Source organism: Marinomonas shanghaiensis (assembly GCF_003259175.1).
Lineage (GTDB): Bacteria > Pseudomonadota > Gammaproteobacteria > Pseudomonadales > Marinomonadaceae > Marinomonas > Marinomonas shanghaiensis.
Window position 1 is genome coordinate 57,672 of the sequence record NZ_QGOK01000017.1, and the last position, 56,480, is coordinate 114,151.

The 56,480-nt window shown below is 44.6% G+C and carries 62 protein-coding genes (2 of these 62 cut by a window edge); 48 read left to right on the top strand and 14 right to left on the bottom strand.

The genetic code is table 11. The annotated features are described in order from the left end of the window. From fliM to DKT73_RS14215, 20 genes are all read left to right on the top strand, one after another. Positions 1-490, top strand: the 3' portion of a protein-coding gene (gene fliM, locus DKT73_RS14115) for a flagellar motor switch protein FliM (RefSeq protein ID WP_111639200.1). The gene continues 485 nt to the left of window position 1, outside the view; 490 of the gene's 975 nt are visible here — the last part of the coding sequence; its start codon lies off the left edge, out of view; its stop codon occupies positions 488-490. A gap of 1 nt (position 491) precedes the next feature. Continuing rightward, positions 492-953 carry a flagellar motor switch protein FliN gene (gene fliN, locus DKT73_RS14120; RefSeq protein WP_111639201.1) on the top strand — a complete coding sequence of 154 codons (462 nt, stop codon included), beginning with the start codon at positions 492-494 and terminating at the stop codon, positions 951-953. Between the two features lie 54 nt (positions 954-1,007). Further along, positions 1,008-1,382: a flagellar biosynthetic protein FliO gene (gene fliO, locus DKT73_RS14125; protein WP_111639202.1), complete on the top strand. Its 375-nt coding sequence runs from the start codon at positions 1,008-1,010 to the stop codon at positions 1,380-1,382. Next, the gene (gene fliP, locus DKT73_RS14130) at positions 1,382-2,116 is read left to right on the top strand and encodes a flagellar type III secretion system pore protein FliP (protein WP_198666633.1); all 735 of its coding nucleotides are present in this window, start codon (positions 1,382-1,384) and stop codon (positions 2,114-2,116) included. Before fliO ends, fliP begins: the two co-directional genes overlap by 1 nt. A 2-nt stretch (positions 2,117-2,118) precedes the next feature. Continuing rightward, positions 2,119-2,388, top strand: coding sequence for a flagellar biosynthesis protein FliQ (gene fliQ / locus DKT73_RS14135; RefSeq protein ID WP_111639204.1), 270 nt, complete (start codon positions 2,119-2,121; stop codon positions 2,386-2,388). Next, positions 2,388-3,170: a flagellar biosynthetic protein FliR gene (gene fliR, locus DKT73_RS14140; protein WP_111639205.1), complete on the top strand. Its 783-nt coding sequence runs from the start codon at positions 2,388-2,390 to the stop codon at positions 3,168-3,170. Before fliQ ends, fliR begins: the two co-directional genes overlap by 1 nt. After that, positions 3,163-4,299, top strand: a complete 1,137-nt coding sequence (gene flhB / locus DKT73_RS14145) for a flagellar biosynthesis protein FlhB (protein WP_111639206.1) — start codon at positions 3,163-3,165, stop codon at positions 4,297-4,299. The genes fliR and flhB overlap by 8 nt, the downstream gene beginning before the upstream one ends. A 33-nt stretch (positions 4,300-4,332) precedes the next feature. Further along, the gene (gene flhA / locus DKT73_RS14150; protein ID WP_111639207.1) at positions 4,333-6,450 is read left to right on the top strand and encodes a flagellar biosynthesis protein FlhA; all 2,118 of its coding nucleotides are present in this window, start codon (positions 4,333-4,335) and stop codon (positions 6,448-6,450) included. 101 nt (positions 6,451-6,551) lie between these two features. Further along, on the top strand, positions 6,552-7,835 hold the full coding sequence (flhF, locus tag DKT73_RS14155) for a flagellar biosynthesis GTPase FlhF (protein ID WP_111639208.1): 1,284 nt from the start codon (positions 6,552-6,554) through the stop codon (positions 7,833-7,835). A gap of 97 nt (positions 7,836-7,932) precedes the next feature. Beyond that, on the top strand, positions 7,933-8,670 hold the full coding sequence (locus DKT73_RS14160) for an RNA polymerase sigma factor FliA (protein ID WP_111639209.1): 738 nt from the start codon (positions 7,933-7,935) through the stop codon (positions 8,668-8,670). Positions 8,671-8,724: 54 nt separating this feature from the next. Next, positions 8,725-9,105 carry a chemotaxis response regulator CheY gene (locus tag DKT73_RS14165; RefSeq protein ID WP_204355562.1) on the top strand — a complete coding sequence of 127 codons (381 nt, stop codon included), beginning with the start codon at positions 8,725-8,727 and terminating at the stop codon, positions 9,103-9,105. Between the two features lie 9 nt (positions 9,106-9,114). Then, the gene (locus tag DKT73_RS14170; protein ID WP_111639210.1) at positions 9,115-9,900 is read left to right on the top strand and encodes a protein phosphatase CheZ; all 786 of its coding nucleotides are present in this window, start codon (positions 9,115-9,117) and stop codon (positions 9,898-9,900) included. A 12-nt stretch (positions 9,901-9,912) separates the two neighbouring features. Then, positions 9,913-12,195 carry a chemotaxis protein CheA gene (locus DKT73_RS14175; protein WP_111639211.1) on the top strand — a complete coding sequence of 761 codons (2,283 nt, stop codon included), beginning with the start codon at positions 9,913-9,915 and terminating at the stop codon, positions 12,193-12,195. A gap of 26 nt (positions 12,196-12,221) precedes the next feature. Then, a complete protein-coding gene (locus DKT73_RS14180; protein WP_111639212.1) occupies positions 12,222-13,286 on the top strand; it encodes a protein-glutamate methylesterase/protein-glutamine glutaminase in 1,065 nt (354 codons plus the stop codon). Next, complete coding sequence (locus DKT73_RS14185; RefSeq protein ID WP_111639213.1) at positions 13,286-14,023, top strand: flagellar motor protein; 738 nt, start codon at positions 13,286-13,288, stop codon at positions 14,021-14,023. The genes DKT73_RS14180 and DKT73_RS14185 overlap by 1 nt, the downstream gene beginning before the upstream one ends. Continuing rightward, on the top strand, positions 14,016-14,834 hold the full coding sequence (locus tag DKT73_RS14190) for a flagellar motor protein MotB (RefSeq protein ID WP_111639214.1): 819 nt from the start codon (positions 14,016-14,018) through the stop codon (positions 14,832-14,834). Before DKT73_RS14185 ends, DKT73_RS14190 begins: the two co-directional genes overlap by 8 nt. A gap of 69 nt (positions 14,835-14,903) precedes the next feature. Then, positions 14,904-15,677, top strand: a complete 774-nt coding sequence (locus DKT73_RS14195) for a ParA family protein (RefSeq protein ID WP_111639215.1) — start codon at positions 14,904-14,906, stop codon at positions 15,675-15,677. Positions 15,678-15,686: 9 nt separating this feature from the next. Continuing rightward, positions 15,687-17,081: a chemotaxis protein CheW gene (locus tag DKT73_RS20320; protein WP_232827889.1), complete on the top strand. Its 1,395-nt coding sequence runs from the start codon at positions 15,687-15,689 to the stop codon at positions 17,079-17,081. 36 nt (positions 17,082-17,117) lie between these two features. Further along, entirely contained in the window at positions 17,118-17,609 is a 492-nt protein-coding gene (locus DKT73_RS14210) for a chemotaxis protein CheW (protein WP_111639216.1), read from the top strand. 21 nt (positions 17,610-17,630) lie between these two features. After that, a complete protein-coding gene (locus DKT73_RS14215) occupies positions 17,631-18,035 on the top strand; it encodes a DUF2802 domain-containing protein (RefSeq protein ID WP_111639217.1) in 405 nt (134 codons plus the stop codon). Here DKT73_RS14215 and DKT73_RS14220 read toward each other — a convergent pair. Further along, entirely contained in the window at positions 18,026-18,274 is a 249-nt protein-coding gene (locus DKT73_RS14220) for an EscU/YscU/HrcU family type III secretion system export apparatus switch protein (protein WP_111639218.1), read from the bottom strand. The genes DKT73_RS14215 and DKT73_RS14220 overlap by 10 nt on opposite strands. Continuing rightward, positions 18,274-19,797, bottom strand: a complete 1,524-nt coding sequence (fliK, locus tag DKT73_RS14225) for a flagellar hook-length control protein FliK (RefSeq protein ID WP_111639219.1) — start codon at positions 19,795-19,797, stop codon at positions 18,274-18,276. The genes DKT73_RS14220 and fliK overlap by 1 nt, the downstream gene beginning before the upstream one ends. 161 nt (positions 19,798-19,958) lie before the next feature. Between fliK and ccmA the strand changes: the two genes are divergently transcribed. The 12 genes from ccmA (at position 19,959) to DKT73_RS14285 (ending at position 30,120) form a co-directional block, all read left to right on the top strand. Then, positions 19,959-20,573, top strand: coding sequence for a cytochrome c biogenesis heme-transporting ATPase CcmA (ccmA, locus tag DKT73_RS14230; protein WP_111639220.1), 615 nt, complete (start codon positions 19,959-19,961; stop codon positions 20,571-20,573). Then, entirely contained in the window at positions 20,570-21,232 is a 663-nt protein-coding gene (ccmB, locus tag DKT73_RS14235; protein ID WP_111639221.1) for a heme exporter protein CcmB, read from the top strand. The genes ccmA and ccmB overlap by 4 nt, the downstream gene beginning before the upstream one ends. Continuing rightward, positions 21,232-21,978 (top strand): heme ABC transporter permease, encoded by a 747-nt coding sequence (locus tag DKT73_RS14240; protein WP_111639222.1) that lies wholly within the window; start codon positions 21,232-21,234, stop codon positions 21,976-21,978. The genes ccmB and DKT73_RS14240 overlap by 1 nt, the downstream gene beginning before the upstream one ends. Then, entirely contained in the window at positions 21,968-22,144 is a 177-nt protein-coding gene (gene ccmD, locus DKT73_RS14245) for a heme exporter protein CcmD (protein ID WP_111639223.1), read from the top strand. The genes DKT73_RS14240 and ccmD overlap by 11 nt, the downstream gene beginning before the upstream one ends. Further along, the gene (gene ccmE, locus DKT73_RS14250) at positions 22,144-22,611 is read left to right on the top strand and encodes a cytochrome c maturation protein CcmE (RefSeq protein WP_111639224.1); all 468 of its coding nucleotides are present in this window, start codon (positions 22,144-22,146) and stop codon (positions 22,609-22,611) included. Before ccmD ends, ccmE begins: the two co-directional genes overlap by 1 nt. A 12-nt stretch (positions 22,612-22,623) precedes the next feature. Further along, positions 22,624-24,561: a heme lyase CcmF/NrfE family subunit gene (locus DKT73_RS14255; RefSeq protein WP_111639225.1), complete on the top strand. Its 1,938-nt coding sequence runs from the start codon at positions 22,624-22,626 to the stop codon at positions 24,559-24,561. 2 nt (positions 24,562-24,563) lie between these two features. Next, on the top strand, positions 24,564-25,073 hold the full coding sequence (locus DKT73_RS14260; RefSeq protein WP_111639226.1) for a DsbE family thiol:disulfide interchange protein: 510 nt from the start codon (positions 24,564-24,566) through the stop codon (positions 25,071-25,073). Beyond that, positions 25,070-25,480 (top strand): cytochrome c-type biogenesis protein, encoded by a 411-nt coding sequence (locus tag DKT73_RS14265; RefSeq protein ID WP_111639227.1) that lies wholly within the window; start codon positions 25,070-25,072, stop codon positions 25,478-25,480. The genes DKT73_RS14260 and DKT73_RS14265 overlap by 4 nt, the downstream gene beginning before the upstream one ends. Further along, positions 25,477-26,670 (top strand): tetratricopeptide repeat protein, encoded by a 1,194-nt coding sequence (locus DKT73_RS14270; RefSeq protein WP_232827890.1) that lies wholly within the window; start codon positions 25,477-25,479, stop codon positions 26,668-26,670. Before DKT73_RS14265 ends, DKT73_RS14270 begins: the two co-directional genes overlap by 4 nt. Positions 26,671-26,735: 65 nt before the next feature. Next, on the top strand, positions 26,736-27,764 hold the full coding sequence (zipA, locus tag DKT73_RS14275; RefSeq protein WP_111639228.1) for a cell division protein ZipA: 1,029 nt from the start codon (positions 26,736-26,738) through the stop codon (positions 27,762-27,764). A 100-nt stretch (positions 27,765-27,864) separates the two neighbouring features. Continuing rightward, positions 27,865-29,883: an NAD-dependent DNA ligase LigA gene (gene ligA / locus DKT73_RS14280; protein ID WP_111639229.1), complete on the top strand. Its 2,019-nt coding sequence runs from the start codon at positions 27,865-27,867 to the stop codon at positions 29,881-29,883. Further along, positions 29,884-30,120, top strand: a complete 237-nt coding sequence (locus tag DKT73_RS14285; protein ID WP_111639230.1) for a YheU family protein — start codon at positions 29,884-29,886, stop codon at positions 30,118-30,120. A 23-nt stretch (positions 30,121-30,143) separates the two neighbouring features. Here the strand turns inward: DKT73_RS14285 and cysE are convergent, their stop codons facing one another. Then, the gene (cysE, locus tag DKT73_RS14290; RefSeq protein WP_111605494.1) at positions 30,144-30,959 is read right to left on the bottom strand and encodes a serine O-acetyltransferase; all 816 of its coding nucleotides are present in this window, start codon (positions 30,957-30,959) and stop codon (positions 30,144-30,146) included. Between the two features lie 116 nt (positions 30,960-31,075). Between cysE and DKT73_RS14295 the strand changes: the two genes are divergently transcribed. Continuing rightward, entirely contained in the window at positions 31,076-31,405 is a 330-nt protein-coding gene (locus DKT73_RS14295) for a hypothetical protein (RefSeq protein WP_111639231.1), read from the top strand. Positions 31,406-31,461: 56 nt separating this feature from the next. Here the strand turns inward: DKT73_RS14295 and mnmC are convergent, their stop codons facing one another. Then, entirely contained in the window at positions 31,462-33,474 is a 2,013-nt protein-coding gene (gene mnmC / locus DKT73_RS14300) for a bifunctional tRNA (5-methylaminomethyl-2-thiouridine)(34)-methyltransferase MnmC2/FAD-dependent 5-carboxymethylaminomethyl-2-thiouridine(34) oxidoreductase MnmC1 (RefSeq protein WP_111639232.1), read from the bottom strand. Next, the gene (locus DKT73_RS14305) at positions 33,464-34,015 is read right to left on the bottom strand and encodes a peptidylprolyl isomerase (protein WP_111639233.1); all 552 of its coding nucleotides are present in this window, start codon (positions 34,013-34,015) and stop codon (positions 33,464-33,466) included. The genes mnmC and DKT73_RS14305 overlap by 11 nt, the downstream gene beginning before the upstream one ends. Before the next feature lie 91 nt (positions 34,016-34,106). Here DKT73_RS14305 and DKT73_RS14310 point away from each other — a divergent pair, with 91 nt between their 5' ends. Then, complete coding sequence (locus DKT73_RS14310) at positions 34,107-34,388, top strand: Rdx family protein (RefSeq protein ID WP_111605359.1); 282 nt, start codon at positions 34,107-34,109, stop codon at positions 34,386-34,388. An 88-nt stretch (positions 34,389-34,476) separates the two neighbouring features. Here DKT73_RS14310 and DKT73_RS14315 read toward each other — a convergent pair whose 3' ends face one another. Then, positions 34,477-34,782, bottom strand: coding sequence for a YciI family protein (locus DKT73_RS14315; RefSeq protein WP_111639234.1), 306 nt, complete (start codon positions 34,780-34,782; stop codon positions 34,477-34,479). A 2-nt stretch (positions 34,783-34,784) separates the two neighbouring features. Next, positions 34,785-35,321 carry a septation protein A gene (locus tag DKT73_RS14320; RefSeq protein WP_111639235.1) on the bottom strand — a complete coding sequence of 179 codons (537 nt, stop codon included), beginning with the start codon at positions 35,319-35,321 and terminating at the stop codon, positions 34,785-34,787. Between the two features lie 66 nt (positions 35,322-35,387). On the opposite strand from DKT73_RS14320, the gene DKT73_RS14325 reads away from it, so the two are divergent. The 6 genes from DKT73_RS14325 to DKT73_RS14350 all read left to right on the top strand — a co-directional run bounded on the left by DKT73_RS14325 (position 35,388) and on the right by DKT73_RS14350 (position 40,811). Continuing rightward, positions 35,388-36,239 (top strand): PHP domain-containing protein, encoded by an 852-nt coding sequence (locus DKT73_RS14325; RefSeq protein WP_111639236.1) that lies wholly within the window; start codon positions 35,388-35,390, stop codon positions 36,237-36,239. Between the two features lie 162 nt (positions 36,240-36,401). Next, entirely contained in the window at positions 36,402-37,022 is a 621-nt protein-coding gene (locus DKT73_RS14330) for an L-threonylcarbamoyladenylate synthase (protein WP_111639237.1), read from the top strand. Positions 37,023-37,136: 114 nt separating this feature from the next. Further along, the gene (gene rluB, locus DKT73_RS14335; RefSeq protein ID WP_111639238.1) at positions 37,137-38,036 is read left to right on the top strand and encodes a 23S rRNA pseudouridine(2605) synthase RluB; all 900 of its coding nucleotides are present in this window, start codon (positions 37,137-37,139) and stop codon (positions 38,034-38,036) included. Positions 38,037-38,065: 29 nt separating this feature from the next. Continuing rightward, the gene (locus DKT73_RS14340) at positions 38,066-38,521 is read left to right on the top strand and encodes a DUF1499 domain-containing protein (protein WP_111639239.1); all 456 of its coding nucleotides are present in this window, start codon (positions 38,066-38,068) and stop codon (positions 38,519-38,521) included. A 49-nt stretch (positions 38,522-38,570) separates the two neighbouring features. Next, positions 38,571-39,290: a response regulator gene (locus tag DKT73_RS14345; protein ID WP_111639240.1), complete on the top strand. Its 720-nt coding sequence runs from the start codon at positions 38,571-38,573 to the stop codon at positions 39,288-39,290. Between the two features lie 6 nt (positions 39,291-39,296). Continuing rightward, complete coding sequence (locus tag DKT73_RS14350) at positions 39,297-40,811, top strand: ATP-binding protein (protein ID WP_111639241.1); 1,515 nt, start codon at positions 39,297-39,299, stop codon at positions 40,809-40,811. Between the two features lie 157 nt (positions 40,812-40,968). Here DKT73_RS14350 and DKT73_RS14355 read toward each other — a convergent pair whose 3' ends face one another. After that, positions 40,969-41,895, bottom strand: coding sequence for a LysR family transcriptional regulator (locus tag DKT73_RS14355; protein ID WP_269814504.1), 927 nt, complete (start codon positions 41,893-41,895; stop codon positions 40,969-40,971). 84 nt (positions 41,896-41,979) lie between these two features. Continuing rightward, a complete protein-coding gene (argF, locus tag DKT73_RS14360; protein WP_111639242.1) occupies positions 41,980-42,885 on the bottom strand; it encodes an ornithine carbamoyltransferase in 906 nt (301 codons plus the stop codon). Between the two features lie 241 nt (positions 42,886-43,126). On the opposite strand from argF, the gene grxD reads away from it, so the two are divergent. Continuing rightward, entirely contained in the window at positions 43,127-43,456 is a 330-nt protein-coding gene (grxD, locus tag DKT73_RS14365) for a Grx4 family monothiol glutaredoxin (protein ID WP_111605349.1), read from the top strand. Between the two features lie 87 nt (positions 43,457-43,543). Beyond that, complete coding sequence (locus tag DKT73_RS14370; protein ID WP_111605348.1) at positions 43,544-44,167, top strand: peroxiredoxin; 624 nt, start codon at positions 43,544-43,546, stop codon at positions 44,165-44,167. 98 nt (positions 44,168-44,265) lie between these two features. Here DKT73_RS14370 and ykgO read toward each other — a convergent pair whose 3' ends face one another. From ykgO to DKT73_RS14395, 5 genes are all read right to left on the bottom strand, one after another. Then, on the bottom strand, positions 44,266-44,412 hold the full coding sequence (ykgO, locus tag DKT73_RS14375) for a type B 50S ribosomal protein L36 (RefSeq protein WP_111639243.1): 147 nt from the start codon (positions 44,410-44,412) through the stop codon (positions 44,266-44,268). After that, the gene (locus DKT73_RS14380; RefSeq protein ID WP_111639244.1) at positions 44,412-44,675 is read right to left on the bottom strand and encodes a type B 50S ribosomal protein L31; all 264 of its coding nucleotides are present in this window, start codon (positions 44,673-44,675) and stop codon (positions 44,412-44,414) included. Before DKT73_RS14380 ends, ykgO begins: the two co-directional genes overlap by 1 nt. A gap of 148 nt (positions 44,676-44,823) precedes the next feature. Beyond that, the gene (gloA2, locus tag DKT73_RS14385; protein WP_111639245.1) at positions 44,824-45,216 is read right to left on the bottom strand and encodes an SMU1112c/YaeR family gloxylase I-like metalloprotein; all 393 of its coding nucleotides are present in this window, start codon (positions 45,214-45,216) and stop codon (positions 44,824-44,826) included. A 22-nt stretch (positions 45,217-45,238) separates the two neighbouring features. Beyond that, positions 45,239-46,192: a LysR family transcriptional regulator gene (locus DKT73_RS14390; RefSeq protein WP_111605346.1), complete on the bottom strand. Its 954-nt coding sequence runs from the start codon at positions 46,190-46,192 to the stop codon at positions 45,239-45,241. 103 nt (positions 46,193-46,295) lie between these two features. Then, the gene (locus DKT73_RS14395) at positions 46,296-47,183 is read right to left on the bottom strand and encodes a LysR substrate-binding domain-containing protein (RefSeq protein WP_111639246.1); all 888 of its coding nucleotides are present in this window, start codon (positions 47,181-47,183) and stop codon (positions 46,296-46,298) included. A 250-nt stretch (positions 47,184-47,433) separates the two neighbouring features. Here DKT73_RS14395 and DKT73_RS14400 point away from each other — a divergent pair, with 250 nt between their 5' ends. The 6 genes from DKT73_RS14400 to DKT73_RS14430 form a co-directional block, all read left to right on the top strand. Further along, positions 47,434-48,036 (top strand): DUF6198 family protein, encoded by a 603-nt coding sequence (locus tag DKT73_RS14400; RefSeq protein WP_111639247.1) that lies wholly within the window; start codon positions 47,434-47,436, stop codon positions 48,034-48,036. 328 nt (positions 48,037-48,364) lie between these two features. After that, on the top strand, positions 48,365-50,149 hold the full coding sequence (locus tag DKT73_RS14410; protein WP_111639249.1) for an EAL domain-containing protein: 1,785 nt from the start codon (positions 48,365-48,367) through the stop codon (positions 50,147-50,149). A gap of 46 nt (positions 50,150-50,195) precedes the next feature. Then, positions 50,196-52,934: an ATP-binding protein gene (locus DKT73_RS14415; protein WP_111639250.1), complete on the top strand. Its 2,739-nt coding sequence runs from the start codon at positions 50,196-50,198 to the stop codon at positions 52,932-52,934. Between the two features lie 174 nt (positions 52,935-53,108). Beyond that, positions 53,109-54,884 carry an ATP-binding protein gene (locus DKT73_RS14420; RefSeq protein ID WP_111639251.1) on the top strand — a complete coding sequence of 592 codons (1,776 nt, stop codon included), beginning with the start codon at positions 53,109-53,111 and terminating at the stop codon, positions 54,882-54,884. A 31-nt stretch (positions 54,885-54,915) separates the two neighbouring features. Beyond that, positions 54,916-56,247, top strand: a complete 1,332-nt coding sequence (locus tag DKT73_RS14425; protein WP_111639252.1) for a cobyrinic acid a,c-diamide synthase CobB — start codon at positions 54,916-54,918, stop codon at positions 56,245-56,247. 6 nt (positions 56,248-56,253) lie between these two features. Beyond that, a protein-coding gene (locus tag DKT73_RS14430) for a cobalt-precorrin-5B (C(1))-methyltransferase (RefSeq protein WP_111639253.1) crosses the window boundary here: on the top strand, positions 56,254-56,480 show its start. 928 nt of this gene lie beyond the right edge of the window; the window shows 227 of its 1,155 coding nt (coding positions 1-227); its start codon is at positions 56,254-56,256; its stop codon lies beyond the right edge, outside the window.

Here is a 56,480-nt window from a genome sequence, read left to right on the forward strand (position 1 = left end):
TCTAACCGAGGCTTGGGCACCTGTATTAAAGCTAGAGTTGGAATACATTAGTTCAGAAGTGAATCCGGCAATGGCAAACATTGTCAGCCCAAGTGAAGTCGTCGTCGTGTCTACTTTTCATATAGAATTAGACGGTGGTGGCGGAGAGCTACACATTACGTTGCCGTACTCGATGATTGAACCTGTGCGAGAGTTGCTTGATGCTGGTGTTCAGAGTGATGTCGATGAAAAAGATGATCGCTGGGGAAAGTCGCTTGAGCAAGATGTGAAAGAGATTGATGTTAACTTGTCAGTGAATGTGGCCAATCGTAAAATCTCGCTCGGTGAGGTATTAAAATTTAAAGCAGGTGATATCATTCCGATAGAGATGCCAGAGTTTGTCACCGTTAGGGCCAATGGTGTGCCAACGTTTAAAGGCAAATTAGGCATAAGCAATGAGCGTTATTCAGTGCAAATGAAAGAAAGTTTTAAAACGAAGGTAGCGAAATAACATGGCAGAAGAACAGAACCCAGATGCAGCAGGGATGGATGACGATTTAGCGGATGAGTGGGCGGCAGCGATGTCGGAATCTGGTGACACTAACGATGGTGAAGGACTTGAGGATGAATGGGCCGCTGCTATGTCTGAGCAAAAAGTTGAGCCGGTTAAATTAGAAACATTGTCTAATCCGTCCGTACCCAGTGGTGGCGTCGGGTCCGATCTTGATTTGATCATGGATATTCCCGTTGTTCTTTCGATGGAGTTAGGGAATACCGAAATTGCTATTCGTAACTTAATGCAGTTGACACAGGGTTCGGTGGTTGAGCTGGACCGCTTCGCTGGTGAGCCTTTGGATGTACTTGTAAACGGTACTTTGATTGCGCATGGTGAGGTAGTGGTAGTGAATGATAAGTATGGCATTCGTTTAACGGATGTTGTGAGTCCTAGTGAGCGAATTCGACGACTTAAGTAGTAGCAATTGATTTTTTCTTTTCTTATACGATGTGTTTTTAGTGTCATATCCACTATGGCTTTTTCGTCTCTTTATGCGGCAGGCATGCAAGAGGTGTCTGTTGCGTCTTCCGTCTGGAAAATTGTCATTTCTCTGATTGTGGTGATTGCTTTTATTCCCGCTTGCCTTTGGTTGATGAAGCGCTTCCAGTTTGCCCAAATGAAGTTGGGTCAGTCAGAAATAAAAATTGTGAATGTTCAATCATTGGGTACAAAAGAAAAATTGATGTTGGTGGAGGTTGAAGGCGAGCGTTTGTTGATTGGCGTAACAGCGCAGTCAATCACACACTTGAAAAGTTTTTCGCCTAGCGGCAAGTCGTTTGCCTCTATCATGGAGGAAGTGGACAGAGAACATTCTACTGATGATAAGAGTAATGGGGATCGCTTGTGATGCGTTATGTATTGCTCTTATTGTTGGTTTTTCCGGTATTCTCTTGGGCAGAAGTTGGGTTACCTGCGGTGAAGGTGGTCACTAACCCAGACGGCAGTCAGGATTACTCTGTTTCATTGCAAATCCTTTTTATCATGACAGCGTTGACGCTGTTACCTGCTGCCTTGATGATGATGACGTCTTTTACGCGCATTGTGGTGGTGCTGGCAATCTTACGTCAGGCGATTGGTTTGCAGCAAACGCCTTCTAACCAAATTATGATAGGCATGGCGTTGTTTTTAACGCTTTTTATCATGACGCCCACGTTAGACAAGGTCAATGAAGTGGCGTTACAACCTTATTTAAAAGAGGAGATGACTTCTATTCAAGCGGTTGAAGCGGCGTCTGTGCCTGTTCGCGATTTTATGTTGGCGCAAACCAGAGAAGACGATATTGCGCTCTTTGTGAAGCTTGCTGGTAGGGAAGGGACAATCCAATCTATGGAGGAGCTGCCATTTACCATTCTTATGCCCGCGTTTGTGACCAGTGAATTGAAGACGGCTTTTCAGATTGGCTTTATGATTTTTATCCCATTTTTGATCGTTGATATGGTGGTAGCGAGTGTCTTGATGGCGATGGGTATGATGATGTTGTCGCCTATTATTATTTCTTTGCCTTTTAAAATCATGCTTTTTGTGATGGTCGATGGTTGGTCTATGATTATGGGCACTTTGGCAGCGAGTTTCGGGATTTAATTATGGATCCTCAAGTAGTACTAGATTTGTATGGGCAAGGATTTTACCTGATTGTGCTGATTGTAGGTGTTGTCATGATGCCTAGTTTGCTGGTGGGGTTAATTGTCAGTGTGTTTCAAGCCGCGACGCAGATTAACGAGCAAACCTTATCTTTTTTGCCTCGATTAATTGTGACTATTTTGGTCATTATGCAGTTAGGACCATGGATCCTGATGAAGCTGATGGATTTTACGACCAGTTTGTTTATTAATATTCCCATGATAATTGGCTGATGTTAGAGATTTATCCTGACCAGCTGCTCAATTTAACGATCAGTTTCCTTCTGCCATTTTTTCGTATCGGTGCCTTTTTTATGGCGCTTCCTTTGTTTGGTAGTCGATTAGTCAGTCCTAGAGTTCGTATTGCATTTTCTTTTGTTGTTGCCATCATTATTACTCCAGTTATTGATGTTCCTAACTACGACCCCGTTTCACCTGCTTATATTGTGTTGATTGCTGAGCAACTGGTGATTGGTTTTGCTTTGGGTTTTGTGGTTACTATTTTGTTTCAATTATTTTCTCTTGCTGGGCAATTGGCTGCGATGAAGGCGGGGTTAGGCTTTGCGATGTCTAATGATCCTGCGAATGGTATTTCTGTCGCGACCTTGGGGCAATATTATTTGTCTATGGTGGCGTTGGCCTTTTTGGGTACGAATGGGCATTTAGTGATGATAGAGTATCTCGCGGAAAGTTTTACTTATTGGCCCATTGGAAGCGGTTTTGATAGTCAGCGTTATTGGCAATTGGTGTTATTAGGGGGGTGGATGTTTGAAAAAGCCTTGCTTATCGTTATGCCTTTGGCTATTGCTGTATTGGTGATTAACTTGTCTTTTGGTGTGGTTGCCAAGGCTTCTCCGCAGTTGAATATTTTTGCCTTGGGTTTTCCTATTATCATGCTTTTTTCGTTGTTCTTCTTCTGGATTATGTTGGACGACTTTTTGAATATCTATTTGTTGTTTTTTGCAGAAATGATTGATTGGATGAAGACTGCTTGGGGGATTCAGATAAATGGCTGAGAATGAAGATGGCAGCGAAAAAACCGAAGGTGCCAGTAGTAAGAAGCTTCAGGATGCCCGTGATAAGGGTAATATTGCTCGCTCAAAAGATCTGAGTTCGGCGCTGCTTTTGATTGTGGCTGCAGCAACATTATATGGAACGGGCACTTTGTTGGCTCGAGACTTGGCGGTTATATTTGATTTTAACTTCTTGGTTGAACGAGAGGACGTGTTTGACTTAAGCCGGATGATTTTTCATCTCTATGAATCTGTTGTTGCCATGATGGACTCGATGGTGCTGCTGATGTCCGTTTTAGCTGTAGCGGGTATTGTGGGGAGCATTGCCTTGGGAGGGCTCAATTTTTCTTGGGAGCCCCTGATGCCTAAACTTAGTAAAATGAGCCCAATAGCCGGTCTAAAAAGAATGTTTTCAGTACAGTCTTTAGTGGAGCTTTTGAAGGCAATTGCCAAGGTGACATTGGTTGGTATCGTGTCATATTTGGTGCTCAATTATTTTTTATTAGAAACGCTGGGGCTTACTTTTCAATCGATCGAATTGTCGATTGCTCACGGTATCGATATTGTTATTTGGTCTTTTATTTTTGTCAGTCTCGCTTTGGCCTTGATTGCGGCGATAGATGTGCCTTTTCAAGTTTGGTCTCATAAAGAAAAACTTAAAATGACCAAGCAGGAAGTAAAGGACGAGTTTAAGCAGCAAGAAGGTGATCCTTTAGTTCGAGGGCGTATCCGTCAAATGCAACGTCAAGCTGCAATGAATAGGATGATGTCTGATGTACCCAATGCGGATGTTATCATTACTAACCCGACACACTTTTCTGTCGCATTAAAATATGATCAAACGGGTGGAAGCGCTCCGATATTGTTGGCCAAGGGTGGTGATTTTATTGCGCTGAAAATTCGAGAAGTGGGCAATCACTATGACATCCCTGTGATACAATCACCTGCTTTAACGCGGGCAATTTATCATCATACCGAAATAGGGGATGAAATACCGCAAGGTCTCTTTAAGGTGGTGGCTCAGTTGTTGGCGTATGTGTATCAATTACGTAACGCTCGAACGGGGGCGCCAAGGCCTGAGGCAATGCCAAATTTAGATGTGCCTGATGAGTTTCAGTGGGATGGTCGTTAATTATGTTTTGTCGTTTTTTGGTAGGAATGTCGCGTGAACTTTGACCGTGGTCGTCTTACTGGGCAAGTCCAAGGGGTTTTTAGTGGGAATCTAGGTATTCCTATTTTGTTATTGTCGCTTTTGGCGATGATGATTTTACCCATTCCTGCTTTTCTACTTGATGTGCTTTTCACCTTTAATATCGCGTTGGCGATTGTTGTTTTGCTGGTGGCGGTGTACTCCTTGCGTCCTTTGGATTTTGCGGTTTTTCCAACGGTTCTGCTTGTTTCAACACTGATGAGGTTAGCGTTAAATGTGGCTTCAACGCGTGTTGTTCTGTTGGATGGTCATGAGGGTGGCGATGCTGCGGGTAAGGTCATTCAAGCGTTTGGTGAAGTGGTCATTGGCGGCAATTACGTTGTGGGTTTTGTTGTTTTTGCCATCTTGATGATTATCAACTTTGCCGTGGTAACAAAAGGTGCGGGTCGTATCTCCGAAGTGAGTGCGCGCTTTACCTTAGATGCGATGCCTGGTAAACAGATGGCAATTGATGCAGATCTTAATGCCGGTATGATCGATGCTGAACAAGCAAAGCAACGACGTATGGAGATTGCCTCTGAGGCTGAATTTTACGGCTCTATGGACGGTGCCTCTAAATTCGTTAAAGGGGATGCTATTGCGGGTTTATTGATACTTGGCATTAACATCGTTGGCGGTTTGGCCATCGGTATGGCACAACATGGTCTTTCGTTTAGAGAGGCGGTTGAAATCTATTCATTGTTAACGATAGGTGATGGCTTGGTAGCGCAATTGCCATCTCTAATGTTGTCTACTGCGGCGGCCATCATGGTGACTCGTGTTAACGAGTCCGGTGATATGGGATCGCAAATTGTTCGTCAAATGTTTGGTTCGTCTAAGGCGCTTTACGTTGCTGCCGGAGTCATGACGATTATGGGGATTGTTCCTGGAATGCCTCATTTTTCTTTTCTATCTTTGGCGGCTTGTTTGGGCGGCTTAGCTTACTTTCTTGAATACAACAAAAAGAAAAAATCCAAGCAAGGACAAAAAAGTTCCAGCAAAACTTCTTCTGACAATCCTATGCCTGCCGAAGCAAAAGATTTGAGCTGGGATGACGTGGCCCCTGTAGATATGTTGGGGTTGGAAGTAGGATATCGTCTTATTCCTCTGGTGGACAAAACTCAAGGAGGTGAGTTGCTGGCGCGTATTAAAGGTGTGCGTCGTAAGCTTTCTCAAGATTTAGGCTTTTTGGTGCCAAGTGTGCACATCCGTGATAATTTGGATCTTATGCCAAACGCTTACCGTGTGACCCTGATGGGAGTGAGTCTGGCGGAAGCCGAAGTGCATCCAGATAAAGATTTGGCGATTGATCCTGGTCAGGTGTTTGGCAAGATTGATGGTATTGCTGGTAAGGACCCTTCTTTTGGATTAGATGCTGTCTGGATTGATCCTAAGAAGCGAGATCAGGCGCAAACCTATGGATACACTGTCGTGGATGTGAGCACAGTAGTCGCGACCCACATTAACCAAATTATGCACAAACACGCTTACGAGTTGATTGGTCATGATGAAGTTCAGCAATTGCTCAGTCTACTCAAGCAGTATAACCCTAAGTTGGCAGAAGAACTTGTGCCGAATACTGTACCGCTAAGCGTGCTGTTAAAAGTGTTGCAGAATTTGTTGATCGAAGGGGTTCCGCTTCGTGATATGCGCACCATTGCAGAAGCCATTATGGGGGTCCAGCCTAAAACGCAAGACCCTATGATACTGACAGCAGCTGTGCGGACGTCTTTATCAAGGTTGATTATTCAGACCTTGGCGGATGGGGTAGAAGAGATCCCAGTATTGACCTTAGAGCCTCAGCTGGAAAAGATGTTGATGCAGACGGTGCAGCAAAGCCAGCAATCTGGTATTAAAAATGAAGAAGCGCTTATTTTAGAACCAAAAATGGCCGAGCAGCTGCAGACCTCATTACGTCAGTCTGCTGAGCAGCAAGAAGCGATGGGGAATACGCCTATCTTGATCGTGTCTGCTCCTATACGGCCTATGTTGGCGCGTTTTATGCGTTATGGTATGGTCAATATGTCTGTTCTTTCCTACCAAGAAGTGCCAGATCATAAACGTATCACCGTAGTTGGGGTGATTGGTCAATAAAAACTGGCTATTGACCTTATACATTGTGTCTATATTTATTTGGATCTTTCGGGTAAGCTATGGATTTGTAAGAAAAATACACTGGAAGGATTAAGTTATTCATGCAAATTAGGCGGTTTCGAGCACCTGACATGCGGCAAGCGATACGGAAGGTTCGCGATGCTGTTGGCCCTGATGCGGTCATTTTGTCAAACCAGCGTCTGCCTACTGGCGAAATAGAAATTGTCGCCGCTTTGGATTATGACGGCTCTTTGCCTTCGAGCATGACCTCGAAGCGCCCTGCCGCGCCTCGTTCCGATAAATACACTGCCCCGAGTGCTGACTACTTAGAGCGTATAGAAAAAGCAAAATCACAGACTCCGCCAGCAGAAAATGCACCTCCTCAAGCGATTAAGCGTCCAGTAACACAGTTTGAAATGCCACCTTTGTCGAATGACAAAGAGGATCCTGTTCTAGAAGAAAACTTGTCTATACGTAATAACGATAGCGCCAAACAGCTGCGTGACATGGAGTTGGAGTTAAAAAATGTACGAGCGATGCTCGAGCAGCGCCAGCAAGCTGAGAGTCGAGCGGAACCAAAAGAAAATATCATCGAATCACGAGCACGTGAAAAACTAAAAGGTTTGGGTTTATCGGAATTTGTTGTCTCACGTTTAATCGATGATATCGATTTAAAAGGCCGAGAAGATGATTGGAATCGTTTGCTTGCGCATTTAGCTGACTATATCCCTGTTCGTTCTAGTTCTTCAGAGCTTAAAGGGTGTATTGCTTTTATGGGGCCTACCGGTGTCGGGAAAACGACATCCATTGGTAAAATTGCGGCTCAACACGTTTTGAAGCATGGTTCTGATGGCGTGGTGTTGATTACCACTGATTCCTATCGAATTGCGGCTCACGAGCAGTTAAGAACGTTTGGCCGTATTTTAAATGTTCCAGTAGAAGTGGTGAATGAATATTCAGATTTAAATGAAGTATTGGCAAAATACGCTCATTACTCTTTAGTGTTGGTTGATACTGCGGGTATGAATCCGAGAGATTCAAATCTCGAAAGGCAGTTGCTCATGATGAAGCGCGCGAGAGCCAGTTTGAAAAAACTCTTGGTGTTGCCTTGCACAAGTCAAAGACAAGTATTGAAGACAGTGGTTGATGTTTACTCACAAATTCAGTTAGATGGCTGTGTTTTAAGCAAGTTAGATGAATCTGCTTCACTTGGTGAGGCGATTAGTGTAGTTATTGAGGAAGGTCTGCCGGTTGTGTATATAGCGGACGGCCAAAGAATTCCAGACGATATTGAGCCAGCTAGAGCACATAACTTGATTAGTAGAGCCGTTTATACTGCGGAGCATTACAGTCAGCTTTATGGGTCACTAAAGTATGGTAGTTAGTAAAATTTTGTTATTACTGAAAGCGTTGCGCCAAACTATGTAGTACAGTTAGTTAGCGCAACTAACTTAAATGGTAAAGGTTGCTTAGACTATTTTTATGCAGACCAAAAATGGATATGACACATACTCTAAAAAAGCGACACTTTCGATTGATGCGATTGTCGAGCAGTATGGGTATTTGGTAAAAAAAATTGCTTATCATTTATTGGCGCGTCTACCTGATAGCGTCGATATTGACGATTTAATTCAAGCTGGCATGATGGGGCTAATTGAAGCGTATAAGCGTTTTGAGTCAACCAAAGGTGCGAGCTTTGAGACCTACGCCGGCATACGAATTCGTGGCTCTATTATGGATGAGGTGCGAAAAAGTGATTGGGCGCCTCGGTCTGTTCGGCGAAATGGTCGCGCAGTGGCGCACGCAATTAAAGAGTTAGAGGCAAAGCTTGGCCGTGAAGTATCTGATATGGAAGTATCAGCTCACATGGATATAAGCATTGAGGAATATCACGAAATGATTCAATCCTCTATGTCGACGCAGTTGTTTAGCTATGAAGAAATGCTAGACTCTGATACAAGTAATTTAGATAGTGTGGAACCGGAAGTAGAAAACGCGCCTTATTCACTAGTGGAAGAGGGTGGCTTTCAAAATCAATTGGCACAAGAAATTGATAATTTACCGGAAAGAGAAAAGTTGGTTTTGTCTCTTTATTATAATGAAGAACTTAACTTGAAAGAAATTGGTGCTGTTTTAGGTGTCAGTGAATCAAGAGTGAGTCAAATTCATAGCCAAGCGGCAATGAGATTGAGAGCTCGGTTAAGTGATTGGCGAGATTAATTATGAGTTGTGAAATATTACCTTTGGGGTGTGGAGGTTGCATTGGATAAAAACATGAAGATCCTGATTGTTGATGACTTCTCGACAATGAGACGAATCATTAAAAACTTACTGCGGGATTTAGGGTTTACCAATACAGTCGAAGCAGATGATGGAACGACAGCCTTGCCTATACTTCAAGGTGGGACAATTGACTTTCTTGTGACTGATTGGAATATGCCCGGTATGACAGGAATTGAATTGCTTCGTGCAGTTCGAGCTGATGAGAAACTGAAAAGCATTCCTGTTCTTATGGTAACGGCAGAAGCAAAGCGTGATCAGATTATTGCTGCAGCTCAGGCTGGGGTAAATGGTTACGTTGTTAAACCGTTTACTGCAGTGGCTCTCAAAGAAAAAATTGAGAAGATATTCGAACGCATAGACGCTGCTAAATAGGGAATTTAGATGTCAAATGTATTGGGATCTGGACTAGTGGAATTTGAAAACCTAGTAAAAGACGGTGCGGTAGAGCTTTTGAACCACATTGAGGTTGGCGACTTCAGTGGGGCGATTAAAATAATCCAAGAGTTGAGCGAGGCTCGTCATAACAGCTTTTACAACGAAGTGGGTTGTTTAACTCGAAGTTTGCATGACGCTATTCGTGATTTTCAAATCGATTCAATGGATCTGGTTGTTGGTGAGGGGCAAGACTCTGCTACAAAAATCACCGACGCATCAGATCGATTAAATTATGTTATTGAAACGACTAGTGCAGCTGCTAATAAAACCATGGATATGGTAGACAGTAGTGTTCCTGTGGCCAGTGAACTACAGAATCAGGCCAGGGTATTGCGAAAAGACTGGAGTCGGCTAATTCAGCGTGATTTAACACCACAAGAGTTTAGAGACTTGTACAAGCGTATTGATGTGTTTTTGTCCTACGCTGATGAAAGTGCTACCACCTTGCATTCAAACCTCAACACAATTCTTCTAGAGCAAGGTTATCAAGACCTAACGGGTCAAGTTATCGCTAGAGTGAATGATTTAATTCGGGATGTAGAAGACAAACTTGTGCATCTCGTTGCTGTTGCTGGACGCGTTGATAGTATCTCCGGAATTGAACACAAAGAGAAAAAGTCTGATCACGATGACACTCGTGGCCATGGCCCAGCTATTAATAAACAAAACAACCCTGAAGTACTGAATAGTCAAGACGAAGTAGACGACTTGCTATCAAGTCTTGGTTTCTAGAAGGAGCTGAGGATGAGTTTCGAGGTCGATGAAGAGATTCTACAAGATTTTTTGGTAGAAGCTGGTGAAATTCTAGAACAGCTTTCCGAACAGTTAGTAGATTTAGAGCAAAACCCTAATGACAAACAGCTGCTAAATGCGATTTTTCGCGGCTTTCACACCGTAAAAGGCGGTGCGGGTTTTCTACAATTAACGGCATTGGTTGATTGTTGTCATTACGCTGAAAACGTTTTTGATATTTTAAGAAACGGTCAGCGTAAAATAGATTCTGATTTAATGGATATCGTTTTGCAGGCGCTTGATGCTGTAAACGAAATGTTTGACGCAGTGCGTGCTGGTGCTGAGCCAGAACGTGCTTCTCCTGAATTGATTGCCGCATTGAGCGTGTATGCAAAACCGCCTACTGCGGAAGAGCTTGCTGGAGAAGAGGAAGCTGAGGAAGCAGACGAAGTCGAAGATATTGCTGAAGAGCAAGATGATGTCGAAGAGGATGATGAAATTACGTCGTCCAGTTCTGATGAATCAGTGGATATTTCTGATGATGAGTTTGAATCATTGTTGGATGCGCTTGGTGATACCTCATCTGAAGATGTTGCAGATAAAAGTGAGGCAGCACCCAAAAGTGATGATGAAATTACAGAAGACGAATTTGATGCTTTATTAAATCAGCTTCATGGAAGTGGTGCGCCTGGCATAAATGATAGCCAAGATAAAAAAGCACAGTCGGATACTCCTTCAGATGAGATAACGGAAGATGAGTTCGAGGAGTTGCTCGATAAACTTCATGGTGAAGGTGGCTCTTCTACTAAAAAGACGACGAGTACTGATAAAGCAGAGAAACCGAAATCCACGACAGATAAATCTGTTAAGGACGAATCGGCTGGTGCTGAGTCAGACTTGATTACGGAAGATGAGTTTGAATCCCTTTTAGACAGTCTACAAAGTAAAGATAAGGCGACAAAATCTGCCTCATCTGCACCCAAGGCTGAGCCAAAAGCAGAACCAGCGCCTAAGCCGAAAGCGAAAGTTGAGCCTAAGCCAGCAGCTAAAGCTGAACCTAAAATGTCTGATCCACATGATTCAGAAATGGATGGTGTAAAAGAGAAAACGGCTAATTCCCCCGTTACTCAAGAAGCCACCGTTCGTGTTGATACGAAGCGTCTAGATGACATAATGAACATGGTGGGTGAATTGGTTTTGGTGCGCAATCGACTTGTTCGATTAGGGCTTCAAAGCGAAGATGAATCCATGGGGAAAGCCGTTGCTAACTTAGACGTAGTGACAGGTGATTTGCAAAATGCGGTAATGAAAACCCGTATGCAACCGATCAAAAAAGTATTTGGTCGATTCCCTCGCGTGGTTCGAGATCTTGCTCGCAATATGAAGAAAGAGGTTAACCTTGTTCTTCGTGGTGAGGAAACCGATCTAGATAAAAACTTAGTTGAGGCCTTAGCCGATCCTTTGGTTCACTTGGTGCGAAACTCAGTAGATCATGGTGTTGAAGCGCCTGATGTACGGGAAGCAAGTGGCAAACCTAGGATGGGTACGGTTATATTATCTGCTGAACAAGAGGGTGATCATATCTTGTTGTCCATCGAGGATGATGGCGCGGGTATGGATCCGAGCTTATTACGTAGAAAAGCAGTTGAAAAAGGTTTAATGGACGCTGATGCTGCAGACAGGTTGTCTGACGAAGAAGCGTTTAATTTGATCTTTGCCCCCGGTTTTTCGACAAAAGTAGAAATAACCGATGTGTCCGGGCGTGGTGTTGGGATGGATGTGGTGAAAACCAAAATCTCCCAGTTAAATGGAACGTTAGACATCAAGTCCGTACTTGGGCAAGGGTCTCGTTTCATTATCAAAGTGCCTTTGACATTGGCGATTATGCCTACCTTGATGGTGACTTTGTCTGATCAGGCGTTTGCGTTTCCATTGGTTAGTGTGAACGAAATTTTTCACCTTAACTTGAAAAAAACCAATGTCGTTGATGGTCAGCAAGTGGTTGTTATTAGGGGTAAAACGCTCCCTATTTTCCATCTTAAGAGTTGGTTGATTAAAGGAAGTAGTCGAGATAATTTACCTTCCGAAGCTCACGTCGTTGTTGTTCAGGTTGGCATGAGTGAAGTCGGATTTGTTGTTGATCAATTAGTTGGCCAAGAAGAAGTTGTTATAAAGCCATTAGGAAAAATGTTGCAAGGTACTGCTGGTATGGCAGGCGCAACGATTACCGGTGATGGTCGTATTGCATTGATTCTGGATGTCCCTAGTATGCTGAAGTGTTATGCGTCTAGGTAGTAGCTTTTTCATTTAGGGGATGTGATATGCCTGTTAAGGTGCTGGTTGTTGATGATTCTGGTTTCTTTCGACGTCGTTTAGTTGAGATATTCGAAGCGGATCCCAGATTAACCGTTGTCGGTACTGCAAATAATGGAAGAGAGGCGATAGATAAAGTGCAATCTTTATCGCCTGATGTGGTTACAATGGATTATGAGATGCCTGTCCTAGACGGCATCGCAGCCGTAGCCAACATAATGAAACTCAAACCGACACCGGTGTTGATGTTTTCCTCGCTGACTCATGAGGGTGCCAAAGTAACTTTGGACGCTCTTGAGGCCGGTGCGGTGGATTTCATGCCAAAGAATTTCGAAGATATTTCACGCGATTCTGCGGTGGTTAAGCGAGCTTTGGTTGAGCGAGTATTGCTGGTTGCAAGAACGCGTTTTTCTGGTAACCGAGGCCCTATTGCGGCTTTGGCACCAAGAGAAGCACCTAAACCAATTGTGACAGATCGTGGTGTTATCATTCCACGCGTTAGAAAGCGAGTGAGTCTTGTTGCTATTGGTACGTCCACTGGTGGCCCTATGGCGCTTCAGGCTGTATTGACTAAGCTTCCCAAGGATTTTGCTGCACCATTGGTTTTGGTTCAGCATATGCCGGCGGCTTTTACAGGGGCATTTGCAGAGCGATTGAATAATATCTGCCAAATTACTGTGAAAGAAGCGCAAGATGGTGATCGTCTGCAGCCTGGCGTTGCTTTGCTCGCGCCTGGTGGTAAACAGATGATGATCGACCCTCGTAATGGTGGTTGTGTTCGCATCCTAGATGGTGATGAGCGGCTCAATTATAAGCCTTCGGTCGATGTTACCTTCGGCTCTGCCTCCAAATGTTACCCAGGTAAAGTTTTATCTGTGGTCATGACAGGGATGGGCGTTGATGGTCGTGAAGGGGCTCGTATGCTGAAAAATTCTGGCTCAAGGGTATGGATTCAAAGCGAAGAGTCATGTGTTATCTACGGCATGCCTATGGCCGTAGAGAAAGCCAATCTGGCGGACGAAATTATTGACTTAGATCACATCGGTGAACGTATTGCTCGTGAGGTCAGTTAGTGGATTTTGTTACCTTAGCTGGTCTTCTCATTGCATTCAGTTCTGTATTTCTAGCTAATTGGTTAGGAGGAGGGGAAGTCGTTCTCCTCCTTAACCTTCCTTCTGCCATCATTGTGATTGTGGGTAGTATCGGGGCATCATTAATTCAAAGCAGTATTCAAGAAGCCACTCGAGCTCTTGTCTTGATTAAATGGAGTCTTTTCCCGCCCGTTTATGATTTTAATTCAGCCAGAGCCACATTAAATAATCTTGCCCACAAAGCCAGAAGATTGTCATTATTGGCTCTAGAGTCGGATATAGAGGCGATGGGAAATCGTTTCTCATCACGAGCTTTGCAGATGGCCATCGATGGAACAGATCCCGAACTTTTAGCCGATCGGCTACACGATGATGCGGTGCGTATTTACGATAAACGCATGAAAAGTGTCTCTTTTATAGAGTCAATTGGTGGTTATGCGCCTACTTTAGGGATTATGGGGTCAGTTTTAGGTCTGATTCAAGCCATGGCGAATTTGGACAGTCCAGAGGCTTTAGGGCATGGTATTGCGGTGGCGTTTGTGTCGACTCTTTATGGTCAAGGGTTTGCAAACTTGGTGATTTTTCCGATCGCAAAAAAATTGACCGGTTACATCGAGAAAGAGCTGTTATATCACCAACTGTTAATCGACGGTATTTGTGGCATTGCAACGGGTAAGCATCCGTATCGATTAGAACTTGAGCTTAATACCTATGAGTGATACTCCAACTCGACCAGCCAAGCGGCGCCGGATGGTGGTTAAATCGGCTAATTCTGGTGCTCAGGGGCGAGATCGTTGGATATTGTCATATGCCGATTTTATTACTTTGTTGTTTGCCTTTTTTGTTGCGTTATACTCTATTTCGCTGAAAAATTCAGGGGACGAACAGCGTTTAAAAGAAACGCTTCAAGGTGTTTTTGATGCTGTTCAGAAGTCGGTAAAGCCTATTAATATTGGTGAGCCCATTATCGGTGAACCAAAAGATGTGGAAGTGATTGAGGCGAAGCCGATCCCATCCGCACCGCCAACGATTGAAGAAAATACCTCATCGGCTGTTTATGCTTTACTCAGTCAAGTGGTTGAAAACCAATTTTCAGGTTTGCATACATCCGGTCAAATATCTGTCACTGAATCCGCGGATTGGGTTAGCTTAGAGTTGAAGTCTGGTTTGTTGTTTGGTCAAGGGGAATATGACTTAACGAATGAAGCCGTTGCTTTGCTCATATTGGTGGCTAACATACTGAAAGCACACCCATCAGTTATATTGGTGGAAGGCAACACGGATGATTTGCCGGTAAATTCAAGACGTTTGGTTTCTAATTGGCATTTGTCTAGCTTGCGTTCCTCTTCTGTGGTGGAGGAGTTAGTTTACAGAGGGGTCGATCCTAAAATGATCGCGCCAATTGGTTTTTCAAGTGAGCATCCTAAGGTAAGAAATACCAATGATTTTGCTCGTCAACAAAATCGTCGAGTCATTTTGCGAATTAGTAAACGTGAAGCGGATAATCTATATGATTACTTGTTTCAATAGCGTGTTACTGTATATGATTGCAAGGAATTAGTAAGCAAAATAATCGCATAGGGTATCAGGGGAGTCAGAGTGCACATTTGGGCAGTGGCGAATCAAAAGGGCGGCGTCGGAAAAACGACCACAGTAGTTTCCTTGGCAGGGTTGTTGGCCGACGCAGGTCATCGAGTGTTGATGATTGATCTAGATCCTCACGGGTCGTTGACGAGCTATTTTCGTTTTGATCCAGATTCTATTGAGAAGAGTGCCTATAATCTTTTTCAAGCCCCTAACAAGGTGCCAGCAGATTTACCTGCTTCATTAATCTTAGAAACAGGTCACCCAAATTTATCCTTATTACCCGCGTCTACCGCTTTAGCAACACTAGAGCGTCATGCACAAGCACAAGGTGGAATGGGGTTAGTTATTTCAAAAACGCTAGCGATTTTGTGGGATGACTATGATTATGTGTTAATTGATAGCCCGCCAGTGCTTGGGGTGTTAATGATTAATGCGTTAGCCGCTTGTCAACAACTGGTTATACCAGTACAGACTGAATTTTTGGCCATTAAAGGATTAGAGAGAATGGTCAGAACGCTCACAATGATAAACCGTGCACGAAAAAGGCCGGTACCATTTTTGATTGTTCCCACTTTGTTTGATCGACGCACACAGGCATCGAATAAAAGCCTTCGCAGTTTAAAAGACACTTATGAAGAGTTGGTGTGGCATTCTGTTATTCCCGTTGACACCAAGTTAAGGGATGCGAGTACAGCGGGCATAGCCCCTTCTGCGTTGGATCCAAATGCACGAGGAATTAAGGCTTATGCAAGTCTAATGGATTCCTTGCTGAAGCCAGCGAGATAGTAACGGTTTATGAAAGAGACAAAAAATAAAGAACAGGTTCTGATTGGGCCACAAATAGCAGTACAGCGTTACCTTGACGATTTATTGCAAGAGGCCACAACTGAACAAGAAGATGATCAAGAAATGCTTGAGGATCGTGATGTTGTGACAGATTCTGAAAAATCAGAAGAGTCAGAAGAGTCAGAAGAGTCAGAAGAGTCAGAAGAGTCAGAAGAGTCAGAAAAGGTAAATGCTTCCGATTTTGGGTTGAGTGAAGATGAGCTTTCGTCTTTAGATGCCTCGTTTAAAGATTTTGAAGCCGCCATATCGTCACAAATGAATGGTTTGTCAAATACAGTAGAAAAAACGAATATTGTTCAGCCAGAGCCAGAGCCAGAGCCAGAGCCAGAGCCAGAGCCAGAGCCAGAGCCAGAGCCAGAGCCAGAGCCAGAGCCAGAGCCAGAGCCAGAGCCAGAGCCAGAGCCAGAGCCAGAGCCAGAGCCAGAGCCAGAGCCAGAGCCAGAGCCAGAGCCAGAGCCAGAGCCAGAGCCAGAGCCAGAGCCAGAGCCAGAGCCAGAGCCAGAGCCAGAGCCAGAGCCAGAGCCAGAGCCAGAGCCAGAGCCAGAGCCAGAGCCAGAGCCAGAGCCAGAGCCAGAGCCAGAGCCAGAGCCAGAGCCAGAGCCAGAGCCAGAGCCAGAGCCAGAGCCAGAGCCAGAGCCAGAGCCAGAGCCAGAGCCAGAGCCAGAGCCAGAGCCAGAGCCAGAGCCAGAGCCAGAGCCAGAGCCAGAGCCAGAGCCAGAGCCAGAGCCAGAGCCAGAGCCAGAGCCAGAGCCAGAGCCAGAGCCAGAGCCAGAGCCAGAGCCAGAGCCAGAGCCAGAGCCAGAGCCAGAGCCAGAGCCAGAGCCAGAGCCAGAGCCAGAGCCAGAGCCAGAGAAGAAAATTTCAAAAACAGATCCTTTGCCTTGGGCGACAGGCAGATTTGAATGCTTACTTTTTTATGTCGGTGGGCTGAAAATGGCTGTCCCCCTCGTTGAATTAGGTGGTATTTTTCAAAGTAATAAGGATAAATTAACCTCTATCTTTGGACAGCCTAGTTGGTTCATGGGTGTAGCAAATGTTGGTGAATTTAACCTGAGAACGGTCGATACTGCGCTATGGGTAATGCCCAATCATTATCAAGGCGAAATGAAAGAAAACTTTAAATTTGTGATACAGCTTGATCGTTCTAATTGGGGCGTAGCTTGTGAGCGTGTCGCAGAAGCAATCACATTAGAGCCATCACAGGTCAAGTGGCGAAGTGATCGAAGTAAACGGCCTTGGTTGGCAGGTACGGTAATTGATCATATGTGTGCCATACTTGATGTACAGGGTTTTATAGAGCTGTTAGATGACCCGAATAATGGGTTTAAAAGAACAGGCAAATAATTTTGTTGATCATTTTTTGATCTTTGGAGAAGAGTAATGGCGACTAGCATAGCGTTAAAAAGCGGAAATCACACAGATGACCCTATGTTGCAATGGGTAACATTTCGCCTAGAGCATGAGATCTACGGCGTGAATGTCATGCAAGTAAAAGAGGTGCTGCGCTATTCTGAGATTGCTCCAGTACCAGGTGCGCCGAGCTTTGTGCTGGGGATTATTCATCTACGTGGCACTGTTGTCACGGTTATCGACACCTGTCAGCGATTTGGCCTGCCTTCTGGTGAGATTACAGATGCAACGCGTATTATGATCCTTGAGGTAGAAGGACATGTGATTGGTATTTTGGTGGACGCAGTTTCTGAAGTTGTGTATCTACGTCAGTCTGAAATTGAGCCTTCTCCAAGTGTTGGCAATGACGAATCTTCTAAGTTTATTCAAGGAGTGTGTCATAAGAACGATATTTTATTAATTCTAGTAGATCTTGATAAACTTCTATCGGAAGATGAATGGTCTGAAGTTGGAACAATGTAAGTATTAAGGTAGTTGTACTAGATGGAATCTCAGTGGTTATTTAACCTTCTCCTAACCTTACAGTTTGTAATATTGATCGCTGTTGTCGTTTGGGCTTTTCGACTGTCAAAACGTTTGGAGAAGATGAAGCAAGAGCGTGCCGAAGTGGAGCTGAATCAAAAGAAGCAGGTTCAAGTGCTTGCTTCTGGATCAATAGGCATGGGACGCCGCTTAGTGGCTATTGAGAAAAAATTAAATCTAGCGGTGGAAAAGCAGTCTGAAATTTTGTCAAAAGAAGGTGGCGTTTCTTATAACCGCGCCATGGAGCTTTTAGAAATGGGGGCAACCATTGACGATTTGGTTTCTAAATGTGGTCTTATTCGAGCAGAGGCTGAGCTGATCAGCCTATTGAAGCAAGAGTCACGAAGAAACTCGGATTACCATTGATGGTCTCTGATTTTGTGGGCAAAGGCGATAACCTCTGCCACGGCTAAATATAAAGACTCGGGTATTTCTTCGCCTAATTCCAAAGTGCTGAGCAATTCGACAAGCTCAGGACTTTGGTGAAGCATAACATCGTTTTCTTTGGCGACGGCCATGATTTTTTCCGCAAGCAAGCCATTCCCTTTTGCAACCACTTTAGGGGCTGCGCTAAAGTCATATTTTAAAGCGACGGCTTTTTGCATTACGTTCTCACATCTATTAATGATTGGGTGTTGCTTACGTTGGTTTTTTCTTTATCTAACTTTGCTTGAAACGCGTCTAATCGTTCGACTTCAATGTTTTTATCTGTCAGTTGTTGCTTTAACATGGGGATGTTTTGACGCAATATTTGTACGGTCTCTGGGTCTTCGGCCGCAAAGAGTATTCCAACCTTGTTCGCTTGAATGCTGGCCCTTGCATCAAAACGTCCTGTCTCTTCAAAATCGAACTTTAATTTCACTAGCCAGCGTCTGTCCTGTTTTGCTTGTTCTTCTGTACTGGCATCTTTATCTATTTCTATCTGTACAAAGCTGGGGGTTAGACCATTTTTTATTGGCAGTTCTATGTGCAATGGATAGCTGGGAGTATTGATCTGATTCTGATCTGAAAAGTGACGTAATTGGCTGGTGGTTATTCGTTCAATAGCGCCGGCAATGTGTTCTGTTGGTATGCCAGCAAGGCGCAAAGGGGCTGAATTGTCTTGGGCGTCTTTTAGTCGTATAAGATTGAGTTTTAAATCAGCAGGTATCTGTATTTTGCTGTCATTCGCCAGCAAGGATTCTGAAAAAAGCCCGCTGCTTTGAATTGCCTGTTTCATGGCTTCGGGTGAGCCAGTCACTGTGCCCAAGGTTGGCATATGCTGCATCAACTGTTTAAGCGCTTGTTGTGTCTGCGGTGGTAGATTTGCGGACGATGAATCGTTGAGGTTATTCAGTTGTTTGACAAGTTGAGACATATCGCCAAAAGATAGCTGCTTCGGTAGGCTTTGCTTGAGCGCTTCTGTTTGGACGGTAGATGCTGTCGAACTGTTTTTTGCTGGCAACACCTGCATTTGGTTGTTGGCGTCGACCATGACTCGTACGACATCGCCTTTTTTTAATGGCATTTGGCTCAGAATTGGAAACTCTGTTTTACCATCTGAAACGGTTGCAAGTACTGGAGAGGTGGTAAGTGCGGTGTTTGCTGGTGAGCTTGTCTGTGAGATTGGTGTGGCTGTCTGAGCATTAGAGTAGGGCGTTTGAAAGGGCGTGGCCTGTGTAGGAACTCCGGTTTTCGCTGTGGCCGTTGGCGCCACGTCGGTTACGGTTAAGTTTACAACGCGAGAGGCCAGCATCAGGTTATCAGCTTGCCTAACTTGAGGTGCATTTTGATTGACGCCCGTTTTGTTGGATTGAGCCTCTATTGGTATGGTCAGTGACGCCTGTAGGGTACTGGTTTTATCTAATTTGGCATTCTGGATGGTGCTAATATCAATGGGAGTCCCTGTGTTCACAAGGGTGAAGGGCTGTTGTGCGCTGGTTGCATGCAACAGCTGGGCAGGTTTGCCTTGAAAGTTGAGTGACTCGCTGCCTTGAAATTTGATTACGCTGAGGTTTTCTATAAGCTTGATTTCACTGCTTAATTTGGCAATAGTGCCTGTGTTACCCACCATATTACTATTGTTGTTGGTCCCACTGCTCTGCTTGCTTGATGATGCATTAAGCATAGATTGGATATCAGAGATCATGTCGCCTGCCTGTTGATTTAGATAACCGATTGATTTGTGCTTTTAGAAACGCTTCTCATATAATGTTTCAACACTTTAGTATAGCTAAGCCGTATAGTTAAAACAGTCCAGCTAAACCATGTTAACCTTGACCTTTATATCGGCCGACTTGGAAATATCTTTTGCACTCTTTTGCTTCATTAACAGTATCAGATCTTTGGATTGAACGTGCAGAGAGAGACCTGTGTAAAGGGCTGTCTTTTAGCGTTCAATCCGGTGACGTTGTGCGTATTTTAGGGGAGAATGGCGCGGGTAAGAGTTCTTTATTAAAAGTGATTGTGGGAATTCTTTCGCCCCTACAAGGACAAATCGTGTATTCAGGCGAGGATGTTACGGTTGATCGGCGTTTTTTGCAGCAAGATGTCATCTATCTTGGTCATTCCTCTGGCATTAAGCCACAGCTAACAGTAATTGAAAATTTGCGTTGGTACTGTCCTGACGCATCGCCAAGTGCCTTACATGAGGTGTTGGAGAGTTTGGAGCTTATCGATCATATAGATGTACCAGTGAAAAAGCTCTCTGCAGGGCAAGCTCGTCGAGTTGCCTTGTCGCGATTATGGTTGGGTAAAAAAACACTTTGGCTGTTAGACGAACCCTTTGCTTCCTTAGATGTCAGAGGCGTTGAATTATTGGAGGCGTGTATTCGACAACATGCTTCAGTTGGGGGCTTGGTGCTATTAACGACCCATCAGGATTTACCGTCCCTTTCTACCCGTGATGTGGCGTTACTGTCATGACGTATTTCTCTTTTGTGAGAGCGGAATTTTTAGTTTTATGGCGTCGTAAACAAGATGTTTTAAATGCGCTGCTGTTTTTTGTCATTGTTGTTGTGCTGTTTCCAATAGGGATTGATTCTTCATCGGAATTCTTGACGCCAGCGGCGTCCGGTATTATCTGGTGTGCTACGGTATTGGCTGTTTTGATGGCGGTAGACAGTCTGTTTAAAGAGGATTATCGAGATGGATCTCTGGAGCAGCTGGTGGTTTGTGGGCTTTCTTTGCCATTGTTGATTTTATTAAAGGTCATCGCACAATGGCTTGCCGTTATCTTGCCTTTGCTCGTTATAATGCCGTTGCTGGGTGAAATGCTGTATTTGTCGAGTGCCAGTTTATGGGCGCTAATGGTTACCTTGTTGGTTGGCTCGCCAAGCTTATTTTTTATGGGTGTGATTGGGGCGGCGTTAACCGTATCGATAAAACAGGGTGCCATCTTGGTGATGTTGTTAATATTGCCGTTTTACTTACCAGTGATCATTTTTTCGACCTTGGCGGTCAAAGCCGCGCAAGCTGGTTTGCCTTATTCTGGTTTCTTGGCGATGCTGTTAGCGATGTCCTTGTTGTCTTTAGTCCTATCGCCTTTTATGACGGCGATTGCAGTCAAAGCGAGTGTAAATTGATGCGCTGGGTATGGTTTCATAAATTGGCTTCGCCAAAGTGGTTTTATTCTTGGTCTAACTTTTGGGCTTTACCCGTATTCTGTTTTGGCTGTTTGTGTCTTGCTATTGGCTTGGTATGGGGGTTGGCGTTTGCACCTGAGGATTACCAGCAAGGTAACAGTTTTCGCATTATTTATATTCACGTGCCTGTGGCAATGTTGGCGCAATCTTGTTATTTGGCGTTAGGGGTTGCAAGTTTTGTGTTCCTTGTCTGGCAGATGAAAATGGCGCCTATTTTTATTAAGGCGATGGCACCGATTGGTGCAGTAATGGCGCTGATCGCTCTAGTCTCTGGTGCCATCTGGGGAAAGCCTACCTGGGGAACCTGGTGGGTTTGGGACGCTAGGCTTACGTCTGTACTGGTGCTGTTTTTTCTTTATATGGGGATTATTGCTCTGCAGAGCGCTTTAGACGATCTGGTGTTAGCAAATAAAGCGGCTGCGGTGATCAGTGTTGTCGGATTGATTAACTTACCCATCATTAAATACTCCGTGGTGTTGTTAGAAACCCTACATCAAGGGCCAACCTTTACGCTCACCAAAAAGCCAGAGATGCCGCCAGAAATGTGGCTACCCTTGCTCTGTGCGGTGATTGGGTTATACAGCTTTGTGGCGGGTTTGGTTCTATGGCGAATGCAGTCTGAAATATTGATGCGTGAACATAGATCGAGTTGGGTGAAGCAAGAGGTAATGGAAAATGGCCTTTGACAGTTTGTCAGCGTTTTTGATGATGGGAAAGCATGGTGTGTATGTTTGGTCGGCTTATGGTTTTAGTGCTTTGGCATTAATTTGGCTGGTTTGGAATACTCTATCGACGCGTCAAAAGACACGTAACATTTTACGAAAACGCTTTGTAAGGAGCCAGACTCGCTAATGCATCCAGTGAGAAAAAAACGTCTACTCGTCATAACTGTCATTGTATTGATTCTGAGTGTGGTGGTTGGCTTGGTGATGTACGCCTTGCAGCAAAATATTAACTTATTCTTTTCTCCGTCCCAGATTGCTTCGGGAGAGGCGCCACGTCACGCCAACATTCGTGCGGGGGGGATGGTGGTTCAAGGCAGTGTAAAGCGCAATCTTGATACCTTGGCCGTCGCGTTTGATGTGACGGATTTCCAGCACAAGGTCACCATTGAATATCGTGGTATTTTGCCAGACTTGTTTCGCGAAGGTCAGGGGATTGTGGCGCAAGGAAAGCTCAATGAAAATGGTGTATTTGAAGCTACTGAAGTGTTGGCGAAACACGATGAAAAATACATGCCACCAGAAATATCAGAGGCATTGAAAAATGCCCAAAACTCGATGGGTGAGAGTAAAGAGCCCGCGCAATCTACTTATTAATTTAGGCTGTTTATGTTTCCTGAAATTGGTCAGTTTTCACTGATATTGTCGTTGTTTTTTGCCCTATCGTTGGCCTCGGTACCTTTGGTGGGTTACTGGAAGGGCAATCGGCTTTTGTTGGAAAGCGCTCGGCCACTGACGTTTATTATGTCGGTCTTGATATTGGTCAGTTTTATTACCTTGAGTCTGGCATTTTTGACGGATGACTTTTCGGTGTTGTATGTCAGCCAGAATTCAAATAGTCAGCTGCCTGTGTGGTATAAATTCAGTGCCTTGTGGGGCGGTCATGAAGGGTCTTTATTGCTTTGGGTACTGGTTTTGTCTGGTTGGTGCTCTGCGGTTGCCTTAAAAATAAGAGGTTTACCGGAAGACATCGGGCCTGTGGTGTTGTCTGTGTTAGGTATGGTCTGCGTCGGGTTTTTATCCTTCTTGCTTTTTACTTCTTCACCTTTTGCTCGTTTGTTACCAGATGTGCCTGCGGATGGCGGGGATCTGAATCCTTTGTTGCAAGATTTTGGTTTGATCGTGCATCCACCCGTTCTCTACATGGGGTATGTCGGATTCTCAGTGGCCTTTGCGTTTGCTGTGGCGGCGTTGATTACGGGGAATTTAAATGCGTCTTGGGCGCGTTGGGCAAGACCTTGGACAGCGGCGTCGTGGGCGTTTCTAACACTGGGGATTACATTAGGCAGCTGGTGGGCCTATTACGAATTAGGCTGGGGGGGCTGGTGGTTTTGGGACCCAGTGGAAAATGCGTCTTTTATGCCTTGGCTAGCGGGAACGGCCTTGTTGCATTCCCTTGCGGTAACGGAAAAGCGTGGTGTGTTTAAAAGCTGGACTGTCTTGCTGGCGATTTTTACTTTTAGTCTCTCCTTGCTTGGTGCATTTTTGGTTCGCTCTGGTGTGCTAACGTCGGTGCATTCTTTTGCCGCAGATCCTACACGAGGCATGTTTATTCTCGTTTTGCTCTTGGTGCTTGTTGGTGGGAGTTTGTTGCTGTATGCCATCCGAGCCTCAGAAGTGCGTTCCAAAGTATCTTTTGGTGCAACAGGGCGAGAGGCTTGGTTGCTGCTCAATAACATCGTATTAACGGTTCTGACATTAACGGTTTTATTAGGCACTCTATATCCTTTGATCTTCGATGCTTTAGGATTGGGGAAAATTTCTGTTGGTGCGCCGTATTTTAATAGTGTTTTTACGCCTATTGCGTTGTTGCTTATGGTGTTTATGGCGGTTGGCCCTCTTTCTAAATGGCATCATACGCCGATTAATGTGCTTTTTAAGGTATGTTCTGTTGCTGCCGCTGTTGCGGTTCTGTCGGCTGGTTGGGTGGTTTATTATTATGAATTTGGCTTTATCGCTTGGCTCAGCTTGGCTGTGGCATTTTGGGTAGTGGTGTTATCTTTTTCTGATTGGTTTAGTAAGGTTTCTGCCGGAACGAAAGGCATTATTCCCCGAGCCCGACAGTTACCAAGAAATTACTACGGTATGTTGTTGGCGCATCTTGGTATGGTGGTTAGCTTGGTGGGCATCGTTTTAGTCAGTGTTAACAGTCAGGAGTCCATGTTGCGACTATCGCCAGGTGATCGAGCCACCGTGGCAGGCTATGAGTTTCAATTTGATTCTATTGAGCAAGTAAAAGGACCCAATTATGTGGCGAGTAAAGGGCAATTTACCGCTTATCAGGCGGATAAAACGGTTGCTGTATTGCATCCTGAAAAGCGTTTTTTTACGACTCGCCAACAAGTTATGACCGAAGCCGCTTTGGATGCTGGGTTTACACGTGATTTATACGTTTCCTTAGGTGAACAGCTTGATGATTCTGCTTGGGGAGTGCGGATTTACGTGAAATCTTTTGTGCGCTGGATCTGGCTTGGCGGTTTGCTGATGATGGCTGGTGGATTACTTGCCGCACTCGATAAACGTTATCAAAGAAGGGCAGGAGTTTAGGTGTGCGAAAACTATTATTCTTTATTCCCTTAGTGTTTTTTTTGATACTTGGTGCGGTGTTTTATTCACAGCTTGGCAAAGATGTTCAGTATATGCCTTCTGCTTTGGTAGGAAAAAAAGTCCCCAATTTCACCTTGGTGTCTTTGGGCGATGATCAGTTGTATACCCACAAGGATTTACCAAAGACGTCTTACTTGATTAATTTTTGGGGAACTTGGTGTCCTGCCTGTCATGTTGAGCATCCTTTTTTGATGACGCTGGCTCAGTCTGGTGTGCCTATTATTGGTATCGATTACAAAGATCAGAAAGACTCAGCGGAACAATGGTTAGAGCAAAAGGGAAATCCTTATCAAATGGTTTTGATGGATGAAATGGGGAATTTTGGTGTTGATATGGGGGTCACAGGTGCCCCAGAAAGCTTTGTTGTGGACAGTTCTGGTGTGGTGGTTTATCGACATCAAGGTGTTATTAATGCTGAAAATTGGCCAGACATTCAAGGCTATATGAAATGATGTTCATCAAGGGGATTTTTCTAGTCTGTGGGATATGGCTATCCTTGTCTGCTGTGGCGCAAGAGCAGATGGCCTTTCGTTCAGAGTTGAACAAAACACGCTATCAAAATTTGGTCGAAGAGTTACGTTGCCCGAAATGTCAGAATCAAAACTTAGCTGACTCCAACTCTGGTATCGCGGTGGATCTTCGTGAACAGGTTCATCAGATGATCGAGCAAGGCAAGACAGATCAAGAAATCGTTGATTATATGGTCGCCCGTTATGGTGAGTTTGTGTTGTATCGACCACAGCATTCAACGGCAACATTTTTACTCTGGTATGGTCCATTTATTCTTCTAGGAATTGGGTTGGTCGCTTTTATTTTTGTGGTGAAGATAAGCCGTAAACGACGAGGGCGAGACGAATGATAGTCGCATATTTGGCAATGGTTGGTCTGATCGTATTGAGTCTTACCTATCTTTTTGGCTCGCTAACGCATCGTTTAGATAAGCATGCAGATAAAAAAGTGCGTCAAAATCCATCTGAGTTTTCTGAGATACGTCGCAAAGAGATAGCAGAAGAAGAGGACGCTGGGCGATTGACCTCGAGTGAATCGGTGCAGCTTTTAATCGATGTTGATAGTGAAACGAGTTCAACCGATGATCGACAAAAACGTATTTTTCATCTTGATGTCAATTTTGCCCGTTGGGTCATGCTTGGTGTGGCTGCTGTCACGGTACTTGGTAGTGTCAGTCTCTATCAATGGATGGGTTATGCAAAAGAAGTGGCTTTTACACAAGATTTGCAAATGCAGCAGCTGAGTCCGCAAAAAATCACGGATTTTTTGCGGTATCGCAGTGCGCGTTATGACAGAGCGGAAGATTGGTATTATTTAGCAACGGATTATATGCAAGCTGAACAATATTCTGCAGCGGTGGAAACGTTTGAAAAGGCATTAGAAAAATTGCCTAAAAATGCCGAGGGGCGAGTGGCTTTATTGGTCGAATACGCACAGGCGATTTTTTATGCGAATGCGAATCAAAGTTCACCAAAAATGCTGGCGGTTGTTAACGCTATTTTGCAACAAGATCCAACACAAGTGACCGCTTTGGATTTGAAGGGTGTGGCAGATTTTGCCCAACAAAACTATCTAGGGGCCATACTGGCATGGCAAGAAGCGATTCGTTACAGTGTTCATTCTAGGGAACGTTTAGCCTTGCTGTCGGCGATCAATAAGGCCAGAGAGTTAGGGCAAATTGATTACCAGCAGGTGGCTCCCATTATTACCGATCAATTGGCGGTAACGCTTGATTGGGAAGCGACCAATTACCGTTGGCAGAAAGACGATGTTTTACTGGTTTATGCTGTGATGGATGGGCAAAAAATGCCGTTGGCGATACAAAGGGTATTTCCAGAGGATTTGGAGCAGCCTATTTTGTTAACCAATTTGGATGCGATGATGCCAACGGCCACGCTGGCCAATGTTGAAAAGGTCGATTTGGTCGTGAAATTATCGAATATTAATGACAATGATCTGACAAAAGGTCGAATTATCGGTATAAAGCATAGTCTACTGATAAATAGTCGTGAGATTTTCGTAATCAAGGTGGCCTTGTAATTGAATCCTAAGGCGCTTCGTTTGATAATACAGTCAACTTTAATTGATGCTATTCGGAATGTGTAATGGAATTTAGCTTGCGTGAATGGCTGATCTTGATTGGGGTCCTCATTATTGTTGTGATCCTCATAGATGGATTTCGTCGATATAAAAAAGGGCAAGAGCATGCCCAGGCAGAAGATGGCTTTGCCGATAACCATAAATCACATGATGCATTGGTTCGGCAAAGAGCCACCATGGGGCATGGTAAAATGTCGGCTAGAGTCGCCAGACCTTCTGCAGACCCTATTTCTAATGCCTTTGAAAATGCTAGGAAAACAGCTAAGTCGCCTTTAACAGATGTTCCTCATAAGGTGGACTCGGGTCCAGAGTTGGATCGAGGCGAGGATTTGCTTCTCGATGAGCTAGCGTCTTTAGTGCCTGAGCGAGATTTTGGCGATTCTGCGGTCTCTGAACAGAATTATTCAGATGATGGTTTCTATGAGCATGACGATCTTAATCTTGATTTTACGCCAGAGGCCAATCGTCGCAGCGATTATACTGATGATGTGGACTATGAGCGCAGCTATTCAGAAATCGATATCGATCAAATAACACCAAGTCATTTGGTTGATGACGTTGACGGTATAGAGGATAAACAAGACAAAAGTATTGTTGAGATTGAAGAAGTCATCGTGATTAACGTGTTTGCTCCAGAAGGACAGAGTTTTTCAGGAATAGAACTGCTTCAATTGATCTTAAATTGCGGTATGCGTTACGGTGAAATGGATATTTTCCATCGTCATGAAGATGGCTTCGACCGTGGGCGCGTGCAATTTAGTATGGCAAATGCCATTGAACCAGGCACCTTTGATCTAGAAACCATGGGCGAGGGTGACTGTCCTGGTGTGAGTTTCTTTATGGGGCTGCCTGGGCCAAAAAATAGCATGAAAGCGTTTGATTTTATGTTGGAAACGGCACAAGCCTTAGTGCGCAACTTAGGCGGTGAGCTGCGTGATGAACGTCGTTCTCCAATGAGCGACCAAACTATTGCCCATTGTCGTCAGCGAATACGCGACTTTGAGCGCCGTCGGTTAATGCGCAGTAAGCAGTAAGATGAATCAAGGCCCTAAGGGGCCTTGTTTTTTTTGCTGTTAATATTTAATACAAGTCAGAAGAAATCGAGTTTATTGATATATGAGCCAAGAGACAAACATGACGCATCAGCAGATGCTGGAGTTGATTCAGCAGCTGAATGATTACAGCTATGCTTATCATGTAAAAGACGAGCCAATCGTCCCAGATGCAGTATATGACCGCGATTACCGCCAGCTTCAAGCGATAGAGGCGGAACACCCAGATTGGATTCAAGCAGACTCTCCTACTCAGCGTGTTGGTGAAAAGCCAGACAGTGGTTTTGTCAACGTCGCTCATACGGTTCCTATGCTGTCTTTGGACAACGCTTTTGATAACGAGTCTTTGTCTGATTTTGATCAGCGTGTTCGTAAATTACTTAATACGGATCATGTGACCTATTGCTGTGAGCCTAAATTGGATGGTTTGGCGATTAGTTTGCGTTATGAAGAGGGGCGTTTAGTGCGAGGTGTGACTCGTGGCGATGGTTTGTCGGGAGAAGACATTACCTCGAATATTAAGACCATTTACTCTGTGCCGCTGAAGTTACGCACGCAAACACCGCCCGCTGTTCTAGAGGTGCGCGGCGAAATTTATATGCCAAAAGACGGCTTTGAAAAGCTGAATGCTTTGGCCATGGCGCAAGGTGAGAAAACCTTTGTGAACCCTCGTAATGCCGCAGCAGGCAGTTTGCGCCAGCTTGATCCTAAGATAACCGCGACCCGTCCCTTAGTGATGTGCGCCTATTCGATTGGCTATGCGGAAGGTTGGGATCAGCCTAAGAGCCATTACGAAGGCCTGCTGCAGTTAAACGAGTGGGGCTTTCGTACCAATGATTTAATGGCGAAAGCGGAAGGTGCGCAAGGCTGTATCGAATACTACGAAATGCTTAACGAAAAGCGTGCTGATTTGTCCTATGATATCGATGGTATTGTCTATAAAGTCGATCAAATCGCTCAGCAGAATCAATTGGGCTTTATTGCCCGTGCACCACGCTGGGCCATCGCCAGAAAGTTTCCGGCTCAGGAGGAAATGACTCGAGTGATTGGAGTGGACTTCCAAGTAGGGCGTACCGGTGCCATAACCCCAGTTGCACGATTAGAGCCTGTGTTTGTTGGCGGTGTAACGGTTTCTAATGCCACCTTGCACAATAAAGATGAGATTGCCCGTTTGGGTGTCAAGGTGAATGATTTTGTTATTGTTCACCGCGCTGGCGACGTGATTCCCAAAGTCGTTCAGGTTGTGATGGATAAACGTCCTGATGACGCGACGGAAGTTGTGTTTCCAGAAGCTTGTCCTGTATGTGGTTCCGATTTGGAGCAAGTAGAAGGGGAAGCCGTTATCCGTTGCACTGGGGGCTTGGTTTGCGGTGCGCAACTGAAAGAATCTTTGAAACATTTTGTCTCTCGTAAGGCCATGGACATTGATGGTCTTGGCGATAAGTTGATTGAACAGCTGGTGGATCAAGCATTGGTTAAAACGCCAGTGGATATTTTTACGCTTAGTGAGAAAAAAGACAGCTTATTAGCAATGGAGCGTATGGGGCAAAAGTCTGTTGAGAAGCTGCTTGTTTCAATTGAGACAGCAAAGAACACGCAATTTAATCGTTTTATCTATTCATTGGGTATTCGTGAAGTGGGTGAGGCGACGGCTCGTGCCTTAACGACTTACTTTACTGAATTGGATGATTTGATGGTGGCCGATGAAGAAACCTTAGTAGAGGTGGAAGATGTCGGCCCCATTGTCGCTCAACACGTGCGTTTGTTTTTTGATCAGGAGCTAAATCGAGAGACCATAAAAGGCTTATTAGCGGCTGGGGTTGTTTGGGAGAAGAAGCAACAAGTGTCTGCGGATGCATTACCTTTGTTGGGTAAAACCTATGTGGTAACTGGTTCATTGAGTCAATTTAGCCGTGATCAAGTAAAAGACAAATTGCAAGCGCTCGGTGCTAAAGTGAGTGGTTCCGTTTCTGTCAAAACAGATTGCTTAGTCGCCGGTGAAAAAGCCGGTTCGAAATTGACTAAGGCCCAATCTCTTAATGTACCAATCATTGATGAAGCGGGTGTCATTGCCCTGTTGAGTCAATATGGAGCGATATAATTGGATACGCTAATACCTTACGATTCGTTGGCCCCAGATACCTTAGACACTATTTTGGATGATATCGTATCTCGTGACGGCACAGATTATGGCGATTATGATCTGTCTGTTGCGCAAAAACGTGATCAGGCGCTAAGAGCATTACGAAGTGGAGACGCTGTATTGTTGTTTGATACAGAGAGTGAAACCATCAAGATGATTCCGAAAAGCGAATTGAATAACTACGATCTCTTTTAAGATCGTAGTTATTGTTGATTCGATTACTCCACGCAATCGCGAACACAATGATTGATATTATGGTCCATGACTCGGGATGGCTCTTCTCCCGTATTACGCCCAACGATTTTGGCTGGCACGCCAGCAACCGTTGTGTGGTGCTCAACCGGTTCTAGCACCACGCTACCCGCCCCAATTTTCGCGCCTTCACCCACTTCTATATTGCCAAGAATTTTCGCACCTGCACCAATGAGCACACCGGAACGTATTTTAGGGTGACGATCACCGTGCTCTTTCCCTGTGCCGCCTAGCGTGACGGATTGCAAAATAGAGACATTGTCTTCAATCACACAGGTTTCACCTACCACAAGCCCTGTGGCGTGGTCTAACATCACGCCACAGCCTATGGTTGCGGCTGGGTGTATGTCGACACTAAACACCATAGACATCTGTCCTTGTAAATAAAGGGCTAAGCTCTTACGGTTGTTTTTCCATAACCAATTAGCAACACGGTAGGTTTGTAGCGCATGAAAACCTTTAAAAAATAACAGTGGTGTTGTAAAAGTATCACACGCTGCATCACGTTCTTTTATGGCTAAAATGTCTTGCTCGATGCAACGTACAATGCCAGAGTGAGTGTCTGCCATGGCTTCTTCGAATACTTCTCGTAATACCATAGCGGGAATTGATATGCTATCTAGCTTGCTGGCCAGTAAAAAGCTTAAAGCCGAACACAATGAATCATGGCGTAAAATAGTGGTATTAAAGTAACTGGCTAAAATAGGTTCGTCCAGAGCAAGTTTTTTGGCTTCTGCTTGCAAAGATTGCCATAAATTGTCAGAAGTCACAGCATGATGGATTGTTGTACTCAAGGGGTATTCACCTATATCAATTCACGTTTAGAATGTAGGTTATAGGGTTAGGGTTAAACAATACAAGGGGCAATGTGAAGATTGCTTAAAAAGATGGAGATAATATGTCTAAAAAAAATGTTGCTGATGCATTGCATATCTTTTACGAATTAAATGCTGCGTTTTCTGATGCGTATTGGGAAACCAACGATATTAATCAAAAAGATCGCTTTTTTGCGATGAAAAGCATATTGCAAGACGAGCTAGATGAATTGCATAAGTTGAGTCTACAGGATCATGTGTATCCTTATGAGCCAATTAACCCAAGTTTACTGCTGTTGAGTGATAAGTTGCGGACATTGCTGCCAGAGCTTAATAACTATGTGTTCCGCCCTCAAACCTCCAGTCGATTTGTGGACCTTATTCCCAGCGCTTGTGAGCTGTTTGAGTCGTAAGAAAAGCATAAGACCACTGCATCCATTTTGTTTATAAAAGGTATGCAGTGGTAATGCTATGTGTTTTGACTGCGCTTTAAATCACGAATAATAAAGCGGCTTGGATGCAGCTTGTGACTGACATTTTGCTCCAAAGGCGAGGGCGTGTTGGTGATTAAGCTTGCAATGAAGCAGGCGCTTAGCGGGGTCGAAATCAGTCCTCTTGAACCGTGGCCAATATTGACGTACAGCTGTTTGTTGGGCTCAGCGAGTTTGTTTGATTTCCATTTTGCGTTTTTGCTCAGCCTAGAATATTCCCGATGATAAGCCTCTGACGATTGAATCGGCCCAACAATGGGCGTGTAATCCGGTACAGCACAACGAAAAGACACTCTGCCTTCGCAATCTTTGCTCGTAAATGTGTGTTCCTGTAAACCAAGTAGGTTTTCGAGAATGGCAAGGTTTCTATTGTGTCCTTCTTCTCGCACTGCGGTATCTTGATCTTTTAAATCATAGGTCGAACCAAAATGAATCAGTCCATCAATCGGTGGGGACACATAACCAAACTCACATAACACCTTATCGATGTTTATTTTTTCAGCGAGTTCGCCTTTTCGTTGGCACGCCTCAATAGCGTCACTGATATGCATTTGTGATACTTGCCCTCTAATCGGATAGATAGGCAAATGGGAGAGGTCATTGAATGCTTTACTCTCGTTAGCCGTACACAAAACAACATGAGAGAAGGTATCTGAGTGCTTGTCCGACTCAGCTTGCCAATGTGTTGCTGTGCCATTTTCCAGTTGTGTCTCGAAGGATTGCAGGTGATCCAGCTTTGTATTGAGTCGCAATTGTATGTTCGGATGAGATAATAATGCTTCACACAGTTTTTTGGGCGCTACCCAGCCAGATAGGGGTAAAAACAGGCTGCCTCTCTTTTCCGTCGCGGCTTGTAAAATACTGTGCGGATAGAGTTGCTGATCCAGTAGTTTTTGAAAGCGTTCGGTTTCTTTATCATTTTTGGGGATTTGAACAAGGCCGCATTGATCCCAAAAAGCGCCGACGCTATCCAATTTGTTGTAGAGGCGAGAGGCGTACAAATAAGCGGCAAGATAGAAACGGTTCAGAAACGTATCTTGTGTGGTGAGTTTGGGATAGAGCATACCTTGAGGGTTGCCTGAAGCACCATTCGCAATCGTGTCATCTTGTTCCCACACTTCTACTTTTATGCCTTGTTTAGCAAGTGCATAAGCGGTATTCGCGCCAGCCAGTCCGCTGCCAACTACCAATACTTTGCTGACTTCTGATCTGCTGTTGCTGCGAAGATTAAACCAGGATTTGCCCTGTGCCATACGTTCAGTCAATGGTGCTGTGATCGTATTGAGCTCACCGACAGACATCTCTCTTTTTTGTCCAAAACCTTTCACTTTACGGACATCGAAGCCAACATTTTTTAGCCCTCGACGCACAATGCCTGCGGCAGTAAAGGTGGAAAATGTGGTGCCTTGATGGCTAAGACGATGAATATGTTTAAACAGATTATCTGACCACATTTCAGGGTTTTTGCTCGGTGCAAAGCCATCTAGAAACCAAGCATCGACATCCGCATTGAGTGCTGCGAAACCGTCTTCTGCCTCTCCGAACCACAGTGTGAGTTGGATTCGGCCTTGTTCTAGCTCAATGCGATGGAAGCCATGGCAAACGTCTGGATAAGCTTCAATGAGTGGCTTACTAAAATGCCTTATTGAAGGCCACATTTTTAACGCATCGGCCAACATGTCCTTTGTCATAGGGAACTTTTCCACCGAAATAAAATGCAGCTGTTTATCGTCGGTTGTGCTGTTCAAAAACGCTTGCCAAGCACACAAAAAATTCAGCCCCGTACCAAAGCCCGTTTCCGCAATAACAAAGGTGTTGCTTTGCATGGACGACCAGCGTTCACTCAGGTGATTGTTTTTTATAAAGACATGGCGAGTTTCTTCGAGCCCAGACTCTTTATCGAAGTATACATCATCGAATTGGCTGGAGTGCGGTGCGCCATCATCCCCCCAACGGATGTCAGGAGGGGGGAGTTGGTAACTAGTTAACACGCGTCACGCTCTCGATAATCACCGGCGTCGTCGGTACGTTTTGATAAGGCCCCACAGTAGACGTTGGAACAGCGGAGATGGCATCAACGATGTCCATGCCTGAAATGACTTTACCAAACACCGTATAGCCTGCTGCCCCGCGCGTGCCATGATTTAAAAAGGCGTTATCGACTTGATTAATAAAAAATTGTGATGTGGCGCTATTTGGATCTTGAGTACGAGCCATAGCTAATGTGCCACGATTGTTAGCCAGTTGATTGTCCCCTTCATAAGCGACGGCTTTGTGGGTGGTTTTGCGTTCTAAGTCACTGTTGAAGCCACCACCCTGAACCATAAAGCCACGAATCACTCGATGAAAAATGGTACCATTGTAAAAGCCTTCGTCGACATATCGTAAAAAGTTTGCGACAGTTTTGGGCGCCGCAGTCTCTTCCAGATCGACTCGAATGGTACCTTGATTGGTCACGATATCGACCTCCGTCGCGTTGACTGGTGAGCAAAACGCAAGTAAAGCCAAACTGGTGATAAGAGATTTACGCATGGTGCTACTTCCTTATTAAATATGTCAGCAATAATATGAGTTGTATTGTGGCGCTTTAAGGCGCCTTGTTAATTTACCGGAGAGAATGCAAATGCGAACTGCAACCGTTGAAATTGAGTATTGTACATTATGTCGTTGGATGTTGCGCGCTGCTTGGTTGTCTCAAGAACTGCTAACAACCTTTGATGATGATATTAAAAGTGTCACCTTGATACCAACCCAAGGCGGTATTTTTAAAGTCAGGGTCAATGGTGAAGAAATCTGGTGTCGAAAGAAAGAAGACGGTTTTCCTGAGGCAAAAGTATTAAAGCAAAGAATGCGAGATGTGATAGATCCAGAGCGAGATCTTGGGCATTCGGATGTTAAAAAATAATTCCTCCTACCTTTCCTTTGCAGAGAGGAACTAAGTGCGATTCTGTTCCCTCCCCTGTGTCTTTGAAGGGGAGGGTTAGAGTGGGGGGCTAGGCGTTCGGAAAGACTTGTTTGAAAGGCTTCACCGTCACCTTTTCATAAACCCCTGCGGCCACATATGGGTCGGCGTCCGCCCACGCTTTCGCCTCTTCAAGACTGGCAAACTCTGCAACCACCACACTGCCGCTAAAGCCGGCATCACCTGGATTGTCTGAATCAATGGCAGGATTTGGCCCAGCCAAGACCAGACGCCCTTGGTGTTGTAGTGATTCTAGGCGCGCTAAGTGTGCTGGACGCGCTTGTTTACGAGCGCTAAGGCTGTTGGCAACATCTTCGCCGATAATAGAGTAAAGCATGGTTATTCCTTATTTTGTAAGTGTGATGACAAGTAAATGCCTTGTAATAGAATAAAGACAAGGGTCATTCCTAATAAACCAAAAAGTTTAAAGTCTACCCAGATCTCTTCGCTGTAAGAAAACGCAACGTATAGGTTCGCGGCGCCAGAAACAACAAAAAAAGCCACCCAAGCAAGGTTTAACGTACGCCATACTTTGGAGGGGAGCTCGAGTGTATCGCCCATCATGCGTTGGATAATATTTTTCTTTCCAACAAATTGGCTGCCTAAAAATGCAACGGCGAAAAGTGCATTCACAATGGTTGGCTTCCATTTAATAAAATCACCGTCGCCTAGTAGAACCGTTGCTCCTCCGAGTAAAACGACTAAGATTAAAGACACTAGGTGCATTTTTTCTATCGTGCGTTTTTTGAACCACGTAAAACCCACTTGAATAAGGGTGGCGGGAATTAAAATGGCGGTTGCAAAAATTATATTTCCTGTCATTTTATAAACAACAAAGAAGATAACAATGGGAAGAAAGTCGAATAGTATTTTCATATAAAAACCAATGTAGGTATGCTGGGCTAATATTAAACATCATTCCTTTTAAAGAACAGTTAATCTATGCCTGAAGCAGCACGTTATCGAAAAGTCGATTTACATACACATTCTACCCGATCAGATGGGCATTTTTCACCGAGTGAACTGGTTGATTTGGCTGTTGAGCAGAGTGTATCGCTGTTCGCTTTAACCGATCACGACACGCTTGATGGTCTGCCCGAAGCAAGGCTGCGTGCTGCGGAGCATGGCTTGAGTTTTATTAATGGTGTCGAATTGTCTACCCAGTGGAAGGGTATTCCTTTGCATATGGTGGCATTGAATTTTTCTGCCGATAATTCAGCGTTGTTATCCATTGTCAAAGGTAACCAAGTAATACGTCTTGATCGCGCCCGTCGTATTGCGGATTTATTGATGAAACAAGGTTTGCCTGATTTATTTGATGAAGCGGTTGCATTGGCTGGAGACAGCCAATTAGGTCGGCCACATTTTGCCGCGTTATTGGTCGAAAAGGGTTTTGTCAAAGATGCAAATAAAGCCTTTGACCGCTATTTAGGGAATAAAAAATTAGGCCAATTACGCGATGTGTGGCCAGAACTTGAGCAGGTGTTAACTGCATTAGCGGGACAAAATATGGCGTTGGTTCTCGCGCATCCAAAACGTTATCCACTGACCGTGACCAAATTAAAACGCTTGTTAAGTGATTTTAAAAAGTGGGGTGGAACGGGAATAGAGATTGTTTCTGGTAATGAGCGGCCTGACAGTGTGCGTTTGCTTGAGCGATTGTCCAGAGAGTTTGATTTAAAAGCATCTGTTGGAAGTGATTATCATGGGCCATTTGGCCCGTGGATGCAGGTAGGAAAGTTTACACAGATACATGAGAGTGAGGTCGATTTAGTCTGGCAGGCTTGGTCTTAGTCAATGTCCGTGAGTATCTTAAGGTGTTAGTCGCGGTTTGCATCTTGTTGACAAATGATGTGGCTGTCAAAGAATAGTATGTTGATGCCTTCTTTAGGGAGGATGACATTATACCATCATGCTTTTTGTGATGTGATTAGATAACATTTAGTGGAGAACAGGTTGAGTCAATTTTTTCAAATACACCCAGAAAACCCGCAAACGCGTTTAATTAAACAGGCGGCAGAGGTTATTCGTAATGGTGGCGTTATTGCTTATCCAACGGATTGTGGTTATTCGCTCGGTTGTCATTTAGGTGATAAAGCGGCTCAGGACCGGATTCGGGCGATTCGTCGATTAGACGATAAGCACAACTTTACCTTGGTATGTCGTGACCTTTCAGAAATTTCAACCTACGCAAGATTCGATAACCGCCTATATCGGTTATTAAAAAATAATACCCCAGGGCCTTACACTTTTATTTTTAATGCTACTTCTGAAGTGCCTAGACGGCTTTTGCATCCGAAAAGAAAAACCATTGGCATTCGAATTCCTAAAAATAATATTGTGGCGGCTTTACTGGAGGAGCTAGGCGAGCCAATTATGAGCGTGTCTCTTATTTTGCCTGGTGAGAGCGACACAATGACGGACCCTTATGATATTCGCGATACGCTCGAACATGCGTTAGATTTAGTGATAGATGGGGGTTTTTGTGGGATAGAACCCACAACCGTCGTTAAAATGGACGCGGATAATATCGAAGTGATTCGTGTTGGTGCCGGTAATCCTGCGCCATTTCAATAAATTGTTGAATATTCAGCTGTCAAGGCTGATGGTGTGTGGATTATAATGCAAGAAATGGTTAATTAAATTATCAAAACTGGGTTGCTGAGAAGCATTCCCTCTAAGAGGTTCGTAATGGACGAAAAGTTACAAAAAGTATTAGCAAGAGCGGGTCAAGGTTCGCGTCGTGAAATGGAAAATCGCATTCGTGAAGGGCGTGTATTGGTGAATGGCGAGGTGGCTACACTAGGCGACCGCGTGAGTACCAAAGATACGATTACCATAGATGGTTATGCGATTGTACCAACAGAAGCGGGCGAGAATCGTCGGGTTATTATTTACAACAAGCCAGAAGGCGAAGTCTGTACTCGTAAAGATCCAGAAGGTCGACCAACGGTGTTTGATAAATTGCCTAAATTACGTGGCGAGCGCTGGATTGCAGTAGGTCGTTTGGATATTAATACATCTGGTTTGTTGCTGTTTACGACGGACGGTGAATTAGCAAACAGATTGATGCATCCTTCCACCGAGATTGATCGTGAATATTTGGTTCGTGTGATGGGTGAAGTCACAGAAGAGAATCTTGCCACACTTAAAAAAGGCGTGATCTTAGACGATGGTATTGCTAAGTTTACCGATATCGTTGATGGCGGCGGCGAAGGCATTAACCGTTGGTTCTATGTTTGCTTGATGGAAGGCCGTAACCGTGAAGTTCGTCGTCTCTGGGAATCTCAAGGCGTGAAAGTAAACCGTTTGAAGCGTGTGCGCTTTGGGCCTGTATTTTTGCCATCTAAGGCAAAAGTAGGGCGCTGGGTAGAAATGGAAGCGCCTGATGTCAATTCATTGTGTGCCATGGTCGATCTGAAGTTGTCTGAGCTAAAGCCTAAAACGCAACAGCAACAGATTGAAGTAAAGCGCCATAAAAACAAGGCGACGGCAGGTGGTGCTCGTCGTGCCGCAAAAGGCTTTGATTGGCAAAGTAGCGATAAGCCTGAGTTTAAACCTAAGAAACCGGGTAAAAGATCATTTCGTTAATATAAAAAGCAGTTGGGAGTGGTAGAGGCATGGTTCGCTGGTTATTTGCATTGATTGTCATCGTGATCGTTGGTTTTTTTATTTACGTTAAAATTGGAAATAAAATGCCAGAAGACCTTGGTGTAACTGATGGTCTTTTGAAATCTTGCCCTACTTCACCAAATTGTGTGTCGACACAAGCATCGCCAGACGATGTGGCCCATTATGTTGAGCCAATCATCTATACTGGTGATCGCAAGGCGACTCAATTAATGATCGAGTCGCATATGCTGGGTAAAGGAAGAGTTCGTATCGTCACTAGTTCTTTGGGCTATGTTCATTTCGAAGTGAAAAGCCCTGTTGTGGGGTATGTTGATGATGTCGAATTTTATTTGCCTGAAGGTGACAGTGTTGTGCATTTTCGTTCGGCCTCTCGAATTGGTTATTCTGATTTTGGGGTCAATCGAGAGAGAGTTAGACAAATTGCAGATCTTCTAGTAAATTGATTTTTAAGTCATTAACCCCAAAGTGATAATAACTGGACGAGGATTGCCCATGAGTGTAGACGACAACAAAAACATTTTGATTGTTGAGGATGACGAGCGCTTAGCGTTACTCACCCAAGAGTATCTGCAGAAAAATGGCTTTACAGTTGACGTTGAGCCAGATGGACGCAAAGCAATTTCTCGCATTATCGCAGAGCAGCCTTCATTGGTTATTCTTGACTTGATGTTGCCTGGCGCGGATGGTTTTACGGTATGCAGAAGCGTGCGTAATGACTACAAGGGACCGATTCTTATGTTAACGGCCCGCAGCGATGATGTTGATCAGATCTTGGGGTTAGAGATTGGTGCTGACGATTATGTGTCGAAGCCCGCCAAACCGCGTGTTTTGTTAGCACGTGTTCAGTCTTTATTACGTCGTAGTACTCAAGATGTTGACCTATCACTTGATTTTACTAAGTCAGAGCAGAATCTTACTTTTGGTCCCTTGACGATTGACAATTCTCGTCGTGAAGCTTGGCTGCTGGAAGAGGAAGTTGAGTTGACCAGCGCGGAGTTTGATCTACTGTGGTTATTGTCTAGCAACGCAGGTCGTATTCTCAGTCGAGAAGAGATTTTTGGCGAGTTGCGTGGCATTGAATACGATGGTCAGGATCGTTCAGTGGACGTGAGAATTTCTCGTATACGTTCAAAAATAGGGGATGACCCGATACATCCTCGCCGCATTAAGACCATTCGTAGTAAAGGTTATTTGTTCGTAAAAGAAGTATAAAGCGCCATGCAAGCTGAAATGTGGCGCCTATATCGACATCTCATCTTTGGGGGTGTCGTTATTGTTGTGTGCTGTTATATTGTTATGGAATTTACCCAAATTCGTTTTGGTGCATCGAAAGCGGAGCAGTTGCTCTGTGTTGATGCTGAATTTAGTTCCGCTCTGCTGCTTTCTGGCGTCAGTCAAAACCTTCCCGATTCCCAATTTAATTGGACGTTAACATCCAAAGAGTTACCTGTCGTTGCTGATATTCCCTCTTTAATGATCGATAAAACATGGCTTAAATTTCCAGATAATAGTTATCAGCTGACTTTTGGAGACTCTGATTCACCTATTTTGATTGGACGTGCTTCACAAGGTAACCAGTTGTTTCAGTTGGAATCTTTGGTAAAGCTTTTTTTACAGACAGATCGGATGGGGTATCAAGAAAAAATAGACTTAATGGAGAGTATGCCATGTCTTGCCATGAAAAAAATATCCACGGATGTGTCTGATCCTATAATGGGAGTGGTTTTAGTTCATGGAGCATACAGTGAGTATGGCTTTGTGTGGAAAGATAAAGACGCAAAAGAGCCTGTTTACTTATCGGTTGCTCAAAGCGACAGCTTTTCGTTGACCTTAGTTGTTGTGCTTGTTGTCGGTGTCGGTATCACCATCATGCTGTTGTTAATTTGGCGTGAATTGGTTTCATTAGATTTCAAACGCAAAACCTTTGAAAGTATTACCCGCCAAATTGCTCGTGGTCGAAGTGGTTTGCCAAAAGGCATTCCGGACAGCAGTGGTACGCTTAAAGAGCTGGCTTATTCCTTTGATTCTATGTCTTCGCATATACAGCGATTGCTGAAGGTTCAACGAGAAATGATCAATGCCATTTCTCATGAACTGAGAACGCCTATTGCGCGTTTACGCTTCGGTTTAGAGGTAATGAAGGATGAAGTGGACGACGATGTTGCTAAAACCATAGAAGCCTTAGAGGGAGACGTTGAAGAGCTCAATACATTGGTGGATGAAGTTTTAACTTACGGAAAGTTAGAGGGGGGTTCCCTTGCACTGAATTTCAGTGAGCTTTGTATTGCTCAGGTTGTAGACAATATTTTGCAGCATAATCATTTGTTACTTCAGCATTTAGATGTACAGGTACACATTGATAAAAACGATCTTGTCTTGGCCGATGAGCATCATTTGAGCCGCGCTTTGCAAAATCTTATTTTAAACGCGTCAAAATACGCTAATAGTAAAATTGTGATTACGTTCTCTCATGATGAAGAGCGTTGGCAGTTAGATATTGAAGATGATGGTCCAGGCATTGCGTTTGAAGACAGAGATAAAGTTTTTATTCCTTTCCAGCGCTTGGATAATAGCCGTACACGAGCATCAGGCGGCTATGGGTTAGGTCTCGCTATTGTTCAGCGAATAGCCTTCTGGCATGGTGGTGCGGTTCTTATTGATGCGAGTGAGTCAGGTGGCGCTAAATTCAGTTTGATTTGGTCGCGTAATCAGCATCAGAAAACCTTGTCCTGATGCTGTATCTGGAACGATTACTGCGCTTGCCAATACTTTGTTAAAAATAGACTCAAAATGCTCATTTATAACCCATAAACTCCACTTTTTCGTCTATTTTTGCCTCGTCTTGGCTTCGCTCGTGACATCGTTTGAAAGTTGGTTTTGATTTATGCTTTTAAAGTTCTGGCGCTAAAATGCCTTTTAGATTTTTAAAGCAAGTCTTTGAGGCGGTGGAGATCAGGTCTTCCATGTAGGCGTTGTCACGCTGATCTCTCCTTATGGCCAAATAAAGTTTGCACCAAATCCCTTCTTCACCTAATGACTTGGTAATGACGTATTGTCTATTGGTGTACTCGGTTAAGGCCCAGTTTGGTAAACAGCATACGCCTCGACCACTGGCGACTAATTGCATCATCATCAGGGTTAATTCACTGTGGCGTATTTTGGCTGGTGATACGTCTGCTGGGTTTAAGAAGTGTTTGAAAATATCCAATCGTTCGGTGTCGACCGGATAGGTAATCAAGGTTTCTTTTTCAAAGTCTTCTGGTTTTAAAAAGTCTTTTTTTGCCAGTGGATGGTGTCGAGATAGGGCTACCTGAGATTCATATTGGAATAACGGAATGTATTCAATGTTAGGAATGTCTTGTGGGTCAGATGTTACCACCAAATCTAAATCGCCTCGAGCAAGGGCGGGCAGAGGCATAAAACCAAAAGCCGTGGAAAGATCGAGTTCAACATCTGGCCAATGTTCACGGAAGTGATCAATGGTGGGCATTAGCCATTCGTAACAACTATGACATTCAATGGCAATGTGTAAACGACCGCTTTCGCCTTCGGCAAATCGCTGGATATCTCGTTGCGCTGAGCGAAAAGACAGTAATACATCGTCTGCCAGCTGCAGTAAACGTAGCCCCGCACTGGTAAAGCGAACGGGTTTGGTTTTGCGAATAAAAAGTGGGCAGCCAAGTTTTTCCTCAAGGTCTTTGAGTTGATGAGAAAGGGCTGACTGTGTTAGGTGAACTCGTTCGGCGGCTTCAACCAAGCTGCCTGTTTCTCTGAGTGCTGTCAGTGTTTTTAGATGCCTAACTTCAATAATGCTCATAGTGGTTCGCTGTTGATGAGTTTTTTTCAATACTTGAGTTCAAAAAAAGCTCGCTGACGAGGAGGGGCAAGCGAGCCTATTTTGTTATTGACACAATAAAAATTCAAGCAGTGCTTTTTGTGCGTGGAGGCGGTTTTCTGCTTCATCCCAAACTACGCTATCAGGGTGATCTATCACGTCTGCGGATACTTCTTCGCCACGGTGAGCGGGAAGGCAGTGCATGAAAAGGGCGCCTTTATTGGCTTTGGCCATCAGTGCCGAGTTGACCTGAAAACCTGCGAAATCTTTTAAACGCTGTTCTTGTTCATCTTCTTGTCCCATTGATGCAAAGACATCAGTGACAATCAAATCGGCTCCTTTTGCGGCTTCATGAGCGTCATGTAGAACCGTGACTCGGTCACTGTGCTGTGCCACCAAATCCGCGTTTGGTTCATAACCGACTGGGCAAGCAACCACCAAATGAAAGTCGAGTAAAACAGCGGCATTAATGTAGGAGTTGCACATGTTGTTACCATCACCAACCCAAACGACTTTTTTGCCTTCGATCGAACCGCGATGCTCTTGATACGTTTGCATGTCAGCAAGCAGCTGGCAAGGATGGTAGTCGTCTGTTAGTGCATTAATCACCGGCACGGACGAGTATTTAGCAAAAGTTTCAACGGTTTTGTGGTCAAAGGTTCGAATCATCACGGCATCAACCATGCTAGAAATAACACGAGCACTGTCTTCAACGGGTTCACCACGACCAAGTTGGGTGTCACGAGAAGAAAGGAACAGTGCGTGACCACCAAATTGAGCCATGCCAGCTTCAAAAGAAACTCGAGTTCGCGTCGAGGATTTTTCAAATATCATCGCCAAAACTCGATTTTTTAGCGGTTGAAATAGAGTGCCTTCATGATGGATTTTCTTAAGCTCAGAAGCTCGCAATAGTAACTGTTTTAACTCGTCGGAAGATAGATCCTTCAGAGTAAGAAAATGTCTGGGCGACACGCTAGGACTCCTTGATAGTCTTTGAAAAAGGGAATCGACCAATTTAATACACTCAGGTAGGCGAGTAAAGGGTAATTAACAAGAGAAAGTACAAAGGAAAGCGTCTTGTTGGGGTTGTAAATATACCACTAGACCCCATAAACTGAGCCAAGTTTAATGATTTTAATCGTCTTTGATTAAGTAAAGGAACAAGCAGAGCCTTTTCCTGATCAATTGACAACTGCGCAGTGAGGTTTTTAGCATGAGTAATACAATCGAAACAATTAAAGAGCAAATTAGCACAAATGATATTTTGCTATACATGAAAGGCAATCCTCGTGCCCCTCAGTGTGGTTTTTCATCACAGGCGGTACAGGCGTTAATGTCTTGTGGCGAACGTTTTGCGTTTGTGAACATTTTAGAAAACCCAGACATTCGTGCAGAGCTACCAAAGTTTGCGAATTGGCCGACATTCCCTCAACTTTGGGTAAAAGGTGAATTAATTGGCGGTTGTGACATTATTGTCGAAATGGCCGCTAACGGTGAACTACAAGCTTTAATCAAAGAAGCGGTAGGGTCTTCTGAAGAGTAAGTTTTTGGGTTGCTTAGAGATCTAAGTGACAGTATTGCGTTAAACACTAGCCTTATAAATTAAGCAATAACAAGGAGACGGATAAAGATGTCTATTTTAGTTGGTAAAAAAGCCCCAGATTTTACAGTTCCAGCCGTATTGGCAGATGGTCAAATCGTTGACTCTTTCAACTTAGCTGAAACCATCAAGGGCAAATATGCGATTGTATTCTTCTATCCTTTAGATTTTACATTTGTATGTCCTTCAGAAATCATTGCCATGTCTCACCGTATGGATAAATTCCGTGAAATGGGTGTAGAGGTGATAGGTGTTTCTATCGACTCTCACTTCACTCACAACGCTTGGCGTAACACACCCGTTGAGCAAGGTGGTATCGGTGCTGTTGAATACACGCTAGCGGCTGACATGGATCATGCGATTGCCAAAGCATACGGCATCGAGTCTGAAGGTGGCGATTCTTACTACCCAGCTGGTGTGGCGATGCGCGCGTCTTTCGTTATTGACCAGAAAGGTATTGTTCGTTCACAAGTGGTAAACGATGAGCCAATCGGCCGTAATATGGATGAATTGGTTCGTGTTGTTGATGCGCTTCAATTCTTCGAAGAGCACGGTCAAGTTTGTCCAGCTGGCTGGAACAAAGGCGACAAAGGCATGACAACGTCTCCTGAAGGTGTTGCGGCTTATCTTGCAGAGAGCGCGAAGTCTCTGTAATAACTTGTTCACACTGAGCTAAGACGTTCAACTTAAAAAGCAGTTTGCTATGCACTAGTAAACTGCTTTTTTTATCTACTTTTTTATCTACTGATGGTTTATCGCTTCTTTTTTCCTCCCTTACCTTGCACGGCTTTGAATCGAGGGTTGGATTTACAGATGACAAAGATTCGTCCTCGACGTTTTACAATTTGACAGTCAGGATGGCGTTTTTTGGCACTTTTTAAGGAAGCGAGAAGTTGCATTATTTCACGCCCTTTAAATTACGAGAACCGAAGCGACGTTTGAAGTTTTGCACTCGCCCTTCCAGTTGGGTTGAACGCTGCTGTCCAGTGTAAAAAGGATGAGAAGCCGAAGAGACGTCGATCGCCTGATAGGGATAAGTTTTGCCATCTTTCCACGCCATCGTCTGGCTGGTTTGTAGCGTGGTATTGATGAAGAAGTAGCGATCAACACTGGTGTCATGAAAGATCACAGTGCGGTAATTTGGGTGAATATCGGGTTTCATTTTTGACCTCATTGTGTGTTTTTATTATGTTATATCATAACAATGTTTAAATGAGAATAGTTCTTAAAAATCTATTTGTCTGTTAGAGGGAATCTAGCGCTTGTTTAGCTTGCTGAATGAGAGGCGCACCATCTGTGTAAGGTGCGCTTTAATCTTGCTCGTAGAGTTCAAGTGGCAGTCCGTCTGGATCGGCAAAAAAAGTGAAGCGCTTCCCTGTGAGTTCGTCTAAACGAATGTCTTCTGTGGACACGCCTTGGCTGTTTAAATGGTGAATGCAGGCTGCTAAGTCTTTTACGGCAAAAGCAAGGTGTCTTAATCCTTGTGCTTCCGGTCGCGAGGGACGTGCGGGTGGTGACGGGAAGGAAAAAAGCTCGATTTGTTGGTTATCTGAGACCGCCAAGTCTAATTTATAAGAGTGACGTGCTTCTCGATAAGTTTCTCTAATAATGGGAAATCCCAGAATATGCGAATAAAAGTGCTTTGAAACCTCATAGTTGGAGCAAATAATGGCAATATGGTGGATATGAGACACCTGAAACATAATGCTAACCCTTGTCGATACGTTATTGTTTACTTTGTTCTTTTAATTCGTTCGCAACATCGATCACTTGTCTTCTGAACCAAATATGACTGGCATCATGATGCAGCAATGGACTCCAAATCATTTTTAATTCAATTTTGGGAATTTTGAACGGCGGTTCCAGTATGACCAAGTCGGGATTTTTTCGGTTTACCATGGCCACTTTTCTGGGTAGGGTGGCAATCAAATCTTGTTCAAGCGCCAAATGCATGGCGGTATGATAGCTTCGAGTAAACACGCGAATACTGCGCTTATGATTAAGCGCTTGCAGCGCTTCATCAACCCAGCCAAGCTTCTGCACATCGGTTGGATCCATGCCGACGCCAACCCCAAAGCCTGTTTTGCTCACCCATATGTGTTGTGCTTGTAAGTAAGCGTCAATGTCAAAGTGATCCTTGACTGGGTTTTTTGAGCTCATCATGCACACAAAGGTATCGAACCAGACACTTTTTTGATGAAAAGATTGGGGCAGTTCTTCAAAGCGATTGATCGCCATATCAATCTTGCCTGCCTCAACATCATGAAAGGTCACATCACTGGGTGTCATAATGTCTAAGGTAATACCAGGCGCATACTCGCGTAAGCGGTTCAACAGCCGTGGTATAACGGTTGAGGCGGCGTAATCACTCGCCATGATTCTGAACACTCGGGTACTTGTGCTTTCATTAAAGTCGGCCTCAGGCTGTAAGGCTTCTTCTAATTCAAGCAAGACTTTACGCACTATGGGCTGTAAGCGTAATGCCTTTTCGGTCGGTTTCATGCCCTCGCTGGTTCGAACCAATAAAGGGTCATTCAATAAATCACGCAAACGTTTTAATCCATTACTCATTGCAGGTTGGGTAATGTTTAGCTTATTTGCAGAGCGTGTGACATTGCATTCTCTTAGTAATACATCGAGATAAATAAGAAGATTAAGGTCAATTTTATTAATATTCATGCTTGTTTATGCCACTCGTACGGTTGGTATTTTTAATAAATGCATCGGAACGTAAGCTGGAAGCGTGCAGCCGCGAAAATGGCCGGTATGGATCCTCAAGATGTTACAGTGTCGACAACATTGGGGCGGCACAGCATAGGTCTATAAAACGCTGGGCATTTTGCGTTAATGCCGTGTTTTTAGGCGTCACAATCAATAAATTTCGATTGAGCTCAAGAGGCGTTTGATAAAGACGTATCAATCCAGCGTTGAGTTCTTGAGAGATCGCCATACGAGATAAACACCCTAGGCCCATTTGATGAATGACAGCTTGTTTAACGGCTTCCATGTGCGCCAGAGACAATACCACATTAAGCTGTGGTATTTCAGCGGCAGTGGCTTGTTCCAAAATATTACGCGTGCCAGAGCCTGACTCACGCATCACCCAGCTGGCTTGTTTTAAATCTTCCCAAGATAACTGTTCGGAGCGATCTTCGTCAGTCGAGCCAAACACGACTAGCTCGTCTTTTAACCACACTTGCGTCATTAATTCGGCGTGCTGGCAATAGCCTTCAATAAACCCCACCTCAGCTTTGCCAGTTAGCAACTGCTGAATCACACTTTGGGTATTGCCTATGTCTAGATTGAACCGAATATTCGGATGTTGGCGTTTAAAAAGAGACATTTGTTTGGGCAGCAAATAGTTACCCACGCTGACACTGGCGGCAAGATGCAGTGAACCGCTCAATTCATCCTCGTTGCCCATGCTTTCAATTTGCTCGATTTGGCTAAGCACGGCACGAGCCTGAGGAAGCAGATGCCTAGCTTGAGGCGTAATTTGCAAGCGCTTACCATGACGACGAAAAAGAGGCCGTCCTAATAACGCTTCAAGTTCCCTGAGAGCCTGGCTTGCCGCTGGCTGGCTGATGGAAACCAACTCGGCAGCAGCGGTAACAGAGCCTGTGTGTACAACGGCTTCGAATATTTGTAATTGTCTAAGTGTGATTCTCATTGGGTAATTGTAGCTCTGTTTCCATTTTGATGAGTAGTGCTATTCGCTATGTACGTTGTAAATAGGAGAAGCGATGAAAAAAATCCAGACAATAGATTGTTTATTTTACGTTTGTGGTATGAAATATGCTTCGATTTTGAGTGAGAAACTCAGTCTGTATTTGGTCTGTGTTATTTGCTTCCACAAGAAGCAACTTTACAACCCTTTTTTATTAACCAAAAGTTAATATCGCACTTGTTAAGGACTTTTTATGAAAACTACCCATCGTTGGCTTTCTATTTTAGAAGGTTGTCTTTTAGTTGCCTTAGGACTACACATTCTCAACTCGGCTGGTTTGCTCATAAGTGGCACGGCGGGTGTTGGTATGATTTTGTTAAGACTAACCGATTTGTCTTTTGGGCAGCTGTTCTTTCTACTCAATCTCCCATTTTATCTATTGGCTTGGTACACATTGGGTCGAGCGTTTACGGTGCGAACTTTTGCGAGCGTCAGTTTACTGTCGATTCTGACAGAATTGATGCAGCAATATGTCTATTTGTCTATCCATCCGATCTTGTCTGGTGCACTAGGTGGTCTTTTGGTGGGATTTGGGTTGATTATTTTATTTCGTCACAATGCCTCTTTAGGTGGGCTTAATATTTTATCTGTCTACCTAGAGCGTCGTTTTGAGATTCATGCCAGTAGAACGACCTTAGTGGCGGATATTCTTGTCTTGATTGCCGCGGTGATCTTCCTTGATTTAAGTCATTTAGGGTATTCTTTGCTCGCGTTCTTATTGCTAAGTTCGGTTGTCGGTCGTTACCATCGTCCCCCTAAATGGGCTCAAATAGCGGTAGTGGAACGTCAGTCTTAAAGAGAAAAACCACCAACAAGGTGTCTGCTGTTTAAAAAAATGGGTTTCATTATGGTGCAATGTGCTTTGCCTTTGCGCCATAGGGATCCTTTTTTTGTTAGGCAGTTTGCTAAGAATATCGATCCAGCGCGGAGCTTGTTTTTTTATATCGCTAATGAGATGGATATTTTGTCAGAAACAGGGTTAATATTTGGGGGCGTTGTTTACTTTACAATTGATTAATGACGGCATTCAAATAACTTTTATAAGAGGTCTTTGCTCTGTTTGACGACTGAGGCAGGCCGCTCATCAGGTAATTGTCAGATTAAAGAAAAAGGCATGGATAGGTATGAAGCACCCCCCAACAGTGTTAATTGTCGATGATGTACCAGAGAATTTACGTATTCTGAAAGAGGTCATGGATGCTCTGGATTGTCAGATTGTCGTCGCCAACTCAGGTGAGCGAGCATTAGAGCTGTTAGAAAGAACACAACCATGCCTTATTCTATTGGACGTCATGATGGGGGGAATCGATGGGTTCGAGACCTGTCGCCGTATTCGAGTTCACCCTTTGCATAAAGATGTGCCTATTATTTTTGTAACGGCATTGGCGGATGATATTGGTCGAGGCTTTGAGGCGGGCGGTAACGATTACATTAGTAAGCCGATTCGTATCGAAGAGGTACGCTCAAGAGTGCAACACCAATTGGAAAAATTTCAGTTGGTTAATGAACTTAAAGCGTTAACGTCGTCATTGGAGGAAAAGGTTCGAGAGCGCACAGCAGACTTGAATCTAGTGAATCGAAACCTGCGTAAAGAAGTTAATGAAAGACGTTACATGCAGGACCGACTGAAATACCTTGCTCAACATGACTTTGTTACGCAGCTTTATAATCGTGATGCGTTAGACGAACGTGTTTCCTATCTTATTTCTGGAATTCAAGCAAAAACCTCAGAGTATGTACCTTACTTTATTCTTATTGATATCAATGAGTTTCGCTTGATTAATGATTCATGCGGTTGCATTGCTGGTGATGAGTTATTGCATCAATTGGCCTCTTTAATAAGCGAACTGACAGACCCACAACGAGATTTTTGTGCGCGTTTAAGTGGAGACAAGTTCGCGATAGTGATGAGCAAAGGTGGCGACCAAGCGGTTGAATCTTTTTTTCGCCTATTACAGCAAGGCATCAAGGACTTCTCCTTTGCCTGGGATGAGCGTCACTTTCGAATGAGTGCGACTCAAGTAGCGATACCGATTACTTTGGATATGGTGTCGTTTGAACAGGTGGTGATGTTAGCCGATGAAGTGTGTTATTCCAGCAAAAAATCGGGTGTGCGTTCCCGCATTGTGAAAAATGCCCAAGACCTTGCTTATGAAGAACACCGCGGTAATTTAAACTGGGGGCTACGCATTATTGATGGTCTGGAAAAAGACTTATTTGAAGTGCACTTTCAGCAAGTTCGTTCGTTAATACAAGAGGAACCCAAAAAGAAAATTGAGATATTGGTTCGACTCAAAGACGAAGAAAATGGTGGGCTTATTTACCCTAATGACTTTATCAGGGCCGCTGAGCGATTTGGCATAGTGTCAAAAATAGATCGTTGGGTGATTAGTCACACCATGCAACAGTTATGCGAACAACCCAGTCTGTGGGAATCAATTGATCAAGTTGCATTGAATGTGTCGGCGTTGTCTGTACGCCAAGTAGACTTTGCTGAATTTATTGTAAAACAATTAAAGCATTATCAATTAGACGGTCATAAATTTTGCTTTGAAATCACCGAGACGGAAGCGCTGAATAACTTTGCGGATGCAAGGCGCTTTATGTCTGTTTTGCACGAGCATGGCTGCAGCATCGCCTTAGACGATTTTGGTACTGGATTTTCGTCTTTTGCTTATTTGATGGATCTGCCTTTTGATTTAATCAAGATAGATGGCATGTTTATTAAGGACATGCATGTTAATAAAATCCATCATGGCATGGTGGATTCGATCGTAAAATTAGCCAAAATGCTCAACAAACCCGTAGTGGCTGAGTTTGTTGAAAACCAGAAAATAGTCGATGCACTGCAGTTACTGGGCGTTGAATGGGGGCAAGGATATTTCTTCCATAAGCCCGAAAAGCTGTAGACTTAAAAACCAACTTACAAAATAGGGCGGTTAGGGGATTCTGTAGATGGATATCGAGTTGCCTATGATTTTGAAAGCCTTAGCGGCTTTGTTCGTGGTCACTGTGCTGATTCTAATTGTCTTGCAACTGGCATTTTTAATGCGGTTTAAACAGCTTCAGCGCCGATATTCTCGTGCCATTTTGGCTACTAATGCCGGTGTTTGGGAGTGGTTTCCTGACACGGATCGTTTGTATGCCTCTTCTGAATTTTTTATGCAGCTGGGTTTTGAGGAGAGCAAAACCCCGAAACATCTTGACGACTGGTTGGCCTTTTTATCGCCAGAAGATCAAGCTGTTTTTAGTGCATGGAAAAACGCACTACTAGAGCAAGAAGCTCACCTTGCTCCTAAGTCCACCCGGTTGCAAATTCGTAACCATCGCCATGAAAGCTTCTGGATCAAGATGCGTGGTAGTGTGACGCGCAGAGACAGCCACTATCGTGCTGTCAGTGTGGCGGGGATTTTTGAAGAAATCGGTCATCTGGTTGAAACCGAAAATGAATTGATCTTGGCGCGGGAAGAAGCCCGTCGCCGTGAGTTGACTCTATCGTCTTTATTAAACAATATTCCCGATATTGTATGGTCCAAAGATGAGCATGGACGGTATTTAGATTGCAATCAGGCGTTTCTGGATTTTAATAATTTGTCCGCCGATGACATCAAGGGCAAGACGGATTTGGAGTTAAACTTTGACGGTAAAGGGCATTATTATCAACGTCGAGACGATGAAGCACTAAAAACAGGTTTTACCTTACATGAGCAAACATGGGGAGACCCTAACGATGGCGGTGAGCCTCGTTTGTTTGAAGTCTATCGAGTGCCTGTTATCGAACCATCCATTCATTTTCGTGGTACGTTAGGGATCGCCACAGACATTACTGAACGTCACCTTCTTATCAATCAACTGAAATTGTTCAAAAGCTTTGCTGATAACTCCGCACAGGGATTTGCGATGGCGACGTTAGATGGAAAGATTTCCTACTTTAATGAAAAAATACGCGCTTTGTTAGGGGTAAAAGAAGACGCAGGTGACGGCTTTTTAAAAGCCCTTAACTACCTTGAGTTTTACCCCGAAGTGAGTCAGAAATTTCTTAAGGAAACGGTGATTCCATATGTGAAGGAGCATGGGGTTTGGCAAGGAGAATTGCAGGCAAAAAGCTTAGATGGTCGAGTGTTTTCCACCTATGAAACGTATTTCTTGTTACGGGATGAAGACGGCAAGCCGATTTCGTTTGGTGACATAATGAGTGACATCACCGAGCAAAAACAGGTTTCTTTGCAGCTAGAGCAAGCCAAAGAAGCCGCGGAACAAGCCAACCAGGCCAAAAGTCATTTTTTGGCGAACATGAGCCATGAAATTCGCACACCGTTAAACGCCATTATTGGCTACGCACAGCTGATCAGTGAAGATAACCAATTAACGGGTCTATCAAGAACGCGATTTTTATCGATTGCCAGTGCTGGCGAGCGTTTATTGGCCCTGATTAATGACATTTTAGACATTGCTCGTATTGAATCGGGTCGGCTTGTTTTGCATGAGCAAAAAATCAATTTATGCCGAGAGATTAGTCAGATTGGACGATTATTTCAGGGCCAAGCTCAAGAAAAAGGGCTGGATCTTATTGTTCAGTGTGATGTTGATGACCAGCAGCTTGTTTGGATGGATCCCATTAAATTTCAGCAAATTATGACTAATTTGTTGGGAAATGCTGTGAAATTTACCTCTCAAGGTTATGTTAAGGTGTTGGCGAGAATAGAAGAAGAGCGCATTCACGTCATTATCGAAGATACCGGTCCTGGTATAGAAAATGAACTGATGGAGCATTTGTTTACCCCTTTTATTCAAGGGCGAGCCGGCGAAGCCTCTGGTGGAACGGGACTGGGATTGGCATTGTCAACAACCCTGGTCAAACTCATGCGCGGTTCGCTGTCGGTAAAAAGCAGTGAAGGTGTGGGCACTCAGATCATGGTGGATTTGCCCCTAGCAAAAATTAGTGACGAGGAAGATATCTCGCTTGATGAGCAAGAAACTTTTTTGAATATGCGTTTGAATGAACCCATTCGAGTGTTAGTGGCAGAAGACGACGAATGGTCAAGGGACATATTGGTTTCGCTATTGGAAAAAGCGGGTTGTCAAATCATTGAGACCAAAGATGGAGAGCAGGCAATAAAAGCCTTTTTAGCCAATCCCCCTGACTTTGTGATGACGGATATCAGGATGCCAAACAAAACGGGCATTGATTTATTGAACTTGGTTCAGCAACAAGACCCACAACGAACCATTCCCATTGTGGCGATAACGGCCTCTACTTTAATGCATGAGCAACAAGCGTTGCTGGACCAAGGGTTTTGGCAAGTGATAGCCAAACCTTATCAAATAGAAGAGATCTACAAAGCGCTCATTACACACTTGGATGTGCGCTTTGTGCCGATTTTTGATGTCAACGCCACACTCAAGAGTCTGGATCCATCCAAGAATGTAGATGAAAGCAAACAAGACAATGCTGACGATGTCGTGTCAGAGGCTTTGGTTTTGCGAACGTTTGATGACTGGCGACCCTTATTTCAGGCCGCGCAAAGTGGCGATGTGCAAGCTACAGAAGACGCTTTTAATGAACTGGGCGCTCTTATGTCTGTGGCGCAGCAAAAAGCGATTCGATCAGCGATCGAGCAGTTTGATTTAGGGCGAGTAGAGACATTGATCGTGCAATACACAGAATCATTAAGATCGCCTCCAGACAAATAGACTGTACGTATGGTTGTCACGGTTCATGTGTTTCATTCAAGGGATGTTGAAACCTTTTGGTTTGACGCCAATCGTCCCCATGGGTAAGGTCAAACAAGACAAATCATAGGGAAAACGCCTACAATAGAGGGCACTGATTTCTTTTTACCTTAACGAACCGCAACAGGTAGTTCAATGACCCGTTTAGCCTCTTTAGACTTTCCTTTTACTGCCGTAGCTGGGCAAGAGCCGCTAAAACTGGCGTTGATTTTGTGTGCGATTAACCCACATATTGGCGGTGTTTTGATCAGCGGTCCGCGTGGTTCTGCTAAGTCTACTTTAGCCAGAGGCCTCTCTGGTGTCATGCCATCACTAGAAGACGAACAGTTAGCGCCTTTTGCGACCTTGCCATTGGGTACCAGTGAAGACCGTTTGCTTGGTGCGTTGGATTTAGAGCAAGTTCTGCAAGACAAACAGGTCGCGTTTAAGCCAGGATTGTTAAGCAAGGCCCATGGCGGCGTCTTGTATGTGGACGAAGTAAATTTACTGGCGGATCATTTGGTTGATCAACTGTTGGATGTGTCGGCCAGTGGTGTGAATCGTATTGAACGCGATGGCATCAGTCATGAGCATGCGGCACGTTTTTTATTAGTGGGCACCATGAACCCTGATGAAGGTGAGTTGCGTCCGCAGTTAAAAGACCGCTTTGGTTTGATGGTCGCATTGAGCAATCAATACAGTCTTGAAGAGCGTGTGCAGATTGTGCGTCTGCGGGATGAGTATGACCAAGATCCTCAATCGTTTTGTGAGGCTTTTAAGTACAAACAACGCAACCTAAAAAATAGCATCCGCTTGGCAAGACAAGCTTTACAACAAATGCGTTGCTCTGACGAGTTACGTTTAGAAGTCGCGACGCGCTGCCAGCGAGCCAATATCGATGGGGTGCGTGGTGATATTGTGTGGATTCGAGCCGCCATGACACACGCTGCCTGGCGTGGTGCAAAAGCCGTTACGTTGGATGATATTCAAGCCGTGGAAGAGTTGGTCTTGGCTCATCGTCGACAAGCTCACTCTCAGCCTCAGGCATCTAGCCCGCCACCCTCTCGCAGACCGGATTATTCTCGTTCGCCTTCGTTGAATAATAGCCGTCAGCCACAAGATGATCTTTCTCAAGACAATCAACCCCATGAGCAAGATGGTTTGGGCGAATGGGGCAGTATGCCTCCGCAAGCGCAGGCCAGTAGTGCGCCGATCAGTGTAAGTGCGCGGGTCGAGTCAAACGAACGACGTCTCGCTCATACTCGTCTTGATGAGGTGGCATCAGGAAAGCGCAAAGGCAAACAGCTGGGCGGTTACCGTCCCGATGCCGTTCAGTCCACTGAACATCCGCCAACGGATGGGATTGATTGGTTTCGCAGCATAGTCAATCAACCCCAAGTTTGGCCGCCGAAGGACCTAATGCACAAACCGAGTAAAACAGGCTTGGCCGTTTTACACTTGGTGTTGTTAGATACCTCGGCGTCCACTTTAAGCCAAGGTGTTTTTGCTCAAGCCAAGGGGGTCATTTTAGACATTGCTCATCGTGCCTATTTGGCAAGAGAGCAAATGGCCATTTTAGGGTTTGGGCAAGACGGTGTGGAGTCGATTTTGCCTAAAGTCCGAGCGCCTAAAGAAATCGCTGATTTATTAGAAGATTTGGGGGCAGGTGGTGGTACGCCGTTTCGGACCGCGATGGAAAATGCCAGCCAATATTTGGCACAACAACACAAGGCAAATAATGGCCTGCGCAGTCAAACCTATATTTTGACCGATGGCCGAACCCAAGCCGATGTATCGGATTTGGTTTTGCTGGGAAACACCATCTTGATTGATATCGAAAACGCACCGGTAAAACGTGGCCGAGGCCAAGAAGTTGCCCAGCATTTGGGGGCTCAATACGTATTATTGGGCTCTCTTTTAGAAAACTTTTAGAGAACGTTTAAACATTTTTAGAGACTGCTTTATGACCGCTGTTGTTCATTGTCCCGCGTTATTTTTAACTGCACCTGCATCGAATCAAGGGAAAACCACGATCACCGCTGCTTTGGCGCGTTATTTTACCAATCAAGGCAAAGTGGTTCGCGTCTTTAAAACGGGGCCAGATTACCTTGATCCGCAAATTTTAGCGCAAGCGTCTAGACAGCCTGTAGAGCAGTTGGATATTTGGATGGCGGGGGAAGATTACTGCCAAGACATGCTTTATCAAGCCGCCCAAGTGGCGGATTTGATTTTGGTGGAAGGTGCTATGGGCATGTTCGATGGGGAGCCTTCCAGTGCCGATCTAGCGGCTCGTTTTGGCATTCCTATGGCGATAGTGATGGATGTGAAAGGCATGGCGCAAACTGCAGCGGCCGTGGCGACTGGCTTGGCGAATTTTCGTGATGATGTGCAAGTTGCGGGCTTGATCGCCAATCGCTGTGGCAGCGAACGTCATGCTGAATTAATTCGCGATGCGCTGCCGGCCAACTTGCCATTATTGGCTGCGCTAAAACGTGACGAAGACATTACCTTGCCAGAACGACACTTGGGCTTGGTGCAGGCCGACGAAGTGAAAGATGAACTGGAAGTGCGTTTTGACGCAGCGATTGAATGGCTAAAAGACACACCAGACACAGGCTTGCTTGAATTACCTAAGGCCGTGCCTTTTTATCCTATGAATCCAGTTAGCATCAACCAAGCCTTTGAGCAACGTTTACTGGGCAAAACCATTGCAGTGGCCAAAGATGCGGCGTTTAGTTTCATCTACGATGCCAACTTGATTGCTTTGAAAAATTTAGGCGCGAAAGTGGTGTTTTTCTCGCCTTTGCATGATTCCGTCTTGCCATATGCGGACGCACTTTGGTTGCCGGGTGGCTATCCTGAATTGCACGCCAAAGCTTTGTCAGCAAACACCACAATGTGCCAAGCCATTCAAGATTTTTATCAGTCAGGCAAGGGCATTTTGGCTGAATGCGGCGGTATGCTTTATAGCTTGGAGACGTTAACGGATTTAGACGATAATGAATACCCTATGCTCGGGATTCTTGCAGGACAAGGGGCAATGCGTGGCAAACGTGGTTGCCAAGGCATGCAAACTGCCGTGATGCCACAAGGCGAAATTCGTGGACACGCCCACCATAGGTCACGCAGTGCCAATACGCCGGAGCCTGTGGGTTATGGTCGTCGTCAGCGACACCCCGCACCGGGCGAGGCGATTTATCAACAGAAAGGCTTAACCGCCAGTTATTTGCACCTATTCTTTCCCTCTAATCTTGATGCGACCGCTGCGCTTTTTTTAGCGGATCAACAGGGTTAGCGGACGATGTGGCCTGAAAGTGCTGAGTCGCCCGCGCCATTACGAACGGGCCTAACCACGGGAACCTGCGCGACCGCTTGTTGTGTGGCGGCGGCGCAAGCACTTTTTGCTCAACAACAAGATCCCAGTGTGCGAGTTACCTTGCCCAAGGGCAAGGTGGTGGATCTCGCCATTATTGAGTATCAAATTATAGACAGCGGCATCAAAACCGCGACGATTAAAGACGCTGGTGA

Coding starts and splice junctions, on each gene's coding strand:
- rluB (WP_111639238.1), top strand. CDS start 37,137: ATGGACGAAAAGTTACAAAAAGTATTAGCAAGAGCGGGTCAAGGTTCG.
- DKT73_RS14390 (WP_111605346.1), bottom strand. CDS start 46,192: ATGAATATTAATAAAATTGACCTTAATCTTCTTATTTATCTCGATGTA.
- DKT73_RS14160 (WP_111639209.1), top strand. CDS start 7,933: ATGCAGACCAAAAATGGATATGACACATACTCTAAAAAAGCGACACTT.
- ykgO (WP_111639243.1), bottom strand. CDS start 44,412: ATGCAACTTCTCGCTTCCTTAAAAAGTGCCAAAAAACGCCATCCTGAC.
- DKT73_RS14215 (WP_111639217.1), top strand. CDS start 17,631: ATGGAATCTCAGTGGTTATTTAACCTTCTCCTAACCTTACAGTTTGTA.
- DKT73_RS14320 (WP_111639235.1), bottom strand. CDS start 35,321: ATGAAAATACTATTCGACTTTCTTCCCATTGTTATCTTCTTTGTTGTT.
- DKT73_RS14425 (WP_111639252.1), top strand. CDS start 54,916: ATGACCGCTGTTGTTCATTGTCCCGCGTTATTTTTAACTGCACCTGCA.
- flhB (WP_111639206.1), top strand. CDS start 3,163: ATGGCTGAGAATGAAGATGGCAGCGAAAAAACCGAAGGTGCCAGTAGT.
- fliR (WP_111639205.1), top strand. CDS start 2,388: ATGTTAGAGATTTATCCTGACCAGCTGCTCAATTTAACGATCAGTTTC.
- DKT73_RS14325 (WP_111639236.1), top strand. CDS start 35,388: ATGCCTGAAGCAGCACGTTATCGAAAAGTCGATTTACATACACATTCT.
- DKT73_RS14400 (WP_111639247.1), top strand. CDS start 47,434: ATGAAAACTACCCATCGTTGGCTTTCTATTTTAGAAGGTTGTCTTTTA.
- DKT73_RS14410 (WP_111639249.1), top strand. CDS start 48,365: ATGAAGCACCCCCCAACAGTGTTAATTGTCGATGATGTACCAGAGAAT.
- DKT73_RS14310 (WP_111605359.1), top strand. CDS start 34,107: ATGCGAACTGCAACCGTTGAAATTGAGTATTGTACATTATGTCGTTGG.
- DKT73_RS14345 (WP_111639240.1), top strand. CDS start 38,571: ATGAGTGTAGACGACAACAAAAACATTTTGATTGTTGAGGATGACGAG.
- DKT73_RS14265 (WP_111639227.1), top strand. CDS start 25,070: ATGATGTTCATCAAGGGGATTTTTCTAGTCTGTGGGATATGGCTATCC.
- DKT73_RS14315 (WP_111639234.1), bottom strand. CDS start 34,782: ATGCTTTACTCTATTATCGGCGAAGATGTTGCCAACAGCCTTAGCGCT.
- DKT73_RS14420 (WP_111639251.1), top strand. CDS start 53,109: ATGACCCGTTTAGCCTCTTTAGACTTTCCTTTTACTGCCGTAGCTGGG.
- DKT73_RS14270 (WP_232827890.1), top strand. CDS start 25,477: ATGATAGTCGCATATTTGGCAATGGTTGGTCTGATCGTATTGAGTCTT.
- DKT73_RS14165 (WP_204355562.1), top strand. CDS start 8,725: ATGAAGATCCTGATTGTTGATGACTTCTCGACAATGAGACGAATCATT.
- DKT73_RS14380 (WP_111639244.1), bottom strand. CDS start 44,675: ATGAAACCCGATATTCACCCAAATTACCGCACTGTGATCTTTCATGAC.
- DKT73_RS14240 (WP_111639222.1), top strand. CDS start 21,232: ATGCGCTGGGTATGGTTTCATAAATTGGCTTCGCCAAAGTGGTTTTAT.
- DKT73_RS14415 (WP_111639250.1), top strand. CDS start 50,196: ATGGATATCGAGTTGCCTATGATTTTGAAAGCCTTAGCGGCTTTGTTC.
- DKT73_RS14395 (WP_111639246.1), bottom strand. CDS start 47,183: ATGAGAATCACACTTAGACAATTACAAATATTCGAAGCCGTTGTACAC.
- DKT73_RS14170 (WP_111639210.1), top strand. CDS start 9,115: ATGTCAAATGTATTGGGATCTGGACTAGTGGAATTTGAAAACCTAGTA.
- DKT73_RS14175 (WP_111639211.1), top strand. CDS start 9,913: ATGAGTTTCGAGGTCGATGAAGAGATTCTACAAGATTTTTTGGTAGAA.
- DKT73_RS14305 (WP_111639233.1), bottom strand. CDS start 34,015: ATGCGTAAATCTCTTATCACCAGTTTGGCTTTACTTGCGTTTTGCTCA.
- fliO (WP_111639202.1), top strand. CDS start 1,008: ATGGCTTTTTCGTCTCTTTATGCGGCAGGCATGCAAGAGGTGTCTGTT.
- DKT73_RS14220 (WP_111639218.1), bottom strand. CDS start 18,274: ATGCAAAAAGCCGTCGCTTTAAAATATGACTTTAGCGCAGCCCCTAAA.
- fliP (WP_198666633.1), top strand. CDS start 1,382: ATGCGTTATGTATTGCTCTTATTGTTGGTTTTTCCGGTATTCTCTTGG.
- DKT73_RS14355 (WP_269814504.1), bottom strand. CDS start 41,895: ATGAGCATTATTGAAGTTAGGCATCTAAAAACACTGACAGCACTCAGA.
- DKT73_RS14350 (WP_111639241.1), top strand. CDS start 39,297: ATGCAAGCTGAAATGTGGCGCCTATATCGACATCTCATCTTTGGGGGT.
- grxD (WP_111605349.1), top strand. CDS start 43,127: ATGAGTAATACAATCGAAACAATTAAAGAGCAAATTAGCACAAATGAT.
- ccmD (WP_111639223.1), top strand. CDS start 21,968: ATGGCCTTTGACAGTTTGTCAGCGTTTTTGATGATGGGAAAGCATGGT.
- DKT73_RS14295 (WP_111639231.1), top strand. CDS start 31,076: ATGTCTAAAAAAAATGTTGCTGATGCATTGCATATCTTTTACGAATTA.
- DKT73_RS14370 (WP_111605348.1), top strand. CDS start 43,544: ATGTCTATTTTAGTTGGTAAAAAAGCCCCAGATTTTACAGTTCCAGCC.
- DKT73_RS14210 (WP_111639216.1), top strand. CDS start 17,118: ATGGCGACTAGCATAGCGTTAAAAAGCGGAAATCACACAGATGACCCT.
- DKT73_RS20320 (WP_232827889.1), top strand. CDS start 15,687: ATGAAAGAGACAAAAAATAAAGAACAGGTTCTGATTGGGCCACAAATA.
- flhF (WP_111639208.1), top strand. CDS start 6,552: ATGCAAATTAGGCGGTTTCGAGCACCTGACATGCGGCAAGCGATACGG.
- fliQ (WP_111639204.1), top strand. CDS start 2,119: ATGGATCCTCAAGTAGTACTAGATTTGTATGGGCAAGGATTTTACCTG.
- fliK (WP_111639219.1), bottom strand. CDS start 19,797: ATGATCTCTGATATCCAATCTATGCTTAATGCATCATCAAGCAAGCAG.
- zipA (WP_111639228.1), top strand. CDS start 26,736: ATGGAATTTAGCTTGCGTGAATGGCTGATCTTGATTGGGGTCCTCATT.
- ccmB (WP_111639221.1), top strand. CDS start 20,570: ATGACGTATTTCTCTTTTGTGAGAGCGGAATTTTTAGTTTTATGGCGT.
- ccmE (WP_111639224.1), top strand. CDS start 22,144: ATGCATCCAGTGAGAAAAAAACGTCTACTCGTCATAACTGTCATTGTA.
- DKT73_RS14340 (WP_111639239.1), top strand. CDS start 38,066: ATGGTTCGCTGGTTATTTGCATTGATTGTCATCGTGATCGTTGGTTTT.
- DKT73_RS14190 (WP_111639214.1), top strand. CDS start 14,016: ATGAGTGATACTCCAACTCGACCAGCCAAGCGGCGCCGGATGGTGGTT.
- fliN (WP_111639201.1), top strand. CDS start 492: ATGGCAGAAGAACAGAACCCAGATGCAGCAGGGATGGATGACGATTTA.
- DKT73_RS14255 (WP_111639225.1), top strand. CDS start 22,624: ATGTTTCCTGAAATTGGTCAGTTTTCACTGATATTGTCGTTGTTTTTT.
- gloA2 (WP_111639245.1), bottom strand. CDS start 45,216: ATGTTTCAGGTGTCTCATATCCACCATATTGCCATTATTTGCTCCAAC.
- DKT73_RS14180 (WP_111639212.1), top strand. CDS start 12,222: ATGCCTGTTAAGGTGCTGGTTGTTGATGATTCTGGTTTCTTTCGACGT.
- ligA (WP_111639229.1), top strand. CDS start 27,865: ATGACGCATCAGCAGATGCTGGAGTTGATTCAGCAGCTGAATGATTAC.